Below are 57671 nucleotides of genomic sequence, written 5' to 3'. Positions count from 1 at the left end.
GTGAATAAAGCTGTTGAACTGCGAACCGAGTACAATATAGATAAATACAATTGATAGGGTAATCGCGGTCAAGGCGTAACCTGCAGATTCTGCCATATCGGCATTAGAACCCTGAGTGTCAAAACTATAGCCCGGTGGCATATCGAAATTTTCTTGCAGGCGGCTGATATCCGTTCCGATGTCGCCTGCAGGGCGTCCAGACGTATTCGCTTCTACGAGTACTTCACGAGCCAGATCACGTCGGTTAATCTGCGAAGCGCCGAGCTTTTCTTCAAATTTGGCCACGCTTGAAAGAGGAACCAGAATTGGTTGATTGCTGGCAGTGGTTTTATTCGAGGTGATATACATATTCTGTAAATCGCTTGGCAAGCTACGCTGGTTTTCGGTCAGGCGCAGATTTACATCATAGGTTTCACCTTTTTCATCCTGCCAGGTGGTGACATCATCACCGGCAATCAGTGGACGGACCACATTGGCAATCTGATTCACCGATAAGCCTAGATCACTGGCCAGGACACGATTGATCTGGACACCAAGCGTCGGCTTGGGCTCTTTCAATGAAGTTTCCAGATCAACAATGCCATCAATTTTAGCCATCTCCGTCATAAAACGATCGGAAATTTTTTGCAGTTCATCCAGATCAGGTCCTTTGATTGAAATCATGATCGGTTTCTGACCACCTGATACGGTTTCATCAGCGGATGCCACCGAGGTAATGCTGATTCCGGCAACCGATTGCAGACGCTGGCGGAATTCATTATTCAGCTCATTCAGGGTTTTTTCACGCTCGGTACGCGGTGTCACGGTCACCCGTAAACTGACATGGTTTTTACCGCGGTCGGTTGCACCATTAATCACCCCATAGGTGGCTTTGACCTCCGGATGTTGACGAATAATCTGATCCACCTGCTGCAGTTTGGCTTGTGAATATTCAAGCGATGAATCCACTGGTGTTTCAAACTTGATCCTGATTTCGCCTTTATCCGGGACCGGTACAAATTCGGTACCAATCAGCTTGGATAACCCCAAGGCACCAAATAATGAAGCAACGGCAATCAGCAGGGTGATAAATCTGAACCGCAGTGCCAGTTTTAGCAGTTTTTCATAGACATGGCTTAAATTATCCAGTTTGCCGGAAATCCAGTTAAAAAAACGTTGTATCCGGCCTGGTTTTCTGTTCGGATCATTTTTCTTTTCTGCCCAGTGTGCAGAGAGCATCGGGTCCAAGGTAAAGCTGACAAACATTGAGATCAGCACGGCTATACTTACCGTGACCCCGAACTGGTAGAAAAAGCGGCCAATAATACCGCCCATGAAGGCCACAGGCAGGAATACGGCAACAATGGTCAGCGTGGTGGCCAGTACAGCGAGTCCAATTTCTTTGGTGCCATCGAGTGCAGCAGTCACATGATCTTTGCCCATATCGGCATGCCGGACAATATTTTCACGCACCACAATCGCATCGTCGATCAACAGACCAATACTCAAGGACAGTGCCAGCAAAGTCATCATATTGATGCTAAAGCCAAAGGCCCAGATAAAGGTCAGCGTGCCCAAGAGTGCAATGGGCAGAGTCAAACCGGTAATTACGGTTGAACGGAAAGAACCCAGGAACAGCAGGACAATCAGCACAGCCAGCACTGCACCCTCCACAATAGTGCGGGCTACATCGCCAATGGTACCACGGATACTTTTGGAGGCGTCCACCACCACCTGTAAGGTAGTGCCTTGTGGAAGCTGCGCTTCAATATTTTTTAAAGCTGCGTAGGTCTTGTCTACTACTTCAATAACGTTTGCATCTGAACTGCGCAAAATATCAATCGCAACTGCAGCTTTACCATTCAAAAAAGCAGCGGATTCCAGCTCTGCCTGGCTGTCTTGAATATTGGCCACTTGTCTGAGAAAAATCGGTACGCCGTTTTTATTGGCAATGACCAGATCTCCGAAGGCAAGGGGATGCAGCACTTTGGAATTGATTTCAATGACCAGTTCCGAATTCCCAGACTTGAGAGTGCCTCCCGGGACTTCAATATTTTCTGCCTTTAAGGTATTAATGACACTATCTACACCGATACCAAAAGCTTGCAGTTTTTGCGGCTCTACCTGGATCCGGATCTGGCGTTGTGCATCACCTAACAGATTGACCGTACCGACCCCTGGGATTGTACGCAGTTGTGGCACAATCCGCTGGTCCAGATATGAACTCAGTGTTTTTACGTCCATATTGTCAGATTCAAATACAATCGACATCACTGCATTTGCTGTCGGATCATAACGTTCGACAATCGGTTCCTGAATTTCATCCCGGAATTCAGCAGTCACAGAGGCGATTTTATCCCGCACGTCCTGAGCTGCTGTGGTAGATGTCACATCCAGATTAAATTCGGTGGTAATGATGGACAGGCCTTCACTAGACTGGGAAATCACCTGTTTCAAACCGGAAATGGTATTGATCTGATCTTCGAGTTTCTTGGTGATTTCCGATTCAACCGTTTCCGGAGAAGCGCCTGGATAATTGGTATAGATCACCACAAAAGGGAAATCGACATCAGGGAATTCTTCAACGCCCATCCGCTGCCATGAAGCCAGCCCCAGCACCATCAGGCAGAACATCATCATGATGGTGAAAACCGGATACTTCACACTAATTCGGGTAAACCACATATCAATGATCCTGTATGAATGGCTTTAATTGGCGCGAAGGGTGACAGTTTTTTGCAGATCGGCTTCGCTAAACTTAACCCGGCTGACCTGATCACCATTTTCCAGTCCTTGAACCACGGCAATGTTATCACTATAACGCTGTTCCAAAACCTGTATGTTGACCTTGATAATTTTATTCTGGCGAACTACCCAGACATAGGGTTTGTTCTGGATATCCTGAATGGTATCCAATGGAATCAGCTGTCCGGAAATCTGTTGTGAACTCAGAATGTTGCCTTCAACGAAGGAGCCGATACTTAGCGAGGGAATGGTTTCATTCGGCGTGGCAAAGAATTCGATCTGGCGACTGGCCTGATCTGCGATAGGGGAAATCCGGCTAATTACGGCAGTGAGCCGGTTTGGATTACCTTGAATAGTGTATTCGATTTTACTGCCCAGCCTTAAACCTGATTGCAGATCACTGGGTACGCGTGCCTGAATTTCCAGCCGTTTCGGATCGACGATTTCAAACAGGGTTTGTCCAATTGCAACGGTTTGGCCAGGCTCAACCTGGCGCTGGGTAATTACACCACTGATCGGGCTGGTCATGATGCCATCACGATCTGCTTTTTGGGCAATATCAACATTGGCTTGCTGGGCACGGACATTTTCCAGCTGTGCCTGATAGTCCACCTGACTTTGTTCATATTCTACTTTTGAAATAAAACCCTGATCGAGCAGGCGCTTTTTACGCTGCATCATATTGCGGGCCTGATTGGCTTGCGCTTGAGTGGAGGCCAGGTTGGCACGTGCTTGTGCCAGACGGGCTGCATTGTCCTGGTTATTCAGGAGTACCAGTACCTGTCCCTTGTTAACTGATTGACCTACCTGCGCGTTTACGCTGGTAGCAGTGGCAGAGACCTGTGCCTGTATGCTGCTTTGATTGACTGCACGGATGGTGCCGGTAAATGCGGTTTTTTGAACTGAATTGCCAGATTGAACCGTAACTAAATCCTGTGAAATGACTTCAATAGATTTTGGGGTTTCGGCTTGCACTGCAGGTTCATTTTTGTCGCAAGCCACTAAAAACATATTTAAGCAAAGTGCACTCACGATTAGCACAGAGCGCGGCGAAAGCATATTTAAATCATGAGAGTGCGGTGCAGGTTGCATATGAGTCCTTTTAGCTGGCTATGAATCAAAGCCTTGGCCAGCTATTTGCATTTATTCAAGTGCTTTTAAACGGGCGATAATTTTGTCGTATTCTGCTTCCAGATTTCGATAGCGACTTTGTAAAGATTGAATATTCTCTTTTTGGGAAATGAGATTTTTCTGATTATTTTCCAGCATGGTTTTGAGGTGCGCCGGTGGAGTTTGACCTTTACGTAAATATTCCCGTTCCTGGCGAACGAACATGATCCGATCTTTTTGCAATTGCTTAATTTGCTCTTGCTGAAAATCAATCTGCTTTTTTAACTGGGTCAGGCTGTCATTCTTTTTTTGCAAGGCAGTCTGACTATTGTTATAGGCTCGCTTAAGTTTATGGTCTTCCGCAATCCGCTGCGCCTGTTGAGCACGTTGCGGGGCTTGTCTGATATCGGCTTCAGCGTTATAAGGACGGGCACGTTTAATGACCTGCATATTCTGGTCAAGTGCCTCATAACCATAACGGATATGATTGGGCGTAACATTGGTGCTGATATTGGCCACACCTTTACTGTCGTAATAACGGTACCAGGTGGCTTTTTGTGGGAGCTGGTTACTGCTCGCACAAGTTAAGCTGAGCTGCAAGAGCAACAATACAGCAACAATGAATTGACCAGTCATTTTATTTTTATCAATGACAGCAAGTTTTATTGAAAACTGACTCATCATTGGCTCCCCGAATTTAAAGTTGGCTAAATTACTTATTTTAAAGTAATAATATTGTTATATTAGACTTAAATTTATCAATAAAAAACTACCGTTAGTCAAAAAAAAACCAATAACCATAATAAAATGTGAAGCTGTTGTTAAAAATAAATGATTTTGTCTACTTGTGTAGAAAATGTTCATTGATAATACAAGTGACTTTATGTTAAAAATGTTTATCGATCGTAATAAAATAATCCTATGAGCCTTATGGCATATAGTTTCTAAAATGGGAAGGGTTAAACAAATGGACGATAAATTCCAAAATCTAAAAATTATGGTTATTGATGACTCAAAGACCATTCGTCGTACTGCAGAAACTCTTCTTCAGCGTGAAGGTTATGAAGTCATTACTGCGGTAGATGGTTTTGAGGCTTTATCAAAAATTGCCGAAGCAAATCCGGATATCGTTTTTGTAGATATTATGATGCCGCGCCTAGATGGTTATCAGACCTGCGCCTTAATCAAAAACTCTCAGAATTACCAGAATATTCCTGTGATTATGCTATCAAGTAAAGATGGCTTATTTGATCAGGCCAAAGGTCGTGTCGTGGGTTCCGATGAATACCTGACCAAACCTTTTAGTAAAGATGAATTGCTAACTGCAATCCGTAACCATATTAGTGCTTAATATATTTGATTTTTTGGGGAATTGGCATGGCACGTATCCTAATTGTGGATGACTCACCGACAGAAACTTTTCGCTTTAGAGAGATTCTTTCTAAACATGGCTTTGATGTGATTGAAGCAGCTAATGGGGCAGATGGGGTCACCATGGCACAGGCAGAACTGCCGGATCTGGTTCTGATGGATGTAGTGATGCCGGGCGTGAATGGATTTCAGGCGACCCGCCAGATTGCACGTGGGGCAACAACCAAACACATTCCAATCGTGATTGTGAGTACCAAGGATCAGGCTACTGACCGCGTATGGGGCAAGCGTCAAGGCGCAGCGGACTATCTAACAAAACCAGTCGATGAAAAACAATTAATAGATGTAATTAAGCAGCACCTCAATGCAGGATAAGCTCTATGGCAGCAAATGGATTTATCGAATTGCTTCGCATTGCGAAACGTGGAAATAAAAACTACGTTTCCAATGGCAATGAAGTTAACCGATGGTCGGGCATTGCTTTTGAGATGATGGGGCAATATTTTGTTGCTCCGCTGGGGGAAGTATCAGAAGTGATTTATCCCCCAAAATATACGCCGGTACCCAAGACACAAGCCTGGGTATTGGGTTTGGCGAATATCCGGGGAAGACTGTTGTCTGTTTCTGATCTGACGCAATATGTATCAGGGCAAAGCAGCAAATTTTCACCGACTCAAAAAGTATTATGCATCAACCATAATGACCAGTATGTGGGTTTGGTCGTAGATCAAGTTTTGGGTATACAACATTTCAATAAGAAAAGTTTCTTTTCGAAGAAATCTGAATTGGATAAAAACTTACAAGAATATTGTCAGGGGTTTTTCCATCAGCACAACCAGCAGTGGCATGTGTTTTTATTCAGTCGTCTGTTGCAAAATCCAAAATTTATGAACGCATCTATAAAATTTATAAATTAAATGTCGCGCTCGAAAGTAAGCAAGGCGTCAACCGGGGAGAGGCTGCATGGGCTTTAAACTTAAAAAGAAAAATACAGGTGAGAGCACTGGCCGCAAGGGCGGTAATGCTTTTTTAGCTAAGATTCAAACGCAAATAGATCAGTTATCACGTGTCTTCGGTGATAGTGAGAAATCAAAACCGCTGATCTATGGAGCAGCAGGCTGTCTTTTAGCCGCACTGATCACTTTATTGTATCTTTTTTATAGTGTACCACGTACCAACGAACTCACTCAGAGTCTGGGTGACCTGCGTCTCCTCTCGCAAACCATTTCGCGCCAGGCGACTGAGGCGACCGCTTCAGGTACGCCAGAAGCTATGAAAAACCTGACTGACTCGCAAAAAGCCTTTGCTGAAAATCTTGAGACAGTTAAAAGTATTCACTCCAATAATGATGCGTTGCAGGCGGTTGATAAACAGTGGACAGAAGTTTCCAGCAGTATTGATCTGATTACCTCGCAACAAAAGATTATTAACCAGTTATACGACACCAACATCGCGATTGGTGAGGCAATTCCGGGGATTCAGGCTGAATATAACTTGATGGTTGACCAGATGGCACGTCAAGACATGCCGTCGAACCAGGTTGTTATTGCCAAAAACCAGGTATTTATTGCGGAACGTATCTTGCGTTCGATCAGTCTGGTACTGACGGGTACTGATGGTTCACGTGAATCTGCAGATGACTTCAGTGCCGATACCGAAACTTTCGGCTCATATTTAAACGCTCAGTTAAATGGTTCTGCTGAACTGGGTGTACAGCGTATTGATGATCCAACCCTGCGTGAATCTCTGGAAGGAATCAAGGCTGAATATGATGACGTACTCGAATCTGCATCAGCAATTATTCTTAAAAACTCTGCACAGATCGTCAAAGTTCGTCAGGCCGCTGCATCAATTTTTTCCCAGTCTGATGTGCTTTTAGACAACCTGAATAAATTATCAGGTAACTCAGGTCTTAAAACGGTAGTTCCAGCTGTCCTGCTGATTGCATTATTAGTCGGTTTCTTGCTGTGTGTATTCAAGTTACTTTCTCTGCGTGGCTTGTCAGATAAGCAGCGTGTAGGCCGTTTACAAGAAGAATATGACCGTAACCAGAATGCGATTTTACGTTTACTCGATGAGATCGCCGACCTTGCAGATGGTGATTTGCGTTCATATGCAACGGTATCTGAAGATTTTACCGGTGCGATTGCCGACTCGATTAACTTTGCGATCGACCAGTTACGTGACCTGGTATCGCGTATTACTGAAACTTCACAAGAAGTTGCGCAATATACCGCGACCACACAAAGCATTACCAACCAGTTAGCTGAAGCATCTGAACATCAGGCACAAGAAATTGCTGGTGCTTCTGCAGCGATTAACGAAATGGCGATGTCGATTGACCAGGTATCTGCCAATGCCGATGAATCAGCAGTGGTAGCAGAGCGTTCGGTACAAATTGCTGCAAATGGTGCTGATGTTGTACATCGCTCGATTGAGGGTATGGACACGATTCGTGAACAGATTCAGGAAACTTCGAAACGTATTAAACGTCTGGGTGAATCTTCTCAGGAAATTGGTAACATCGTAGCCCTGATTAACGATATTGCCGACCAGACCAACATCCTGGCATTAAACGCAGCGATTCAGGCCTCGATGGCGGGTGAAGCAGGTCGTGGTTTCGCGGTCGTTGCCGATGAAGTACAGCGTCTTGCGGAACGTTCTGCCTCTGCAACCAAACAGATTGAAGGTCTGGTAAAAACCATTCAGACGGATACAAACGAAGCCGTAATCTCGATGGAACAAACCACGGCTGAGGTTGTGCGTGGTGCGAACTTGTCTAAAGATGCCGGTGTGGCACTGGATGAGATTCAAACGGTATCGAATAACCTGGCAAAACTGATTGCGAACATTTCTGATGCTGCAAAACTGCAGTCGGCTTCTGCGGGTCATATTGCGACCACGATGAATGTTGTACAAGAAATTACCTCGCAAACCACCAGTGCGACCTTCGATACAGCGCGTTCGGTATCCGAACTGGCAAACATGGCCGATGCATTACGTGAATCTGTAGCTGACTTTAAACTGCCAGAATAAAGTCAGAAATGATGGGGAAATGTGTCTTGACTGCGGTTGAGACACATTCAAGAAATACAGATAAAGCCTCGACAAGATGTACTTAACTTCATACGTTAGGTATCGCGTGACGGTCACAATTAAGTTTGAGCGCCCTTCTTGGCGGCATAACGTAAGAAGCATGAGCTATGAAAGAAATATTAAAAAATTTAGTTGAAACGACAACGCTTCCTGAAGATAGTTATCTTGACCAAGATGCAGAAATTCTTGAAATTTTTGTTGAAGAAATTGAAGAAATCTTCGTTGAGTTAAATGCTTTATTTCCAGAATGGTTAAGTCATCCAGATCATCAAGAAAATCTGAAGACTATTCGTCGCCATTTTCATACCTTGAAAGGTTCAGGCCGTATGGTCGGTGCCAAATCGGCAGGAGAAATGGCCTGGGCAGTTGAAGATACCCTGAATCGGGTTTTGTCGGGTTCAATTCCACTGACACCGACCGTGCAGAAATTTGCTCAAGCAGTATTGAATATCTATCAATATGCTTTATATCCGAAATTCAAACAAGTCCAGCCGCTTGATCTCGATCTGCGTCCAATGGTGCTGTTGGGGCAACAATTACAACAACAAATTTCACCTGAACCTGCGCTGCAGGAATTATTGATATTGGCAGATCATTTAACTGCAGAAGGTCAAATAACAGGTCTTGAATTTGCAGATAATGCAGACAATGGGTTAGGTGAAGCTGAGCCAGCTCTAGCTCAAGTAGAAATCCCTGTTCGCAGTGATATTGAAGAGACAGTGGCAATTTTTATTGAAGAAGCAGAAGAGCATCTGGATACGATTGCGACTTTCCTTCGTACTGAAGATGAAAAATCACAAGATTATAATGCCCTGATCCGTGCGATTCATACCCTGCGCGGCAGTTCATCCATGGCGCAAATTGAGCAGATTTTTGAAGCCAGCTCCAAGGTGGAACATCTGTTCAAAACTTTGCTACAGGATGAAATTGCTTCCACTTCAAAAGAAACTGCTTTGCTGATTCAGTATGCGGAGTTCGTGAGTGACTATCTGCACCTGCTACGTCAGGGCAATACCGCAAAACTGGATACGGTTTATGCGACCTTTGAACGTGTCTGGCATGATTATGGCTTTGCCGCTACTGAAAATAGCATTCAGACCCAGGGTCTGGTGTCCAAACTGGTTGAACTGGATATTGATCTGTTGCTGGATGCCGAGTTTGAATTTGATAAACGCGCCCAGGTTGATTATCCGGAATATATTCAGGCACTCAGTCAGCAGGCTGCAGAATTGCTGGCCCATACAGAGAGCCGGGCAGCCCAGGGTATTCATGAATTTACCAGTGATCTGAAATCGGCTTATGATGCATTGCTTGAAAAGCCAGTGTTACTGCAGAGCAATTATGCCTATGAGCTGTTTGCACAGGCGCATCAAGAGTTTATTCATTTGTTTGATACCTTGGCCGCAGGGCAGCGTGTCATTCTGAATGAAGAAATTCAAAAAATACTCAGTGAATTGTCTGCATTTGTGCAGCAGGATATTGAAATACCTGCTGAAGATCATGCAATTCAGCATGTTCAGGTAACGATAGAAGTTACCCAGTCAGCCGAATCTGTGGCAACAGGCAATGTCGATTTTGCAGGCTTGAGCCAGCGTATTGCTTTGGATCGTCAGCAGCAGCAAAGTGCTGAAACCAATCGTGATTTTGATGAAGAATTATTAAGTATCTTCCTGGAAGAAGCGGATGAATTGCTTGCAGGCATTGATGAAGATCTGAATACCTGGAGCAAAAAGCAGGATGATACAGCTTCGCTGAACAACCTGATGCGTCATTTGCATACCTTAAAAGGTGGTGCAAACATGATCTCAGCTTCACATATCGGCTTGATTGCGCATGAACTGGAAAGCATTTATGAACGTGTAATCCGCCAGCAAATTGCCGTGACCCCTGCTTTAATCCAGGTTATCCGTCTGGTACAGGACAACGTTTCGGATCGTATTCAATCCATTCGTGATGAAGGCATTGACTATCCTGCAACGGAAGCTATTTCAATTCTGCAGAATATTCAGTCGCTAGTTTCCGGACAGGCTGGGACTGCTGTTGAAAGCGCAGCTGCTGCAATTGAAGTGGCAGAGATTGAAGCTACAGCAATTTCTGAACCGCAACTGGCAGAATTAGCAACGACGGAGCAACCAGTTGCTGATCTGGCTGAAACTGAAGAATTACCGGCAATTTCGCAACCTTCTGCTGATGCATTTAATGATAGTTTAGTGGAACGTTCTGAAGAAGATGAACTGAAATCTATTGTAGAAGAATCTTTCCTCGAAGAAGCCGAAGAGATTCTGGCAAATGCCGAGAAGCTGCTCAATCAATGGTTTGACCAGCGTAGTGACCGTAGTTTATTGCTGCAATTACAGCGTGCTGCCCACAGTATTAAGGGTGGCGCACGTATGGTAGATGTTGAAGAAGTGGCCAGCGTTGCCTATGAGCTGGAAACGTCTTTCGAGCAGTTTGCCGTCTATCAGTTTAACTCGAATGCTTATGATGGTCTGTTGCAGAAAACCCTGACCTGGTTAAGACAGGCGATTTTCCAGCGCGACTATAGCGGTTTTGAGCAGCTGCACAGCAGTCTGAAGAAGATCGCCTTTGTAGATGTCACGGCACAATTGCCTGAGCGTCTGGCGAAAACAGACAATCTGGTGGTCAGCGACTTTGGCTTTGTTGAAGGCGATGGTACTGAACCACCACACATGATGGGTGAATGGGCGGATAGTGGAGCCAGCGATACCAATAACGAGATGATCCGTATCTCTGCCGATCTGGTCGAGAAGATGATTGACCTGTCTGGTGAGAACTCGATTAACCGTTCACGTATCGAGATGGATCTGGGCCAGCTTGGCAATACACTGAACGAAATGGAACTGGCGATCAAGCGTCTTGCCGATCAGTTGCGTCGAATGGAAGGCGAGCTGGAATCACAGATTATTGCCAAACATGGTTCAGAGAATTCGCGCTATGCTGACTTTGACCCGCTGGAAATGGACCAGTATTCGTCGCTCAACCAGCTGTCTAAATCACTGGCAGAATCTGCATCGGATTTGGTCGACTTCAAGAGTACCTTAGCCGACAAAATTCGCGAAACTGAAGGGCTGTTATTACAACAATCCCGTATTCAGGCCGAAATTCAGGAAAGCCTGATGCGTACCCGTCTGGTTCCGTTTGACCGGATGCTGCCGCGTTTACAGCGTATCGTGCGTCAAACCTCGACCACCTTGAACCGTCCTGCAGAACTGATCGTGCAAAATACCGAAGGTGAACTGGACCGGAATATTCTGGAGCGTCTGGTCACCCCATTCGAGCATATGCTGCGTAATGCAATTGATCACGGTCTGGAAGATACTGCAGATCGTATCGCACTGAACAAGCCGGAAGTCGGTTCGATTGTCTTGAATATCAGCCGTCAGGGAACCGATGTGATCGTGTCCTTTAGTGATGATGGTAAGGGGATTGATGCAGAGAAAATTCGTGAGAAGGCCTTAAGTCAAGGCCTGATCAAAGAAGACCAGACACTGGATTCGGAAGAGCTGTTACAGTTTATTTTCCATCCGGGATTCAGTACCGCGAAAGCAGTGACCCAGATTTCCGGTCGTGGAGTCGGTCTGGACGTAGTACAAAGTGAAATCAAATTGTTGGGTGGTCATGTGTCGGTCAGTTCACAACTGGGCCAAGGCACTATCTTTACCATTCGTGTACCGACTACCGTAGCAGTCAGCGATGCCTTGATGGTGAAAGTAGGCGATCAGCAATACGCGATTTCTCTGGCTCAGATTGACCGAATTGTGCGTATTGCGCCGATCACATTGGAAACGTACTTCAACAGTAACGACGACTATTTCAAGATCGATGGCGAAAAATATAAGCTGCGTTATTTATCTGAATTTGTGGGTAACCAGCCGATTCCACGTCTGAATAATGTTGGACATTCATTGCCGGTGCTGTTGATCAAAGGCAATAGTGGTCAAACCATTGCCTTGCTGGTCGATCAGCTGGTCGGTTCACGAGCGCAAATTGTAGTGAAACCGATTGGACATCAGTTTGCCACTATCGGTGTAGTGGCGGGTGCTACGATTCTGGGTGATGGTCAGGTTTGTCTGATTCTTGATGGACAGAATATTGCCCGTCAGATTCAGGCGACACAGCGTGTCAAACAGCTGCATGATCAGCGTGATGGATCACGTTATTCCAATGCACGCCGTCTGGTAATGATTGTCGATGACTCGGTGACTGTACGTAAGGTAACGTCGCGTCTGCTTGAACGTCAAGGCTATGATATTGTCACTGCCAAAGATGGTGTGGATGCGATCGAGCAGCTTGAAAACGTCAGACCGGATCTAATGTTGCTGGATATCGAAATGCCGCGCATGGACGGTTTTGAAGTGACCAATCTGGTCCGTCACCATGATATTCACCGTGACTTGCCGATTATCATGATTACCTCACGTACCGGTGAGAAACATCGTGAACGTGCATTTAGCCTAGGCGTAACGCACTATATGGGTAAACCGTTCCAGGAAGCGGAACTGCTGGCCAATATTCAACAACTGATTGCTGAAAAACAGGGGTAATACATGAGTCAGACCAATTCAAGCGGAAAACTGGCTGATCAGATTAGCCAGCAGGAACTTCAGCATCTGATTACGGTTTCGACCGGATTTATTGATGCCTATATTATTGACTGTCATGGTAAAGAACCGATGCTGTTGCCACAAAACATTGTCCTGTCAGCCCTGGATAGCAATACCCAGGTCAAGACAGTGGAATGGCACGAGGCACAGTTGCCGGTCTATGCAGTAAATGACCCGTTACGTCAAAATGGGGTGGCATTGGTGATTGAAGGCGATGAAATCAATCAGCGCTTTGCCCTGATGTGCAATGAAATGCCGAACACCATCCGGATTCGTATTTCCGAAGTAGTCGATGTCGATCAGCAGGTAAATGATCCTGCCATCTTTCAATATGTGCGCATGGATGAGCGGCTGTTCCATATTCCAAATATGACCCATATTCAGGCTGCAATTGGACTGTAACTAAAAGCAACAACTAAAAAAGGAACTCTATAGAGTTCCTTTTTTATTACGTTATCTATTTATTTAATTCGCAAGTAAGTTGACCAGGATCTGCTCATAAATTTCAGCCAGTGGCTCTAGGTCGGTAATATCGACATGCTCATTGATCTGGTGGATCGTAGCATTTAACACGCCAAGTTCCAGTACTTGTGCACCGGTAGGTGCAATAAAGCGGCCATCAGAAGTACCACCTGAAGTGGATAGTTCGGTTTCAGTGCCTGTTACATTCAGAATGGCATTTTTAGCTGCATTCACCAGTTCGCCGACAGGAGTCAGGAAGGGCAAGCCCGACAAAGTCCAGGAAACATCATAGTCCACACCATGACGATCCAGAATTTCCAAGGTACGTGATTTGAGTTCTTCGGCAGTCACTTCGGTTGAATAGCGCCAGTTGCACAATAGGTTCATGGTACCGGGAACAACATTGGTTGCGCCTGTACCTGCATTGATATTGGAAATCTGGAAAGAGGTTGCCGGGAAATATTCATTGCCATGATCCCAGACTGTGTCACATAACTCGGCAATCGCTTTAGAGGCAGTATGAATCGGATTTACCGCCAGATGGGGATAGGCCACATGACCCTGTTTGCCTTTGACTGTGAGATTGGCATTTAACGAACCACGACGGCCATTTTTGACAATATCACCCAACGTATTGGTACTAGACGGCTCACCAACCAGACACCAGGTGATTTTTTCATTACGCGCTTCGAGTGTTTCAATCACTTTCACCGTACCATTAATCGACGGACCTTCTTCATCTGAAGTGATCAGGTAGGCAATCGAGCCTTTATGGTCTGGATGTTTTTCTACAAAACGTTCTGTTGCAACCACCATAGCTGCCAAAGCGGTCTTCATGTCGGCACTGCCACGACCATAAAGCTTGCCATCACGGATCTCAGGTAAAAATGGATCTGAGTTCCAGGCATCAAGATTCCCTGTTGGAACGACATCGGTATGGCCAGCAAAACAGAATACCGGGCCTTCTGTACCTTTGCGTGCCCAGATGTTATCTACATCTTCAAAACGCATGGATTCAATATTGAAACCAACCTTCTCTAGACGTTCAGCCATAATATTTTGGCAGTCATGATCGATAGGGGTAACGGAAGGCTGGCGTAATAGTTGCAGACTTAAATCGAGGGTAGCGGAAGAGCTCATGCAGTTTTCAACAGTCGATAATTTTCTCGGCCCTATGATAGGCGAATATGAGCTTGAATGTGAATGAATGAGATAAAAAAAACCCTATCTAAGATAGGGTTCTGTGAACGATCAGGAAAAAACTAGTTTTGACGAATTTCATCAGAAGTTTTTTCAGCAGTGTTGGTTACTGCATTCCCCGCTTTAGACACATCTTTGCCCATGCCTTTTACGGTGTTACAGCCAGTCAATACAAAAGCCATCATTAATGAAGCAGCAAGAATTTTTTTCATCATCATCTCCGTATAATCAATAATAAAATTATTATGATGTGGGACTTAGAGTAAAAAATATACGCTCTAAAAAATATGTGGTTTTCATAGTGCTTCGGTTAATAAATGTAATGCTTTATAGGGGCTTATGCGATGAGTTCAGAATCAGCACCGGTTGTCGGTACATATAAAAATCGTTGCTGTCGGCTTTTTTATAAAGTCCATTCGTCCACCAGCGCGCAGTCAAACTACTTGGCTGGGCTTGCGGATAAATCCATTCATGTCGTTGCAGACGGTAGAAACCGTGCCGGGCTGCAGGAATATACTGTCCCCATAAACCCAGACGACGTTCGGTATTGATCCACGCAGGAATCGGCTGGTCAGCACGATGTGTAGGCAGATATAACTGTCCTTTCAGGACGCAATATCGTCTTTGAATGGAATACTGCAAAGCCTCATCAAACTGGAATTGTTTTTGTGTGAAATGTTTCATTTTTCTGATCAGAGTATCGGTACGGTTCAGGCCATACCAATGTGGCAGGCTAAAATCTGCTTCGGCCAGATAATATTTTAATGCCACTTCCCAATGTTCAATCTGTCCTGTATCAGTATTTAATAACAGAAAATCCAGCTCCCCCAGGGTTTTTGCGCCTTCAATCTTTTGCAGACTATGAGCAAGCAGCTGATACGGATGATAGGCATCATCCAGTAACCAGAACCAGATCAGCATTTCAAAGCGCAGCCCTAAACGTGTACTTTTCAGTTGCTGCACAAATTCGATTAATTCTTCTGGATGCTGATCAAGAAATTCTAAACGTGGATGGTAACGGCTGAGATAGTGCTGCCAGGTCTGGCTGTCATGCAGTTCAAAGTGATGCATAAGCTCAAGTTTATCCGGAATACCGGACAAGATATTCGGACTGCCGACAGCGAATGCCAGCTGACGCACCAGAGGATGTTGATAACGTTGCCATACTTCTACAAGATTTTGGTTTAAACTGGAAAAGGGCATAGTACAACCTGTGAAAAGTGCAGAAATACAACGGACAGTATCGGAAAACGCTTTATACTACCTGAATTCTGCGGTTAGGGTTGATGTATGAAAGTGTTGTTTTGGCGAAGTCTGGTGGTGCTGTTTGTGATCCTGGGCTTTATCGGTGCAATCCTGCCGGGTATGCCAACAACGGTCTTTTTGATTCTGGCCGCCTGGGCCTCATCCAAAGGCTGGCCACAAATGGATGCCTGGTTATTGAATCATCCTAAATATGGCCCGACCTTAAGAGATTGGCGTGCCCATGGTACTGTGCCGCGTAAGGCCAAATGGTTAGCCAGTATTATGATGCTGATCAGTGGAATTATCATGCTGTTTACCACGGCGCCGTTGGCAGTCAAAGCATTTACTGATATTACCATGCTCATTGTCGCGATCTGGTTATGGCGACGCCCTGAACCCAATCCGGTCATCATTCAGCAAAATGCAGTCGACCTAGAAAAGACAGATATGCCGGCAGCGCAGTCTGCAGAGAGCCAGTTAAATCCAGAAAAGTCAAACAAAGCAGAATTAAAGAAAGTAGAGTCAGAGAATAACAAGTCATGAATAACTTACAGCTGGATCAAGCCGACATCCTGATTGACCTTGCTCAACAAAAACTGTATCTGCCACGTCTAGACAGGCAATATCTGATCTCTACGGGTAAAAATGGAATTGGCGAAACTGAAAACAGTGGCCAGACTCCTCGTGGCTGGCACAAGGTCGCCGAAAAATTTGGTCAGGATGCTCCCTTAAATAGTGTATTTGTGGCACGTCAGGCGACAGGTGAAATTTATAATGCCGAATTGGCGGCAGAATTCCCGCAGCGGGACTGGATTCTGACACGCATTTTATGGCTGAGTGGCCTTGAAGCTGGTTTTAATCAAGGCCCGGGCTGTGATACCTATCAACGATATATCTATATTCATGGCACTCCAGAAACTGAAAAGATGGGGGAGCCACTGTCGCATGGCTGTATCCGCATGCGTAATCCAGAGATCGCTGAACTATTTGACCTGATCAGTGAGGATGCACTGGTTTATATTTCAGAGCAGCCATTGGATCTAAATTTGCTGGATTTTTCGAAGAGCGAATAAAATGTAGATTTTAAGATCATGTGAAAATGATTTTATTTTTATGGGTTGAATCTGCTTGTTTGAGACAGCAGAAGAAATTCATCAATCTGACCCAGCTGGTATTTTCCTCGCATGAAACGGATTAAATCATGAGTTGCAGATTAGGTTTTCTGTCATGTTCTGAATAAAAATAAATGACAGCTGAAAGATTACATGAACACAACGTCGAGTATTTTAAAGCTTTGTATAATCCTTAATCAGAATCGCAGCACATGGCATCGCTAAGACTGAAACTTCGCAGGGTAAGACACAAAATTTTGCTTCAACTTTCATTTTGAAAATTAAAAAATTTCGGTAGAGACTTAAAAAATAAACAAAAAGTGTTGTTTTTTTTAACAAACAACCTATTTTTTAATCACTCACACCTAAAAAGTGGAAAACATTCCGAAAAGCGTTTGACAGGCTGTGCAGATTCTCTATAATGCACCCATCAAACGATGATAGACGTTTAGAAAGGGCGCTTAGCTCAGTTGGTAGAGCGTCTGCCTTACAAGCAGAATGTCGGCGGTTCGATCCCGTCAGCGCCCACCAAGCTCTTTCAAGTTGAGACCTTATAGTTGCAGCGGTAGTTCAGTTGGTTAGAATACCGGCCTGTCACGCCGGGGGTCGCGGGTTCGAGCCCCGTCCGCTGCGCCACTTTAAGATCTTGATTTTCGTTTGCCACATTAGCGACATTGTGTAAGTGCAGCGGTAGTTCAGTTGGTTAGAATACCGGCCTGTCACGCCGGGGGTCGCGGGTTCGAGTCCCGTCCGCTGCGCCATTTATACGATAGACCTTTTGAGGGCGCTTAGCTCAGTTGGTAGAGCGTCTGCCTTACAAGCAGAATGTCGGCGGTTCGATCCCGTCAGCGCCCACCAGATTCTTACGATGCAGCGGTAGTTCAGTTGGTTAGAATACCGGCCTGTCACGCCGGGGGTCGCGGGTTCGAGCCCCGTCCGCTGCGCCATTTCAAGAGAAATTAAATTGAGGTCCCTGAGCCTGAATTTAATAAACTAAAGATTGACAATCTTTATCAGGGCGCTTAGCTCAGTTGGTAGAGCGTCTGCCTTACAAGCAGAATGTCGGCGGTTCGATCCCGTCAGCGCCCACCAGATTCTTACGATGCAGCGGTAGTTCAGTTGGTTAGAATACCGGCCTGTCACGCCGGGGGTCGCGGGTTCGAGCCCCGTCCGCTGCGCCATTTCAAGAGAAATTAAATTGAGGTCCCTGAGCCTGAATTTAATAAACTAAAGATTGACAATCTTTATCAGGGCGCTTAGCTCAGTTGGTAGAGCGTCTGCCTTACAAGCAGAATGTCGGCGGTTCGATCCCGTCAGCGCCCACCAGATTCTTACGATGCAGCGGTAGTTCAGTTGGTTAGAATACCGGCCTGTCACGCCGGGGGTCGCGGGTTCGAGCCCCGTCCGCTGCGCCATCTTAAGATGAGAAGCTTGGATTCCTGAGATCTAAGTTTTCCAGATACCAAGACAACATTCCTTGTTAGTCTTGCGTCATTAAAAACAACGCTGTTGTTTTTCTCAGGGCGCTTAGCTCAGTTGGTAGAGCGTCTGCCTTACAAGCAGAATGTCGGCGGTTCGATCCCGTCAGCGCCCACCATATCTTCTTGCCTCAATTCTGTTTTTTCCTTAGAATCTGATTCTATTATAATAATATTAAGATTTCACGACCATGAGAAATCCCTATCAGCGCAAGGCAGCGTCCAAATTTCAACATACGGTATACGACCCTCAACAACTTTATAAGCAATATATTGAAGCCATTGTTGCCAATGCTGGCATTTTTGCGCTTTATCAGGATGGCTGGGCTTTGTGTGCCACGCCTACCGGACAACGTGCATTTGCCAGCTGGCACAGTAAAAGTCTGGCGCGACTGCTCATTAAAGATAATTGGGTGAATTACGATATTCAGGAAATTAGCCTCAAGGATTTTGTAGAAAAAGTCATTCCTTTTTTACGCCAGGAAAGTACCATTGTCTCGCTTGACCTGACGCCAGAAGGGCAGAATATTCTGGTGGCACCAGAAAAACTATTACTTGATATTAAGAACTATCTGTATCAGATCTATATGCAAAAGCCGGAACTGTTTAAAAATCCGGACATGCCTTTGCCCAGACAGATTCGTTTAAATTAACTTTCCTGTTTTTCAATATTTTTTTTATTGAAATAATGAATATTCATTTAGCAGCCAGCCACTAATCAAAGCAAAATATTCACGGAGCCAGGAATTGTAGCGGATATTCTGGGGAGTGCTGGCACTCAGACTGATGACGTGTTGATAACCCTGATGTCTGGCAATGGCCCGCGCGCGAGGGCTATGAAAATCGCTGGTGACAATCGCAATGGGTTCATGTTGTCCTATATTCTGTTGTTTCAAGATCACTTGAGAATATTGCAGGTTCTGTTGGGTACTTCTGCTTTGATCTTCTAAACTGATCGGATTTTTGAGCCGCGGATAGGTCCTATGAATATAATTTTGCATGACTTCAGCTTCGCTCTGTCTTTCCCAGAGATTTCGTCCACCGGTCATGATCATCAAAATATTGGGATAGCGTTCTGCATACTTTGCTGCAGTGTCCAGACGATTTTTCAGAATGGGGGAAGGCTGACCCTGGTCAATGCCACTGCCTAATACCAGAATTGCTGTAGCGGGTTGTGTTGGAATATTGGAGTTGATCGACATCTGGATATAGGCGAAGAAGGCCGCGACACTGATGATCCAACAAAAAAAACCGCCCCAGAGACAGTTCCAGAACCATGTCCTGAACCGGGAATTCTGTTTCCAGCGCTGAATAGATGAAAAAAGCAGGGTGTACAGGATAAGTGCTCCACCAATCATGAGAAACAGGGGGATGGCAAAATGCCTCTGCCCCTGGTTCATTAACCAGATACTATATATGCAGAGAACCAAGCCAGAAATCAGGCTGAGACTTCGTTTCAGTTGCTTGAGCATCTACGTTTCCTTTTTCTTATCAATATTTTTATTATTACTTCTGTATCTTCAAATAAAAACCGGGCTCAATAGCCCGGTTTTTATTATATATCAGCTTATATTAATATACATCACGGCGATAACGGCCATCCAGACGTAATTGATCTAGCACGCTTTCACCGAGAATATCAGTCAGCGCCTGATCTACATCGCTGGCCATACCATTGATGCTACCACAGACATAGATTACTGCACCTTGAGCAATCCAGGCTTTCAGTTCTTCAGCCTGTTCACGCAGTTTATGGTGTACATAAACTTTTTGCTCCTGGTCACGAGAGAAGGCCAGATCGAGACGTTTCAGAGTTCCCATTTGCAGCCAGGCCTGAATGGTTTCTTTAAAGAAGAAATCATGTTCACGCTGACGTTCACCGAAGATCAGCCAGTTCTGGGTATAGTCCTGACGGTTACGTGCACTGAGCAGACTTAATAGTCCCGCAATACCGGTACCATTACCAATACAGATAATCGGACGGTTGTCATTAATCAGGTGGAAAGAGTCATTGCTGCGAATACGTAGTGCAACGGGTGCATTCAGCGCTGCATGTTGAGTCAACCAGCCGGAGCCCAATCCCAGATTGCCCTCGGCATCGGTTTTCTGACGCACTACCAGCCGCAAAACCTGCTGGCTTGGAATGCTGGCAATCGAGTATTCGCGCGTTGGCAAGGTCGGTAATTGAATGAGAAGCTGATCCAGAGAATCAAAAGGTTCAGCCTGAGTCAGATCACGATCCCAAAGCACCTGTTCAATGCTTTGTTGCAGAGATGGGATCTGTGTACCGGCAGCAATCTGGTATTTTTGCATAAATACACGAATACGTTCCGGGCTATTTCCTGGCTGGATCTCGGCAATATCACCTGCCTGCCAGACTGCTTCATGCTCGGGAACCAGTTCGATATTGAAGGCAGGGGCACCCAGACTACCCGGATTCAGCAGTTCACGTTTGCTCAAGATCCACTGATCAAAAGTCTTATCAATATTCATTGCTTGCAGTTCAAGTCGAGTCACCCGTGCAAGTGCAGTATTCCACTGCTGAATATGCTCATTATTGGCATTATCTACTTCAATGGTCTTGAAAAGCTGGTGCGCACCATTCTGGTGTAGCCACTGGTCAATTCGAAGACCAAAGCTGCAGTAGGTGTCCGGATATTCCCGAGAGCCCAAGGCCAATACCGCATAGCTTAAATGACTAAGATCAGCTTTTGCAGACAGGATTTTTTTCTCGAAAGAAGAGGCCAGGTCCGGTGCTTCACCCGTGCCATACGTACTGGCAACAAATAATACCTGTTCGGTTTTCTGTAACTCGTCTAGTGTGAGTTGCTGCACCGGCTTGACGGTTACAGGTTGCCGCGCCTCCTGCAGGGCAGTCGCTGTACGCCAGGCCAGCTGCTCGGAAACTCCTGTTTGTGTGGCATAAGCAATGAGCCACGGTTTGGCATTTGGATCTAAAGGCTGAATTATTGTAGCTTGACGTGCAGCCAAGGTTAATTTTTTCTGCTTGCGACGTTTCAGATAGAGCATCCAGCCGGTCACAAAGAACAAGGGCATCAACAAGGCTGCGACCATGACAAAGAACTGGTAGATCGGACCAAAGAAACTGCCTCGATGCACCGGTAACATGCTGCTCATGATTTTTTCATTGAGCTTTTTATCTTCGTACATTTCAACTTTGGTGAATTCAGCCGTCCGGTAATTATAAGTAGCATTGTTCCGGGCGCGTTCATGCTGTACTACAGGGTCGACAAAGCTCAGCTGCATTTCGCCATCCGGTTTTTTCGGCAGGTTAAATGTCACAGTCGAGTATTTGTGAGCAAATTGAGTATTAAAACCAGCCCAGCTCAGATCCAGTGCGCGAGAGATATTTTCTGGATTCATGCCAGTTTCTTCACGTCCTTCACCACGAGCACCGCGTTCGCCACCCTGACGGCCTTCACCTCGTGCCTCACCTTCAGCACGTGGGCCACGGTCGCCACCTTGACGGCCTTCACCACGGTTATTGCCGGCATTGGTCTGCATTTCCGGTTGCGGGCGTTCCACACCTAGCACCTTAAACATGCCGTTGCGCCACCAGTCATAAGACCAGTACAGGCCGGTACAGGCCAGAATCAGGTAGAAAATCACTACCCAGGTCCCCACGACAGCATGCAGATCCCAGATAAAATTACGGCCTTTCAGCTGAGGCTTTATAAACAGCCATTGCTTGATCGAATGACGTTTCGGCCAACGCAGATAAAGACCTGACAGTACGAAAAAGATCAGCATCAGGGTACAGGCGCCGGTAATCTGTTTACCCACCGGGCCCACTGTTAAATTACGGTGCAACTGCTGAACAAACTGGAAAAATTCCCGGCCCTTAATCTCTGGCAATACTTCTGCGGTATATGGATTGACCATGATGTTCTGGCCACGCCGCGCACCTTCTTTAGCAACATTTACAGTACTTGAAGCACTTGGGTCTTGTGCCACGGTAATACTGTTGATCTTCATGTCAGGTGCAGTATGGTTAAAGTGCTGATATAGCTGGGCAGGCGTAAGTTTTTCACGTTGTTGAACCTGAACCGTATAACTGTCGCTATTTATCCATTTTAATATTTGTTGTTCATAGGAATAGATTGCGCCAGTGACCCCTATTATCGAGAGGATTAAACCTGCTGTAATCCCCAGAAACCAGTGGATTTGGAAAAATGTCTTTTTAATCATGGTGGTCAGATTAAGGGTAAGCGATAAAAATAATGCCAAAATTATAACTGAAATTTAAGCCTAAATTATAGATGTTGAAGATAATATTTATTCTCATTATCATTCAATGTTGTGTGATTAAAAAAACCTCCATGCCGAGGCAGGAGGTTTTTTATGAAAGAATGAAGCGGTTAAATTTGTTTTGCCGGACCGACTTCTGCTTCAAGATGTTTGCGAATCGTGGCAAAAGAAAAGTTTTTGCTGTCCAGACGTTTAGGCAGGATGTATGCACCTTGCTGGCCTTTAACCTTGAAATTGACCAACATAAATTCTGGTGTGTTGTACCATTCATAGATGTCTTTCCAGCTAATCGCGCCAACACCTTCTTGCATACCCATTTTCTGGCGCATCACGATGCCATGCGGTTGCACGCCCAAGCGAACGCCCTTGATTTCCTGTACCGGAAATTCATTCATCTTGCGTTTAACATACCATTCCAGACCAAAGGTACGGATCAGGTAATACAACACCACACAGACAATCGCTACCCAGCAGAACACAGTAGAGTAGTTCTTCAGAAGCAGAATGCCCAGAATAGAAAGTGCAACAACAGCACCCATGATCAGCCATGCTTTCATGCCAATTTTATTGGTACTACGCCAGATCACCAGCTGAGCATGACGTTGCTCGGCTTCTGAAATTTCATAGTTCACAGGCTGGAGGGTATAAGCGTATAAATTTTTCGCGGTCATAGGGAAACTAGCAGATTTTAAACTGTAAAAAGTTTAGCATTAATTGTACCAATTCAGTGAGTATATTGTTCCAAAATCAGCCAAATTATAATGAACCTAATTCTGTTGCCTGTTCATCCCACTCATGACTTAAACTTTGTTTGAGCTGGCTTAACTGATTTAAAATGCTAAACATTAAAGACAGTTGCTGCAAAATGATCAGGGATTTCTGATCCTGCTCCCGTTCATGAGACAGACGCTGTCGAATATTGACAATCATATTCTGTGTACTCGAATCGGGCATTTCATCTCGCAGCAGTGCGTCACGAATATTATCTAGCGCGTGGTCCAGTAGATTCAGGATGTCCTGATCTTCAATTTTTTCCCGATGCGCTCCCAGTGCAGCAATATAACTGATAAAAGTATGGTTCAGACACAGGAATTCAAAGGCCAGTGATTTTTGTACCGGATCAATATCGGGCTCTGTGGCCAGTGTTGAAATCAGTGAAGCCACCTCGGCATCGGTATTGTGGGCAGCACGGCGGACAATCCGATATTGCAGGCCATTATTACGTCCCGATTTATACTGCTCGATGACTTCATTCAAATAATCGACTTCTGCCTGCAAGCTGCGTTTAATACTGCGCGGTAACCGTCGGAACTTCCAGTCCGGAAAAATAAAGCTGACACCGAACCAGGCAATCGCACAGCCAATTAAGGTGTCAATCATCCGTGGAATGGCCGCAGCAAAGCCCATGCCATCCAGATTGAAGTTGATCAGCGCTAAAATTGTGATAAAGGCAGTGGCTTGTGCATACTGTTTACTGCGCAATTCAAAGAACAGAATCCCGCTCAGTACCAGAAGTAATAACTGTCCTTCGATGGAGGGCACAAAATACAGAATGGCATAACCGAGAATAATCCCGACCAAAGTACCGATAATGCGCAGACGTAAACGGCGTTTGGTCGCGTTAAAGTTTGGCTGGCTGACAAAAAGGGCGGTCAATAAAATCCAGTAACCATATTCAATATTACTGACCTGTACGAAGATATAGCTGATCAGCAGAACAATCGACAGGCGGATGGCATGCCGGAACAGCACCGATTCTGGGGTCAGATGCTGTTTAATTCGAACCTTGATGTCATCCCAGCCTTTCAGGTCATCATCTTTGAGCTGGTTTTCAATATGTTTGAAACGTTCAGACTTGATACTCTGTTCGGTTTCCAGGTTGCGTAGCTGGGCATCAATCGATTTAAGGTTCTGAAACAGCGAAAATAGGGCGTTGATCCAAGCCTGGTCATAATGCTGATCCTGACGTAATTTATCTAGCGACAGTCTCAGGTTATCGAATGCATGCTTAAAACGCTGATTATGCACATAAGGTTTGCGCTGCAGCAAACTTTCACTCAGATCCTTACAGGCCTTGCCCTGGATTGACATGATACGCTGGAAGCGGAACAGGATATCGCTATGCTGGAAAATCTTGGCCAGTTTTTGATAGTCAATATGTGCCGAATCGGCACGTTCATGAATATCCTGCGCAACAAAATAATACTGCAAACTGCGACGGGTATCTTTTTGCCCACGGTCACCTTTCAGACGGGTCAGAAGGGCGGTTTTCATTTCGTTAAAAATGGTAATCAGCTTACCATTTTCCATCGACAGTTCAATCATGCTCTGCTGATAGCTTTTAGGAGTCATATCCACATCAAAAAGATTGGATTTGGCATATAAGAAGTCACCGAGCGCAGAATAGGAGATGGCAAGCTTGTCTTGCGCCAGTCGGGTAGGGAAGACCAGGAAACTCAGCGTTGACAGCAAGCCATACCACATTGCGCCGATCACCAGCAGGCCAGCCTGCTTATACCATTCATCAAACAGCTCCACCCCGAGCATCGAGTAAACGGAAATGACCAGACAACCATAGGAAATCGTGGCATAGCGCCTGCCAAGAGAACCCAGCAGAATCAGTGCAATACAGGACACAATCAATGCCAAGGCAAACAGGACTGGATGTGGATACAGCAGATATACCCCAACCGCCGTAATAAAGAAGCCAATATAGGTGTAGAGCAGATTTAAAATCCGCACAGAAAAGCGGTCATCAATATCGCTTAAACCGGCTGCAACCACCCCTAAAGTCAGTGGAATGGTCAATAATTGTTGTCCCATAAAATAGGGAACAAAGGCAGTACCTGCAAATGCCGTCATCATGCGCAGGTTATACATTAAGGTCGTGTTATAGGTAGTTTGCTTGAGACGAGTGAGCCAAGATTTCAAAGGTCGTCCTTTATGCTGCAGTTTTACAGCTGAATCTGAATATACTAATGAAAATAGTAGATTTATAAATCTTCATTTCAGGCTAAATCATACTATGCACTGTGTTAATTTGTCTGCATATTAGCGCTTTAAATCTTCATGCTTATGACATCGAATAAAATAGTACAACAACCTTATGCCATGTCCTGGATTGTGTTGCTGGCAGCACTGAGTGCACTCGGGCCTTTATCCATTGATATGTATCTTTCTGCCTTGCCGGCCATGGCAGCAGATTTTGGCGTCAGTACTCAAATGGTTTCCAATAGCCTGCCAGCTTATTTCTTCGGTCTGGCTGTCGGACAGTTGATCTATGGACCGATCAGTGACCGGATTGGACGTAAACCACCGCTGTATTTTGGGCTGTGTTTATACATTGGGGCAAGTTTGCTGTGTGTCTTTGCACAGGATGAATGGAGTCTGATTGCTGCCCGGGTTTTACAAGCTCTCGGTGGCTGTGTTGGCGTGGTCATGGCACGTGCTGCAATTCGTGACCGTCTGGATATGCACTCAGCAGCTCAGGCCTTTGCCAGCATGATGATTGTGACCGCTATTGCACCAATTATTGCCCCGAGTCTGGGGGCCTGGATACTCAAGTTTTATGAATGGAACACGATATTTCTGGTATTGATGGGCTGTGGTTTGCTGAGTCTGGCTTGTGTGCACTTTCTTTTTAAAGAAACCTTGGAACCAGAACGCCGTCTCAAGCTGAATTTTCAACAGGTATTAAGCCTATACCGTAGCATTTTTCAGGATCCCAGCTTTCGGTGCCCGCTTTATGCCGGCTGTTTTTCCGGTGCGGTGATGTTCTGTTATATCAGTGCTTCTTCGGCCATTTTGATGGATCGTTATCATTTCACCGAGCAGCAGTTTGCCTATGCTTTTGGTGCAAATGCGGTCGGTATCATGCTTTTTTCGACATTGAATAAGCGGCTGGCCGGACGTTTCTCGATATTGCAGCGCCTGAAGATCGGCAGCTATCTGCAGTTTGCCGGTGTGTCAGCTTTAATCCTGCTGGGCTGGCTGGACGTAAACTCTGTGCTCTGGGTACTGCCAGGCATGTTTGTCATAGTGGCAGCCATCGGTTTTACTGGTCCGAATGCCATGGCTCTGGCAATGGCTGAACAGGGCGAACGGGCAGGAACCGCCAGTGCCATTATGGGAAGTATGCAATTTGTCTGTGGATTACTGGGCGGCGTATTACTGAATTTTATGCTCTGGCAGGCTTTACTGAATATGGCATTGATCATGCTGGTTTTTGTCTGTATTTCTGCTTGGACAATTTTTAAAATAAAAATGCCCAGCCTAAAAAATGCATAGATGCTGGCTGTTCTCTCAGGCAATAAAAATACTGATCCGGACAGAGGGCTAAGTCAATTAACTTAGCCCTGCCTGCCTCACTCTTCGATAAACACGGCAAATTCCTCTACGGGAACGCGCGGGGTAATAAAGCTGTTAACAATCTGCTCTGGATCGGCATAGCCCAGTGCCATACCGCAGACCAGCTCTTCATCGGCTGGAGCACCCACCAGATCAAGTACGATCGGGTGAAAATGATTCCAGGCAGCCTGCGGGCAAGTGTCCAGACCGCGGGCTTTTGCGGCCAGCATGACATTCTGGATCATCATTGAAACATCCATTTTGGAACCAATCGCCAAAGAACGATGGACAGTAAAGAACAGGCCGACAGGCGCATCAAATAGTTCAAAATTGCGTAACTGCTGACGTGCCATTTTTTCCTTTTCGCCTTTTTGAATGTTAAGCAAGCCATATAAACCCCAGCCATTTTCACGACGACGTTCAATAAATGGCGAGATCCATTGTTCAGGATAATAGGCAAAAGTTTCCTGATACTGCTGTGACAATTCCGGATTTGCATAGATTTGCATTTGTGCCTGACAGACACGTTGCACGATTTCATCGCGCTTTTTGCCAGTTACCACATACACTTTCCAGGGTTGGGTATTGGTGCCTGAAGGGGCACGGCTGGCAACGGCCAAAATCTCTTTTAAGGTGTCGGTATTCACGGGTGTATTTAAAAAAGCACGTACTGAATGACGAGAGGTAATGGTGTGATCTACCGCATGAACAAAATTTTGATCCATTGTAAAGTCCAGTCAAATATCCTTATTGAGTTGGCAATGACTATAAACTAAACAAATAGAAGGGGGGATAGGAAAAATTCATTGTTTACCGGCTGATAAAAATGATTTATCCAAAAAATGGCCAAAGAGCACTTATTTGGCCTTCCAAAATACGAGTTTAGTCCTCTAAATGATTAGAATAAAGATCGTTATGAAAATTGTCTTTAAGTGAAAAAAATAGCTTAAATCCCAAGTGTTTGAACAATTTAACAATAACAATTTCACACAGAGAACACATTTATTTTGCCTGAAAATCGAGTTAATTTAATTTCAAGATTCCGATGTTATTCTGTTTTGAGTAAGAGACTAATATTTTTTTTGAATTAAAAGATAGTTTAATCTTCATATAAAAAATGAGAACTTATAATTATTTTTTATAGTTTTATTAACTATTGCTAATAAAAAACAATATAACGTTATACAAAGAAACAGCATAATGTACGACTTTTCATCTTAATTCATGCTTTGCATGATCAAGATCTGTTTGAAATAACGCTATTCCAGATGGCTTGAACGAAGCCTTTAGGTTGAAAGCACTCATCAAGCAGTGAATGTTTTTTGAGCTTAAAACACAGTTTTTTTATTAGCATGTATGTCTGTTTGAAGATTGCCTGCAATTTTCCAAAAGACTGAGTATCGGAATAGAAATGGTGTTGCTTTTATAAATCTCTCATTTGTTGAATATGATCGTGACGATGATATTCATAAGTTTGAAAGAGATGATAAACGTTTTGTTTTCTAAAGGTCATAGATTAAATCCGGAGGTAACGGATGCATATCTAATGAGAGAGCTAGACATATAGTCGACTCTACGACTTTTAGAATAATAAAAAATTCAGAATCATCTTGGGCAAAAAATTATGGATTTTACTTTTAACGCATTTTATACCCTGATTGCCGCAGTGATTGTTTTATTACTTGGGCGGTTCCTGGTGAATAAAATCGATTTTTTAAAGCGCTACAACATTCCTGAGCCGGTTGCAGGTGGTTTGGTTGCTGCGATTATCTCATTACTGGTGCATTCACTGTGGGGATACAGCATCACCACCAGTTCAGAGCTACAAACCAGTTTTATGTTGATCTTCTTTGCCTCGATCGGTCTGAGTGCCAACTTTTCCAAGTTGCGTGAAGGCGGTGTCGGTCTGGTAATTTTCCTGTTTGCTATATCGATTTTTATTGTTTTGCAAAATGCAGTCGGTATGAGTCTGGCAACACTGCTTGGTATCGACCCACTGATTGGCCTGATTGCAGGCTCAGTTACCTTAACCGGCGGTCATGGTACTGCGGGTGCATGGGGGGAGATTTTTGAAGTTGAACATGGCATTCAGGGTGCTTTGGCATTGGGTATGGCCAGTGCGACTTTCGGTCTAATCATCGGCGGGATCATTGGTGGACCTTTGGCCAAGTTGCTGATCAACCGTTATAACCTGGCTACTGCACGTACCGATCAGCAGATCGAAAAGCGTGACAACACCCCAATGGATAGCACTTCAGAGGAATACGTACAATTTGAATATCCACATCGTCTGCGTCTGATCACTGCCGATAATGCTATTACCACATTGGGCCTGTTTGCAGGCTGTTTGGCTTTTGCAGAGTTTATGACAGGTTTCAGTAAAGGTACTGCTTTTGAACTGCCAACATTTGTCTGGGCATTGGGCGGCGGTGTACTCCTGCGTAATGTACTGGAAGGCATTTTCAAGGTTCAGATTTTTGATCGCGCGATTGATGTGTTTGGTAATGCGTCATTGTCACTGTATTTGGCGATGGCATTATTGTCGTTAAAGTTATGGCAGTTGGCTGACCTTGCAGGACCACTCATGGTGATTCTGGGTGCGCAAACCATCACCATGGCTTTGTATGCAGCTTTCGTCACTTTCCGTATCATGGGCAAAAACTATGATGCTGCGGTACTTGCAGCGGGTCATTGTGGTTTTGGTATGGGTGCAACGCCAACAGCGGTTGCCAATATGCAGGCGATTACCAATATGTATGGTGCTTCGCATAAGGCTTTCCTGATCGTACCATTATGTGGCGCATTCTTTGTTGACTTGATCAATGCCACTGTTATTCAGATGATTTTGAAGTTTTTTGCATGATTTTTATGCCTGATACGATGAGTCATCGGCTCATAAGGATGTGACATGAATGATCAGTTAAATGAAACCTTGCTGGGCTGGATTAATGCCCTGAATGGTCCTTTATGGGACTTTCTGGTGGTGTTCCTGGTTGCAGTCGGTATTTTCTACACAATCATGACGGGTGCAGTACAAATTCGTTTGTTCTGGCACAGTATGAAAGTGATGAAGGGCAGCCGTGGCAAGGTCAGAGATGCGCATGGTATTACGCCATTCCAGGCCTTTGTTACTGGTCTTGCTAGCCGGGTCGGGGTAGGTAATGTCGCGGGTGTTGCAATTGCAATTGCGATTGGCGGGCCGGGTGCCGTGTTCTGGATGTGGTTTACTGCCTTTCTGGGCATGAGCTCTGCTTTAGTTGAATCCTCACTGGCACAGCTGTTTAAAGTCAGGGATAGTAAGACCCAGCAATTCCGTGGTGGGCCTGCCTATTATATTACCCAAGGTTTGAAGCAGAAATGGCTGGGGATTGTCTTTGCGATTGCATTGATCACCACTTATGGCTTTGTATTCAATGCCGTTCAGGCCAATGCGATTATTGGGGCAACCTCTCATGCCTGGGGCTGGAATCAGGCCAATGTCATTTTACCATTGGGCGGATTTGATTTTGAAATTTCCTGGATTGGATTGGTTCTGGTCGTAATGACAGCCCTGATCATTTTTGGTGGAATCAAACGGATTGCTAAAGTCGCTGAACGCTTTGTACCGCTCATGGCGGTACTCTATCTGGCAGTGGCCCTGTATATTGCAGTAATCAATTACGATATCTTGCCATCGATTTTCCAGCTTATTTTCACTAAAGCCTTTGAGTTTGAAGCTGCTGCTGGCGGTTTCTTTGGTGCTATGGTATCTATGGCGATGATGATGGGCATTAAGCGTGGTCTGTTCTCTAACGAAGCCGGTATGGGTTCAGCACCGAATGCTGCTGCGGCATCTGATGCCAAGCATCCAGTGAATCAGGGTCTGATCCAAATGCTGGGTGTATTTGTTGATACCTTTGTGGTCTGCACATGTACCGCCATTATTATTCTGGTTTCAGGTGTATATGAAAATGCAGGCTTTGAAGGGGTGACTTTGACCCAGATGGCACTTGAAAGCCAGATTGGTGCCTGGGGTGATGATTTCCTGGCACTAATTCTGTTCCTGTTTGCCTATTCTTCGATTATTGGTAACTATGCTTATGCCGAAGGAAACGTCCAGTTCATCAATAACAATAGCCGGGTTATGTTGATTTTCCGTTTATTTGTATTGGTGATGGTGTATTTCGGTTCCATCGCCAGCGTGCCATTGATCTGGAATATGGCGGATCTGTTCATGGGTGTGATGGCAAGTATCAACTTGATTGCGATCCTGTTGCTGATGCCATTCCTGCTGATGCTACTTAAAGACTATACCGGTCAGTTGAAGCGCGGTGTGAAAGAGCCTGAATTTAAACTGGATAACCATCCTAAATTTAAAGACAAGGTTAAATCAGATATCTGGTAAGACTTGAAATAAAAAGCCCCGATCATTCGGGGCTTTTTTGTGCCAATGTTTTATTTAGAAGAAATTTAAATAACTTTGATAAAGCACGAAGCCGAAAATCAGGCTGAACCAGACCGGTAATTTTGAACGTAGCAGGGCAATCATCACCGCGACAAAGACCAGGTCGGAGCCATAACTAAAATAGCGTTGTGAAAGATCCAGCAATAAATACAGTAACAGACCCACCACCGCAGCATTGATGCCCATCACCGCCTGATGAATATGGCGCTGCTGCATCAACCATGACCAGTAGGGCAAGTTGGCAAAGATCAGGAAAAATGAAGGTAAAAAGATTGCACAGGTCGCTAAAACTGCATTCAGCCAGACATAAGGCGTCCAAGGCAGCAAGGCCCCGATATAACTGGCAAAACTGAACAAAGGTCCTGGCATGAGCTGGACAAATGCATAGCCAAGATCAAAAGATTGTGCACTCACCAAACCGGTTGTGACAAAGTCCTGATGCAACAAAGGTAAAATCACATGACCGCCACCAAACACCAGCGAGCCAGTCTGATAGAAATTGGCAAAAAATTGCAGGTCTGATTCACCCCATAATTTCCCCGCTAAGGGGAGTAGAATAAACGGCAAGATAAATGCCAGTAACCAATAGGGTGCAGCGGCAGATCGAATATAAGGCGAGCTGATTGCCGTTTTGTTAATTTCTTTGGGTTTCGAATCTGATTGAGAAAAATGTCCAGCCAAGAGTCCACAGATTGCGCCCAGCATAATCACCAGAATTTGGTTAAAACTCGCTGAAACCACCATCAGTAATACTGCTGAGAGTATTAAGACCGCATATTGCCAGGCCGTTTTACAGAAGCTTCTCAGCATTTGCCAGAATGCCCAAGCGATTACAGAAAATACAATTAGCTGGATGGTATGAAAGCTGTTTGAGTTTAAAATATGAAAATAGCTTTGACCCAATAACGCTACCAAGCCCATCAGAATCATTGAGGGCAGGGTAAAACCCAGCCATGCGATCACGGCACCAGTATAGCCCCGTTGTAGATAACCGATCGAAAGCCCCACCTGACTGGTGCTCGGCCCGGGTAAAAGTTGCGCCAAAGCGACCAGTTGACTGTACTGGGTGTCATTCAGCCATTGCAGTTGGGTCACAAATTTTCGGTGAAAAAACACCAAATGTGCTGCCGGACCGCCAAATGAAATGCAGCCCAGTTGCAGAAAAATCAGGAAAATCCGGTACAGTGAGATTGAAGGCATACTGTTATGGGGAAAAATGAAGATAAAGTAGCTGAACTGTATGACAGTTTTACGAAATTCTACAGACTATTTATGCATGTGTTTATACACTATGCTGCTTTAGATTAATGAGGACATTCTCTGCATGCAGAAATATGTGTTGAGTATGGTGATACTGGGTACATTTGGCCTAAGTGCTTGCCAAACGACTCCAATGACAGCCCAAGCGGCAACCAGTCATTTGCAACCTGCTGCACAACGCGGAGAAGCTCAGGCACGTCTGAATCAAATTGATTTTCAAAAGATCAAGCAAACCCAACAGCGTCCCGTAGTTGCTTTAGTCCTAGGCAGTGGTGGTGCGCGTGGCTATGCGCATATTGGTGCGCTGGAAGTACTAGAGCAGGCGGGTATTCAACCAGATTTTATTGTCGGAACCAGTGCCGGTAGTATCGTTGGATCTATTTATGCGAGTGGCAAACCGGCGATTGAACTGCGCAATATTGCTCTCAGCATGCGACCGAATGATGTCCGTGATATCAAACTGGCCAGAAAAGGATTTTTTGATGGCAAGAAAGTTGAAGATTATGTCAATTTGCAGGTCGATCAAACTCCACTAGAAGCCATGAAAATCCCGATGTTTGTGGTGGCCACAGCACTAAAAGAAGGCAAGAAAGTCGTTTTTAATTATGGCAATACTGGACAGGCAGTACGTGCTTCAGTGTCGATTCCAAGTATGTTTATTCCAACCGTTATTCAAGGTAAAGAATATGTAGATGGGGGGCTGGTCAGCCCGGTACCCGTAGATGTGGCGCGTGACCTGGGAGCTGATATTGTGATTGCGGTGGATATTCTGGCACAGCCTATTCATACCGAAACCAGCAATGTCTGGGGGCTGTTTAATCAGAACATTAATATTATGCAGCAACATCTGGCGCATGAAGAATTAAAGCATGCAGATGTGGTGATTCAGCCAGATCTGCGTGAAAAAGGCCATATTTTTGATGTGCGTGGCAGAGAGTTGACCATGCAGGCTGGTATTGAGGCAGCTCAATTAAAGCTGATGGAAATTTCACAGGCCTATCAAAAACACGACTATGCCCGAGGGCACCGTATTCCGCAGTTTGTGGTTAAGGATCATTACTCCCAATAAAAATCTCTTACAAGAATTTTCTGAATATTGCCATTTTCTCAAAGGAGAAGGTAGTGATATTCAGTACGAGGATTAAACATTATCAGCTTTAACAGCTTAGTAATTGTTATGAAAGATGAGATAAGTGCTGATGTCTATAAGTAGCTTTAACTTTTTATCAAATACAAAACTAATTTGAAATATAAGCTATTGAATTATAAATTTATTACTTTAAGATATAAGCTTTATTAATCCTGATTTCTAATTTTAACATTATTATTCGTATACTTAAGTTGATCAAAGATTCAAAAATTCCCCCGTTCATGCCAGAATGTAGTTAAAACAGAACACTCAGCAGATGTAGACAGCATGACACATATAGAAATTGGACATCAGGTCAAACTGGCACAATTCGAACATTATATTTTTACAGTAACAGCTGCCCATCAGGACGGTTCTTTCACTGTTGAAACCATCTTGGATGGCCAACAAATTTTGAGTTATCAAAATGTAGTTCAGGAAATGCTCAGACCACTAAAGCTTTAAATTTCTAATAATTTCCCTCTATTTTTTAAGTATTTGGTTTGATAGAGGGGGAGTATGGATTATTCAATTTTAGGCCTGTCAGCCCCCAGTTAAACAGGTATTGAATAATTTATACTTTGTTTTTAATTCACATTTTAAGCAATTAAATATATTTTTTTCTGTATGAATACATTTTCTATATCAATAATTATGATGCCCGATTTGCCGAATTGAACATTTTATTCACGTTAAAAACGCTATAATAATAAATGATAACCTTATCATTCAAAGAGTTCAAAGAAAACGATGGCCCCTTTAGATCAAATTGCAGCATTAGCAGATGACCAGTCAGAGTTAACGATGTCAGTTCTCATGACGCCAGATATGGCAAATTTTTCAGGTAATGTTCATGGTGGAACCATTCTGAAATTATTGGATCAGGTGGCGTATGCGTGTGCAAGTCGCTATTCGGGTAGTTATGTTGTGACCTTATCTGTAGACAAGGTGAATTTTAAAGAGCCAATTCATGTCGGTGAACTGGTAACATTTTTGGCCAGTGTTAACCATGTTGGTCGTACCTCAATGGAAATTGGTATTCGTGTAGAAGCACAGAATATTCAAAAGAGAACCGTGCGTCATACCAATAGCTGTTATTTCACGATGGTGGCAGTAGATGAGCATGGTAAACCCAAACAGATTCCAGCTTTAAACTTGAACAATGACTGGAAGCGTTGCCGTTTTGAGGCAGCCGAACAGCGCAAAATAGCGCGTTTACAAGAGAACCATCATCCCTCATGCAGCATTTATAAAAAGACCGCACAAAGTTAAATATAGAAATAACCTCTTAATCATTTATAGTGAATAACGTTGTTTTTCTTTTCAAATTCAATTGATGCAGTCTAGATGCTACTTTTGTTTCGGCAAAATAAAAAATGGAGCTTCGCAAGAAACCTGTCTTGCGGAGCAATACTCTTCGCTAAAAAACTGGTTTGCTAACATTCAGTTTTTTTAATCTGTCGTGAAAACCTCTATTTTCTGATTAAGTCCTGTCTCAAACACGGAAATGACGTTTCCATATATCTAATTTCTATCAGCAATTAAAATAATAAAAATCAGTCAATTTCTTTTCTTTTCTTTTCTTTTCTTTTCTTCCTTCTTCCTTTGAAGCTCTTTTTTTGCATCAATTTTAGTTTATGGCTGGAGCTTTATAACATTTTGCTCTAGTATAAAACGATACGTATCGTTTCGTTTTTTAAGGTTTTAAGGCTTAAGCAGAAAAATATGAGCAATGACGAGAGAAGTTCCCGACGACAGCAATGCATTTTACAGGCAGTCGCAGATGCACTGGCAGAATGTGAATATCATCAGCTGACCATTGAAGATGTGGCTGCACGCGCCGGCGTAGGCAAGTCCACGATTTATCGCTGGTGGAAGCATAAATCGGAACTGGTATTGGATACTTTCAAGCAACATACCGCTTCAGTATTTGAACTGGATACCTCCAAAAGCTTGAAAAGCAATCTTATTCAACAACTCGTTTTTTTATCAGAGGCACTGAATCATCCAGTAGGGCGGGCTTTACTGGTGGTCATTGCCAATCACCGGGAACTGGCAGGTGGATTCTTTCAGCAATATCTTTTACCTCGGCGACAACAGATTCATCAACTGATTCAGCAAGCGATTGAACGCGGAGAAATCCGTGCGGATTATCCTTTTGATTTGATGCTGGATACCTTGTACGGCCCGATTCATTACCAGATCATTTTTTTCAACCGCATTCCAGATGAACACTATATCCAGAATCTGGTCGAGTTGGCGTTAAATCCTGCTGCTGTTCAAGCCTGAGTTTGATCTCATTTCCTAAAAGTTGGTGATTATGTCAGTTAATGCTGAGCGTTTATGGAATCGCTCATTTATCCTGTGTTTATTTAATAATTTTTTCCTGTTCGTTTATTACTTTGCCTTGCTGACGGTTTTACCGATTTACATCATGAAAGATCTGGGTGGCTCAGTAAAAGAAGCTGGTCTGGCACTGACGTTATTCCTGGCTTCATCGATTGCCATTCGGCCATTTTCCGGCATGATCATTGAAAAGTTCGGCAAAAAAATCACTATGCGTAGTGCAGGCATAGTTTTTGCCTTATTTGCCTTTAGCTATTTGCTGGTGGACAGTATGTGGTCGCTGTTAGTGGTGCGTTTTTTACATGGCATCTGGTTCAGTATTCTGACTACGGTAGCAGTACCCGTCGCCAATGAGTTTATTCCTGATCAGCGCAAAGGTGAGGGCATGGGCTATTTCGTCATGTCGACCAATCTGGGGGTGGTGTTTGGGCCCTTGCTGGCATTGACTGTCATTCAGATCACCAGTTTCAAGGTGTTATTTGGCGTTCTCGCCGTTATTATTTCTCTCGGGCTTATTTTCTGCTGGATGCTGAAAATTACAGAGTTACCTAAACGTGATGCCATAAGTAAAGAAATAAATAGCTTGAGCTTGAGGGATATTCTGGAAGTCAAAGTTCTGGCAGTGAGTTTTGTCGCCTTGCTGACGGCTTTTGCCTACTCAGGTATTATGAGCTTTATTACCGCATTTAGTGAAACCAAGCAGCTATTGGATTATACCAGTGTATTCTTTATTGTCTTTGCTGCCTCTATGCTACTGGTTAGACCTTGGGTCGGGAAGATTTATGATCGTAAGGGACCAAGTGCTGTTATTTATCCTTCTTTTGTGTTTTTTGCTATTGGTCTGGTGATCGTCAGTCTGATTTCCAATCAATGGATATTGTGGTTATCGGCAGTATTTATCGGCATTGGTTACGGTTCGCTGTTCCCATGTCTGCAGACGCTAGCGATTCAGTCGGTTGATACGCAGCGTATGGGACATGCAATTTCAACTTTCTTTACCCTGTTTGATCTGGGTTTGGCGATTGGTTCAGTAGTCATCGGGATATTGATTGCCTCTTGGGGCTTTGAAACCACCTATATATTAAGTGCTGTACTCGTCATGATGACAATATGGGTATATCGTCAATATGTTGCCAAAAAGAGACATAAGCGCCCGGCAGGCTTGGAGTGATAAGATGGAATTAAGACATTTACGCTATTTCGTGACTGTGGCACAGGAGCTGAACTTCACCCGTGCCGCAGAAAAATTAAATACGGTACAACCTTCGCTCAGCCAGCAAATCAAGGATCTTGAGCGTGAGGTAGGCGTACAGTTGCTAGAGCGCAATAACCGTAAGGTCGGGCTGACTGAGGCTGGGCAGGCATTTTTGACAGAAGCCTTATTGAGTATTGAACATGCAGAGCGTGCTATACAGAGCGCCAGACAGATCGCAAATGCACAGCAGGATCAGTTGAATATTGGTTTCGTGCCGGTCGCGGAAATGAAAATCTTCCCTTATATCATGCCGAATATACGCGCACATTTCCCGAATATTAAAATTCATTTTCATAGCCTGACCGATGCCAGCCAGTTAAAGGCCTTAAAAAAAGGCGAGATTGATATTGCCTTTACCCGCTATGTCGATGAGTCTGATGAGCTGGAACATGTGCAAATTTTTAGTGAGCCGCTGGCCTTGATTATGCCCAAGGATTCACCGCTTGCTGAGCAGCGCCATGTGAGTATCAAGAGCTTTAATCATCAGGATTTTGTAATTAGTGATGAAGATGCTTCACCACAACTCCATAAAATCATCACTGACTTTTTCAAGCAATCCAAACTGAATGTGAATGTGGTCCAGCACTCCACCAATATCCTGCTCAATGTCAATCTGGTCGGGATGGGCGTGGGCTGGAGCCTGGTTCCGGCTTATGTGATCCCGTTATTGGGGGATAAAATTATCGTCAAAAATACCATTGAACCCTTGCCGATGATTAATCTGTATGCCAGTTATCGTAAAGGACAGAAAAACGAGCTGCTTGAACTCATTTTAAAAATCCTGAAAGAACAGTTTTATATGGGTTTCTTTTAAAAAAGAAAGACCTGATAGCACCGCAGGTTTTTAAACAGCAAAAAGGCTTCGGCAGATAAATCTGTCAGATAATCGTTCTTCACAGGCTATCGAAGCACTTTATACTAGATTTTTTTAACATGATATCTTTGATTTTTCTTGCATTGAGAGAAATCAAAGGCAGCCAATAAAAAAAAGTTGCATTAAAAAATTAAAATAACAGCAGAGGGTGAATAAAAATGATGAAGTTATATAGCAATCCCCAGTCCCGTGGCATGACTGTAATGCTTTTATTACAGGAGTTGGGCATTACAGACCAGGTTGAAATTATAAACGTACCTTATGAAAACATGCATCAGGCCGAATATTTAGCGATTAATCCCATGGGCAAAGTACCTTGTCTGGTCGATCAGGACGTGATAATTACTGAAGTTGCGGCCATCTTTACCTATCTGGCCGATAAATATATAGAAAAAGGTTTGGCACCGACTCTGGATGATCCCAAACGCGGCGCTTATCTGAAATGGATGTTCTTTGCTCATGGCCCTTTAACGGAATTTATGGATTTAAAAGGATTGGGCGTACCGGATGAACAGATTGAGCAAAGAACACGGAGCTTGAGCTTTGGTCATGCACAGAGCCTATTAGCCTTTCTCAAAAAAGGTATGCAAGAAGCCAATCCATATCTGCTGGGTGAGAAAATTTCAGCTGCAGATGTATTTCTGGGGTACTGGCTGATTTTTGCCATTTCTTTGAAAATATTGCCCTATCTGGATGAGTTCAAGCCCTTTATTCAGTTGCTGGCGCAGCGTGACTCAATGAAAGATATACCCTGGTTACAGAAAATCAATACCTGATTTCATGTAAACAAGAGAGTGTTTCATATATTTCCTGACTGACATGCTCTTTTCTTTTTCTTGAATAATGAGACATTCAAGAAAGCAACTTATAAACAAGCCCTATGCAAAAAAAAATACACATAAAAAAAGACCACGTTTTCACGTGGTCAGGTCTCTGAATGTAATTCAGTAAGTGTATTTTATGCTCGTAATTATTTTACATGCAGCTTTTTAAACAGCTGCTGGCTGATATGATCCAGTGTTTGTGGAATCGCCAGGGCTGCCACAAAACGGTCAGGTCGTAAAATAACGACTGACTCAGTGGTTTTACCGAACCAGCTGCGAATATCAGTGCCGATGTCACCAACGGTAATCACGCCTTCAAATTGCTTGCGGTTTTTATTGCCCAGTTGAACTTCGGGAATGACCTGAATAAATTTGACGCCTAATTTTTTCCAGACTTGCATGGTGGCATCCGAAATACCCCATTGCGGGTCTACACCCCAGGCAATAATTGCAAAATCATTAGCAATTACGTCATCCAGTAAAACTTTTTCACCCGACTCAAGTCTAACCTGTGGCTGGATAAACATCTTGCCGACTGGAGAGTTCTTGGCACCGTTACTCAAAAGTGCACCGTCATGATATTTAGGCATCGGTTTAAAGCGCATTTCCAGCAGGTACTGTTTGATGGGTTTGATATAGTTCAGGGCATAGGCAATACCGTCACGGACAAAACCCTGCCATTTTTTCGGTGGTGCCAGTACATGGCCGGCCATAACGGAGAGATCAATCATGGCTTTGGCATGGTCTTTCCGCTCGATCTGGTAAGAATCCAACAGTTCAGCTGTCGCTTTGCCCTGAATGACCATTGCCATTTTCCAAGCCAGGTTAAAGGCATCACGCATACCGCTATTATAACCCTGACCCTGCCATACTGGCATGATGTGCGCAGCATCACCGGCAAGCAGAATTCGGTCGACACGGAACTTGTCGGCAATACGGGCATTATGGGTATAAACACGCTGACGGATTACTTCAATACCATCCGTGCTTGGTAAAACCTTGGACAGAAGTTTGGCAATATTTTCCGGTTTGCTCAGTTCTTCCTGGGTTTCACCTGGCATGACCATAAATTCAAAACGTCGAATACCGTGTGGCAATGCTGCCGATACATAAGGACGTACCGGATCACAACATAAATAGATATGCGGTGTAGCGAGAGGGTCATTCTCAAGGTCGATTACAATCCATTGATTCGGTGCGGTTTCACCTTCAAATGCAATACCCAGGTTACGGCGTATATAAGAATTACCGCCATCACAGGCAATCAGATATTGAGCGCGTACGGTTTCTGCAACGCCCTCCTTATTTTGCAGATTGAGTGTCACGCCTTCAGCATCCTGACTAAAATGGGTCAATTGACGTGAGAATAGCACTTGGGTGTTTTTATATTGTTTCAAGCCCTGCAGCAGCACGTTGTCGACTTGTGGCTGAATAAAAGCATTACGGCGCGGGAAGCCAAACTCACGCGTCAAAGGCTGAATATCTGCAAAACAGCGTCCTTTCGGGGTCAAGAAACGCATTGCATGATTTGGGGTGGTATGTGGTAAAACTTGCTCGACTAAACCCAAAGACTGAATAGTACGCAAGGATTCATCATCGATTCCAATCGCACGTGGGTAATCAATCAAACTATCCAGTTGCTCGACAATCGTGACAACTACGCCTTGTTTGCTCAGATAGTTGGCAAGGGTTAAGCCTACGGGTCCGGCACCCAGGATTGCCACTTCAGTAGTGTAATTGGTATTGCTCATAGCGAATGTCCATTCAATCGACTTGCATTTAAGGCTATTAAGGAACAGCTGAACACCAGAAACAAGTTATGCGATAGTAGCTGAAGGATATGATTAATATTGAATTTGATAGATTATTTTTAGTTAATCAATTGAATTTAAAAATAAAATTAATATAAATTTGATAGCTGCTATTAATTCTGTGATTAGTTTTGACTATGGCTCTAAATAGATTCTGTGCAATAAAAATGCTGAACCAGCATCAAGCATGATTCAGCATCGAAAAATATCGGACAGCCTAGGACACAGCCTACTGGAGAAATACTGTCACGAATATCCTTATAGGGTTAAACGAGTCATCTAATAACTTAACGTGCAGCAGGTTTTGCTGGTGTTGTACTTTCTGCAGTAGCTTCAGATGCAGTTGCTTCAGATGCAGCAGGCTGCTCTGCAGATGCACCTGCAACCGGCGCATTTGATTCAGGTAATTCTTGGGTGCTCACGACCACTTTTTCTTCAGTGGTGGTTTTTGCATCTGTGGTTTTGCTGTCTGCAAAACTGGTAGCTGCAGCAGCAGTAAGAGTCGTGGCGAGTAAGATTTGTGCATAGTTCATTTTTGGCATCCTTTTATTCAGGTTATTAATCTGCGGAATTGACCATCACATCAATTCGACAGATGCTCATCCTAAGCACTGAATTTTTGCGGAGCAAATCAATTAACAAAAGCGACACGTAAGCAATAACCGAAGCAATACAAAACTTAGAAAGTTGTTTTATTTCTGTTAATTATACAGATTTTTATTCAATAAAAATGTGTATGAATATTTCAAAAATTAAATTTGCAATAAAAGTTAACATAGCAAATTGATGATTCTGGATCATTCCATTAATTTTGGTCTCTGTAATTTCATCATGTGTTTACTAAGAAGACGCATTTTATAATCTGGATGTACTTTATAATGCAGTGCATTGCTATTTCTATTCAATCTCTTGAGAGCCGATTTTGAAAATTCTGTCAGCGTCACAGGCTATTCCTGTTCATATCATTTCCGGATTTTTAGGTGCAGGTAAAACCACACTACTCAAATATTTACTACAACAGAAACCGGAACAGGAAATCTGGGCAGTATTGATGAATGAATTTGGCCAGATTGGGGTAGATCAGCAGTTACTGCCGCAAGATCAGGGTTATGCAGTCAAAGAGCTATTGGGTGGCTGTCTATGTTGCAGTAGCCAATTGCCGATGCAGATCGCCTTGTCGCGCTTGCTGTCAGAAGTGAAACCGGATCGCCTGTTTATCGAACCTACCGGGCTGGGGCACCCGGGACAATTACTGGAACAGCTGACCGAGCCACACTGGCATAACCACTTAAACATGCAGGCCTTAGTTACTGTAGTGGATGGTTCGCGCTTGCATGACCAAAACTGGACTCAGCAAAACCTGTATGCAGACCAACTTAAGGCAGCGCAGATCGTGGTAATTTCACATACTGATTTGATGACAGCCGCAGATCACGCAGCGCTCGCACAACTTCAGGCGGAATATCAACCTTATGCCCAACAGTGGCTGTTTACCGAGCACGGACAACTCGATATCGAACAGATCAAACAGGACTATCGGGGTTCCGCCCGTCAGATCCAGCCTTTGTTAAAACAGCAACAGACCATCCTTTCAGATGATACTCCCTTAGTGATTCAGCAGATGCCTTATCATTATGTAGAAAGTGCGCAGGGTTATCAGGTTGCGGGCTGGAAATTGCCAAAACGCTGGCAGTTTAATTTTTATGATCTGCTGGATCTGCTGTGTGAACAAAAAGACTGGCTTAGAATCAAGGGGATTTTCCATACCGATCAGGGCTGGAAAAGTTTTAATTTCAATCCGGAACAGTTCAATTATCAGTCGGCAGATGAAGGTATTGATAACCGGGTGGAAGTGATTTATCAACAGTCACGCGATTGGCTGGCATTTGAAACTGCCCTGATGCAATGCCGTATCGATCCAGAAAAATAACAGCACTATTTCTAGTACGCTGAATGAATCTTTGACCTAAATCTGTTCAGCAAAATTGTGCTAAATCTTATATGCTAAGCGCCAAATTTGAGGATTGTGTGATGGCGTTAAAAGCGACGATTTATAAAGTTGATTTGAATATTGCGGATATGGATACGCATCGTTATGAAGACTATCAACTGACGATGGCACTGCATCCTTCGGAAACCATTGAACGCTTGATGGTGCGTATTCTGGCCTATGCGCGCTATGCCGATGAAGCACTGGAATTTACCAAGGATCTGTTCGAAACGGATGAGCCGGCACTCTGGGAAAAGGATCTGACCGGGCAACTGGTCAAATGGATTGAAGTGGGCAGTCCGGACGAAGATAAAGTCAAAAAGGCCAGTGCGCGTTGCAAGCAGGTCGCAGTCGTGACCTATGGTTCTGCGGTAGATGAATGGTATAAGCGTAGCAGCAAGTTAAAAACCTTAAAAAATGTGGAAGTATGGAAATTATCCACTGCAACCACTGATGCATTACCACAATTGTGTGCACGCACCATGCAGTTACAGTTAAATGTGATGGATGGGGAATGGACCTTGATTGGTGATCAGGGTCAAGTGATTGTAGAGTGGGAACAGTTACAATAAGAATTCACAAGGATGCAAGTTTCAACTTGTATCCTTGCCTCACTATTTCGTATATCTGGAGAGAAAAATAAGTTCTCTGGACGAAGCATGTATCATGAACTTTATGAGTTGCTATTAGCAGTCGTGATTGGTGCAATCATTGGGGCAGAACGGGAATATCACAGTAAATCTGCCGGACTGCGCACCATGATCATAGTCAGTCTGAGTTCCTGTCTGTTTACCATTATTTCTTTAAAAATCGGCGTGGACAACCCTGACCGTCTGGCAGCCAATGTTTTAACCGGTTTGGGTTTTCTGGGAGCCGGAGTAATTTTAAAAGATGATAACCGGGTTTCTGGTATTACCACTGCAACCACGATCTGGATGACAGCGGCACTGGGCATGGCAGTCGGTGCGGGTTATGAACTGTTAAGTATTTGGACAACGGTGATCGTGTTGATCGTACTGGTCCTATTGGTCTATGTGCAACGTGGTATCGAGCATCTGAATCATGAACGTAACTACGAAATTGTCTGTCCTTTCGAGCAGCATGAGCCGGAACATTATGAAAAACTGTTTAAACGATACAAATTAAAAGTGATTCATTCCAGCCAGCAAAAAATCGACCAGCAGATTACAAGCCGCTGGATCCTGATGGGGTCAGCTAAAAATCATCAGAAATTAACCCAGTATTTATTACAGGATAAGAAGATTCAGAAACTCAGCTTTTGACCTATTGAAGCTAAAGGCCAAGGAATTTAGCTCAATCCAGTTTATACTGAACTCTAAATTTAGTGCTAATCTCAGGTAAATGACGATGATAAACGAACTTGAAATTATTGATTTAAAAGTAGGTGAAGGGAAAGAAGCGGTAAAAGGCGCTTTAATTACCACGCATTACACTGGATGGCTGGAAGATGGAACCAAGTTTGATTCATCCATTGACCGAGGCAATTATTTTGAAACTGTCATTGGTACAGGGCGTGTGATTAAAGGCTGGGATCAGGGCATTCTGGGAATGAAAGTTGGTGGTAAACGTAAACTGATGGTACCTGCACATTTGGCTTATGGCGAACGTAAAATGGGGAAGGTCATTCCAGCCAATTCCAACCTGATTTTTGAAATTGAATTGTTTGATGTAAAAACACGTGATTAAAACAATATAATTAGCGAGACATAAATAGTTTTCTCTAATTAAAATATTTGAGCTTTTCCGGTGCAGTCAACCCAATACAGGTTGTACCGGACTAAATACAAAAAACATTTGAAATCATAAATATTCCTTGTAAATTATAAGAATAATAAACAATTATCTTGAGATATAACGTATTTGCATAAATTGATAAGGAATGTCTTTTTTATCGTATTTATCTGGACCTTTAGCTGGCTGACTTGCATAACTAGTCCAGCGATCGCTCAGAACGAACTCACATCGCCATCATTTCAGCAGCAATCTCAAAATGAGGTTACAGAAGTCCATTTTACCGAACATAGCAGTAGTTCTTTGCAGGGAAAATGGTGGTTCTACCCGAACCAGTTTATAGTTCAGCCCAGCTCCATACTCCAGTCAAAAACCGTTCAATTGCCAGCTTCTTTTAAAACCTTGGCAGGCTCAAATGCGGGTTATGGGACTTTCATTGGTCATTTTAAAATTCCAAAAGAGTTTCTCGGACGACGGATTGCGATCCGGATTCCAACCCAGTACGGCGCCTATCGAATGTATGTCAATGGACAGTTTATCGTTCGACTCGGAGAAATCAGTACCACACCTGAAAAACAGGTGACTGAAAAAGCACCGCGGATTGGCTATTTTGTTCCAGACACTGAATATATTACCTTAAGTATTCAGGCCTCGAATTATACCCATTTGCATGGCGGCCTCGAACGACCGATGCAGATCGGCATTGCGGCGACAATCAATCGCCAATTCCAGCAGCTCATGATGAGTATTGCCATGGTGTGCGGTGCAGTATTTGGGGTAGGGGTGTTTACCATTCTGTTTTCGATATTCAGAGGATCTCGAGAACGCAACAGTAAAAGTATCTTTGTTTTTGGCTGGTTTATTGTCTTTTTGGCCATGCATAACCTGTTTTCTGCACCTTATGCTTATTCAGTGTTTACCAATATCAACTGGTTGTGGGGAAGCCGATTAGAGTATCTGTTTACTTTTTTTGCGGCATTCTTTTTTCTCAGCTATATGCATCTGTTTAACCGGCGCTATTTGAATCCGGTGATTTATTATATTGCAGTTATATTGTTGGTCTTTAATATTATTATTACCCTTTTTTCATCTCCGGAAATATTTGAGCGTCTGGCTCTGTTTAGTGCGATCTATGCTTTAGTCATCCTTGCCAATTTTATGTACGGCTTTTATCAGACTCTACGCTATAAAGAACATTATTCGCGTTTGAATCTGATTGCGATTATTTTCCTCTGTCTGACGTTTTTGAATGATTATCTATTGCTGATCAATGTAATTAAAACGACGCATCTGTTCTTTATCTCAACCAGTATCTACGCGTTATTAATCATGTTCCGGCAGTCGAGGCATTATGCGCATCAAACTTATGAGACCGAACAGTTGAACCTGAATCTGATTGCTCTCAACAATTCACTCGATCAAAAAGTCAAAGAACGTACCCAGCAACTGCATGAACTGAATGCTAAATTAGAGCAGCAGATGAATACTGATGCACTGACAGGTGCCTTTAACCGGCGCGCTTTAAATCATGAAATCCAGCAGCAGTTTTTGCAGACCCGGCAGCAGCTGCAACATACGCTGGTTTTTGCCATGCTCGATGTCGACTATTTCAAAAACTATAATGACTATTATGGCCATTTAAAGGGGGATGACGTCCTGAAAAATCTGGTCAGGATTATCCAGCAAGCCTTGCCGCCGTCGGGTTATCTGGCACGTTATGGTGGCGAAGAGTTTGCGATTCTGCTCACAGATATACCGGTTCAAACTGCCTTGAAAAATCTGGAAAATGTATTAGAGCAGATTCGGGAACAACGTATGGAACATCTGAACCGGCCAGATGCAAAAAAATATATTACGGTCAGTATGGGGGCAGCATGGACTGCACAAACACATATATATGCAGATATTCATGAACTGATGAAAGCTGCAGATGTGCAACTCTATGCCGCCAAACAGGCAGGGCGTGATCAGTTAAAAATTAAGAAAGAGACTGATTAAAAAACATATTTATAAAGAAGGCATACCTCATCTTCTGACCCGGCAGAATGCAGATGAAAGCCACAGCGTTGATAATAACTTAAAGCAGTCTGGGTGGACTGTATTTCAATCTGATGAATTTTTTTCTTTAATAATGTGTGATGCATCTGGTGAAACAACTGGGTACCAAATCCCAGTCTCTGGTAGTTAGGGGCGATATAATGCATCCGGATTTCTCCAGTATCACTGACCAATAAGAACCCGACCACCTTGTCATGTACAAGGTAAACCCAGCAATCGTTATAAAGCATGTCGACAATCAGGCTGGCATGATCAAATTTTTCTAGCCAGGTTTGAATTTTGCTGGCTTCACGCTGATGATCCAGAACACAGGACTGAATACTGTCATGAATCACCTGAATAATCTGAGGTATATCTTCGATCTTCCCTTCCCGAATCATAATCTTATTCATTTTCTCAAATATTTATAGGAAGGGTTTATTTGATAAAAAAACACTAGGTAAAAAACAGAACAATATTGTAGTGATTTTGAGAATTTTTGCTGATATCCATACGCCTGAAGAACAGGTCTGTTATGGATTTGTCCTTTTTTATTATCTCAAGTGCCTAAGTTTCATGATGAAGCTAAAGATAAAAATCAAAGTAAATTAAATCTTAAAATAAAAATGAACTCGAGAAGGGGGTGAAAATGCTCCAGAAAAGAAGATAAATTATAAAAATAAGCCGTAAATTTGCACTGTCTAAAAAATAGACGTATTCTGGATCCACGTGGGCTATTCCAGTAAATGCTGCGCCTGCTGCGATAAAATAAAATAAAAAAGAATCAGTCACATGAGATGATCAATTATGCTGAAATTACTCCTCCTGTTATGTGTTTTATTCATTTTGAATGCTGCTTGGATTGTGGGCAGGAAAATGTATAAGGCTCAGCGTCATCTGGCTCATAAGTGCCTAAAAAAACAGGTACAGATTTCGAGCATTACAGAGCAAGAAGTCATCGAGCAAGAGCAGCAGGTGTATCTAGTGGATGCATATGAGCTGGAACTGTTTGATGATGTGGCACAGCTATTCTTTCAACGGCAGGTGCATATTGGGAATCGAGCACAGGCCGAACAGTTACAGCAGGAAGTATTACAAAAGATGCCAATGCACTGTAGTACCCAGATCCGTCAGATGGATTTAGGGGAATGGTCAATTTTTTGGAATTTCTATGATCAATCACTAGAATATTATGTCGGCCGCTATGGAATATTTTACGTGCATGTTGACCGTTTTGGAGAAGAGCACCGGCAGGAAATCCGTACTGACCTTTTGCATCCAGACTGTGCCTAGGTAGACAACTTTTATTCGCTCTCTAATATTAAAGATCTCAAGCCGTGTACCTCAGTCGATTTAACTTGATGAAATCAGATGGAACTTTTTACCAGCTTTGTCTTTATCTGGGCGAGAATATCCCATATAACCCATTTCTTTTATGCCATGGTGCTAGAGAAAAAAACCGCAAAACTTTCTGTCTTTTTCATGCATAGCCGTGGCACAGTTATTTAAGAACAATCTGGGGAGTGAAGCAGGAAGTTCATGATTATTGATTTTCATCAAGCACAATTACAGAAATTTATGGCTCTGGCGATGAAAATCGAGGCTGAGCCTGAATTGTATTTGCAGTTTGAATCAGTTTCGGATTTTTATAAGGCTGACTGGTTGCAGGCTTTTCCCTCTGGGACTGAATATTTTGCTTCAGGTTTGGACGATGGTGCCGAAGAGTTTTATGCGGTGATCTGTTATGGTGAAATGCAGCTACGGATCAGCTGTGGTCAGGCACAGTTCTCTGCAAAACTATGTTGCAAACATTGACCGGATTGCCGCTGTTTCCCGATAAAAGAATAATGACATCTACTGTAGAGTTGATATAAATTGCAGAGTCATCTCTGTGTTTGGTTTTTATTCGCCGCTGTCAAAAGTGGCGTTAGTAAATAACTTAATAAAAATAAGGAAAAATAGCATGGCACATCAGTTTACCGTAAAAGCAATTATCAATGGCGTGTCCATTGATGAGTTTAAGCGTTTAGCCAATGATATCCGTTTACATGAGGCAGTCTGCCATCGAATTCCTGCTCAAAATCTGGAGATTCTGGTTTCGGAAAAGCAGGGGCATATGTATACCCTGAAACGTGCTTACAACCTGGATGTCAATATTCCGGATATGGCAAAAAAACTACTTAAAGATGCATTCCGTTTGCAGCGTACCGATGTCAGTAATCTGGATGAAATGACCTCGACGGTACAACTTGGGGCCAATTTGCCGATCGAGGCTACCTGTCAGCGTGCAGTCACTGGGGATGAAGACCAGATCCAGTTTCAGTTAAACTGGACGGTGAAAGTTAAAGTGCCTTTGCTGGGTGGAATGTTAGAAAAGCATGCCGAAGGTGAGATTCGTAAATTTAGTGAAATTGAACTTAGCATTGTTGAAGATGAATTGCGTAAAAACCTGACTGCCTGAAATTATGAAGCAAGATAATTAACTTTAAAACCGGTCATATAGAGACTAGAGAATGCTAGTAGATGGAGGCAGTAGATGGCTATTTTCAGTGTACTGCCTCTTTCAGGACACTTTTTAATTGCTGATAAAGTTTGCCGTGACGTTAATACTGATAGCCAGAATGGTGGTATTAAATCCATAAGCCAAAAGTAGATGTAGGGTGTTTAACACTCGCATAGATTGGCAAGTAATGGAGACGTCTGCCGTTTGCGCAGAAGTTCCGATGATATAGCTAAAATATAGAAAGTCCGGATAAGTCGGATTCGCGGTGTTGGGAAAATCCAGTCCGCCTTGTTGCTGTTTTTCCAGAGCCAAATAAAAATCATGTGCATAGTGAATGGCAAAAATCGTATGCATCAGGAACCAGGCTGAGATAATAGTGATAACAGACAGGATTAAATGGCCGGTTCGAATCAGGGGAGTTTTGGGTAAATGGTTAATTTCAATAATAATTGCAATAAAACAAATGACCAGCGTAATGATCACCAGAAATAGAATGATCCATTTACCGGCATCCTGTTGCATGGCACGTTGCAGAATATGAGCATGGTCAATGTGCCAAAGCTTTTTTATAGTAAAAAACAAATAAGCATAGATCGCGATATTCCAGCTGCTTAATAGGCAGCTGGACCAGCTTAAAGGAGTGAGGGTCTGTAAGATCAGATAAAATACCAAGATGGCTGGGAAAATAATAAAGAAATACAGATGGAATTGAAGTGTAGTTTTTATATAGTCGAGAAACTGCATCATCTTATTTATATTTATTCTGCTGATTACTTAATATCCTAGCACAGAATAATAGGGAATAAAGATGATTCCAGCGGTTTGAAGTCGGACTCAATGACTGCCTATCGCTCTATTTCCTCTTTAAAGCGGTATCGATTCAGGTTTAGTCATTTTACTACCAGGATCGTGTAGCAGGGCTGGATCAGCTCGGCAGAGTTTCTGGGTAGACATTCAGTTCGGTCAAGAAGGCTGTTTTAGTGCAGTACCATAAGCAAAGACTTCCACCATACCGCCTTGCATGCCGAGTTCAGTGGTGCTGAGACGAATTCCCATAATCTGGGTCGCCCCGATTTTTTCAGCCTCAAGTTTTAAACGTACAATTGCTTCACGCCGTGCGCGCTCTACCACGCTTTCATAGCTGGTCAGACGGCCCCCCAGCATATTCTGGACATTGGCAATGGCATATTTAAAATAATCATGGGAAATAACCACATTGCTACTGATCATTTGTCCAGAATATTCAGACATGATAAAGCGACTACTGTTCATCTGAATATATGCCAGACGTTGTTCCTGTTCATCCAGATAGCGAAAATGTTTACGTTCGTTATAACGGCCAAATCCAAACCCGACACTAAACAGGATGGCAAAAATGATGACCTGGAAAATTAAACCGTCCATGCTTTAATCTGCCTGCGGAAAAGGATCGGGTAATTTTGGCATGACCGGATCAACCACTACGGCTGTACCATAAACAAAGAGCTCAGAAGCACCCTGGGCAATATTAGAAGTCGAGAAGCGAATGCCGACAACTGCATTGGCCCCCATACTGCGAGCTTTTTCAATCATACGGTTCATCGCTTCCTGACGGGATTCTTCCAGTAGTTCGGTATAGGCAGTAAGTTCACCACCCACAATATTTTTTAGCCCGGCCAGTAGGTCACGTCCGACATGCTTGCTGCGTACGGTACTTCCATAAACGACATCTATTTGCTGACGAATGGTATGTCCCGGTACAGATTCCAGATTGCTAAGTAACATGTGTATGTTTTCTAAATAAATCGCTAGCCTATGACAATAGGAAAACTGCCTTGAAAATACAATAAAAAAAGCCCACCGAAGTGAGCTTTTCTTGATCTGTCTGGAATTTATTGCGCTTGCTGTTCGGCCGCGCGGCGTTGTTCAGACACAGACGGCGGGTTCGGCACGATGTCGGTTGTATTGACTTTTAAGCCGCCACCCAGGGTTTTATAGACTTCAACCTGATTGTTCAGATTGGCCTGTTCAAGCAATAATAAACCCTGTTCTGCAGCATAAGAAGCACGTTGTGCATCCAGTACGCTCAGATAGCTGTCAATCCCGGCACGGAAACGTGCAAGTGACAAACGATAGGTCGTATTAGTTGCTTCAACCAGACGGCGCTGAGCTGCAAGACGATCACCAATATTCTGGCGAACTGCCAGGGCATCACTGACTTCACGGAAAGCAGTTTGAATCGACTTTTCGTAATCTGACAAGGCAATTTGCTGATCAGTTTCAGAAATGCGGATATTGGCCTGACGGGTACCCCAATCAAAAATTGGAATATCCAGACTTGGGCCTACTGACCAGACAAAGCTACCAGACTTAAACAGATCACCCAGATCAGTTGACGCCAGACCTGCAGAGCCGGTCAGGCTGATGGTCGGGTACAGACGTGCGCGAGCTGCCGCAATATTGGCACCTGCTGCAGACAGACGATATTCTGCTGCACGGATATCCGGACGGTTAATCAGCAGATCACTTGGCAATCCCGCACCTAGTGCAGTATTGGAAGTAATACGGGTAACACGTTGTGCCGGTAATAAGCTGGTTGGCACTGGCTCGCCCACCAGAAGGTTTAACAGGTTTTGCGCCTGTGCCACCTGAGTCCGGTAGTTGGCAACATCGTTACGCGCTGTTTCTACTGAAATTTGTGCCTGACGTACAGGAAGCTCACTGTCGATCCCAACGTCAAAACGTTTCCTGTTCAGATTGTATGACTCAAGTTGGGTTTGCAGCGTCTGTTGCGCTAATGCCAGATTGGCATTGGCAAACGAATAGCTGAGCCATGCTTGTGCAACCTGACCAATCAGGGAGATCTGGGTCGCATCACGTGCACTCTGGGTCGCAAAGAATGTATCAAGCGCATTATCACGCAGACTACGGACACGGCCCCAGAAATCCAGTTCGTATGCGGTTACGCCTAGCCCCACGTTATAACTGGTGATAGGACCGCGGTTCTGGGCACTGTTATTTAAAGTGTCCTGACGCAGTACACTGCCACTGGCACCAATCGTAGGTAACTGGTTATTTTCGCTAATCTGATACTGCTGCTGGGCACGTTGAATATTGAGTGCTGCAGTACGCAGGTCGCGGTTATTATTCAGCGCTAAATCCAACACCTGCAGTAAACGCGGGTCAGCAAAAAACTCTTTATAACCCTGTTCTGCTACAGAAGTACCAGACGCATTGGTATAGCTGCTCGGGATATTTGCCTGCGCAACGGGTTCTGGACTGCGCATGCTTTGACAGGCAGTCAAAGCCAGCGCAAGGGCAGATACCGCAATGCTACGACCTGTAATAGACCATAGATTTTGCATTACGACTTATACTCCTGATTTTGTGTTTTTGGTTTGTATTTAAAGACACTTCGAATCCATACATAGAATACCGGGATAAAGAAGATACCTAATAAGGTCGAGCTGATAACACCACCGAGTACACCATAACCTACCGAGTGCTGGCTACCAGCACCAGCACCTGAAGACAGGGCAAGCGGCAATACACCAAAACCAAAGGCTAAAGTGGTCATGATAATCGGGCGTAAACGCATTTTTGCCGCATGCAAGGTAGCATCGAATAATTCTTCACCTTGTTCTTGCAGCTCTTTAGCGAATTCGACAATCAAGATGGCATTTTTCGCAGAAAGACCAATGACTGCAATAAGCGCTACCTGGAAGTAGATGTTATTGGACAGGTTTGGATTCTGGAACAGCATCATCCCACCAAAGGTCAGTAATAACGCACCCACAATACCCAATGGCACCACCAGCAGCACCGAGAACGGAATTGACCAGCTTTCATACAAGGCTGCCAGACACAGGAATACAATCAATAACGACAGGGCATACAGGAATGGAGCCTGATCACCAGATTCACGTTCTTCCAGAGATAAACCTGTCCATTCATAGTCGAAACCTGGCAAGCCCATTTCCGGTAACTTCGCGATAATTTCTTCCATGGCCTGCATGGCTGCACCCGAGCTGACACCTGGCGCCGGAGTACCCTGGATGTTCATAGACGATACGCCATTGTAACGTTCTAGTCGTGGTGAACCATAGGTCCATTCACCTGTTGCAAATGCCGAGAAAGGAACCATTTCACCGCGATTATTACGGACATACCATTTATCCAGATCTTGCGGCATCATGCGCGCATCTGCTTCACCCTGTACATAGACTTTCTTGACACGACCGCGATCTACGAAATCGTTGATATACGAACCGCCCCAAGCCATGCCCATGGTGGTGTTAATTTCAGCGATGCTCACACCCATGGCACCCGCTTGTGCCTGATCGATAATCACATGGTACTGAGGTGTATCTTCCTGACCATTCGGACGTACACCCGCCAGACGTGGATCTTTTGCCGCCATGCCCAAAATTGCATTACGGGCTGCAAGAAGCTGTTCATGAGTCTGGCCACCTGCTGCCTGGAGCTGCAGGTTAAAGCCAGCGGATACACCCAGTTCTGGCATTGCAGGTAACTGTAGCGGCATGATGTAAGAAGCATCCTGCACAATCATGTTTAATGCCATACCACGTTGAATGATCGCACCGACCTGAGCTTCCGGATTGGTACGTTCAGACCAGTCTTTCAGTTTAATGAAAGCCAGACCTGCGTTTTGACCTACACCGGTAAAGGAGAAACCTGCCACACTAAATACGGACTGAACCGTATCTTTCTCGTTTTCCAGGAAATAGTTAGTCATGGTATTGACTACACTATCAGTTCTTTGCAGCGTTGCGTTCGGTGGTAGTTGTACCAGTGCAATTACTACACCCTGATCTTCATCCGGCAGGAACGAAGAAGGCAGTTTCTGGAAAATAAGAACAATAATACCCAGTACTACAGCGTAAATGATGCCCGAAAAAATTTTGCTGTGAGTCATGCGGTTAACGCCGCCCTGATATTTCACCGACATCTTTTCAAAGCTGCTGTTAAACCAGCGGAAGAAGCGTGCAAACACACCATTACTTTCCGGTTTGTTAGGATCATGCTGTTTCAGCAGGGTCGCACACAGGGCAGGGGTAAAGGTGAGCGCCACAATGAGTGATAAAACCATTGCAGTCACAAGGGTAATCGAGAACTGGCGATAAATAACCCCGGTCGTACCACCGAAGAATGCCATAGGCACGAATACTGCAGAAAGTACCGAAGTAATACCAATCAATGCACCAGAAATCTGTTTCATTGACTTTTCAGTTGCAGAAACCGGATCGAGGTGTTCCTCCGTCATTACCCGTTCCACGTTTTCGACTACGACAATCGCATCATCGACCAGAAGACCAATCGCCAATACCATGGCAAACATGGTCAGGGTGTTAATCGAGAAGCCGAAGACATTAATAACAGCAAAGGTCCCCAATACCACGACTGGAACCGCCATGGTTGGAATGATGGTCGCACGCCAGTTCTGCAAGAATAGGAACATGACGATGAAGACCAGAATAATCGCTTCAATGAGGGTATGAACCACAGATTCAATCGATAACTGAATGAAAGGCGTGGTATCGAAAGCCAGCGTATCCACCATCCCTTCAGGATAATTTGGACGTAACTGTTTTAAGCGCTCTTCAACTGCTTTTGCAGTATCTAGGGCATTGGCGCCTGTAGCTAGCTTAATGGCTACACCACCGGCCGGTTTACCATTAAATTTGGAATCAAACTGGTAGTTGTCCGCACCTAGTTCTACACGTGCTACATCGCCCAGGCGAACCTGTGCACCTGACGTGGTATTTTTCAGGAAAATATTGCTGAACTGTTCCGGGGTTTGTAACAGGCTTTGTGCTGTGACTGTCGCATTCAGTACTTGACCTTTTACTGCAGGTGCTCCACCGAGCTGACCCACGGCAACCTGTGCATTCTGGGTACGAATTGCGGTGGCAATATCACTTGGAGTGACTTGCAGACTTGCCATTTTGGCTGGATCGAGCCAGATACGCATGGCATATGAACCACCAAAGACCTGAACTTCACCAACGCCTTCGACACGGCTTAAAGGTTCAGAAATATTGGAGTTCACATAGTCTTTAATGTCATCTGCAGTCAGGGTGCCATCTGGCGAATAGAAAGCCAGAACCTGTAAGAAGCTGGCACCAGACTTGGTAACACGTACACCCTGACGCTGTACATCTTCAGGAAGTAGTGCGGTAGCAGACTGTAATTTGTTTTGAACCTGAACTTGCGCCAGGTCAGGGTCTATACCCTGTTCAAAGTTTACAGCAATAGACGAAGAGCCATTACCCGCACTGGTGGACGAAATATAACGTAATCCGTCCATACCATTCATCTGCTGCTCAATGATCTGAGTTACTGTATTTTCAACAGTTTCAGCAGATGCACCTGGATAAGTTGCAGAAATGGTGATGGTTGGCGGAGCGATAGTCGGATATTGCGCAATCGGCATTTTGCTGATGGTTAGAATACCCGCCAGCATAATTACCAATGCGATCACCCATGCAAAAATCGGGCGATGAATAAAGAATTGAGCCATGAACCATTACTCCTTATGCATTTGCAGCAGGTTTTTGTTCAGGTTTCTCTTTAGCATCATCTGCCTTTTTCTCGCTCGCTGCAGGCTGTTTCGGTGCAGCACCTTGTGGAGCAGCAGCTTGAGGTTGATAAGGTTTAGCAATGACTTGTTGTTCAGGCTTAACTTTCGCAATACCGTCTACAATCACTCTATCACCTGGGTTTAGACCTTCTGTCACAATCCAGTCAGCGCCTTGTGTGCCGACTGTAGTCACTGGACGCGATGCCACTTTACCATCAGCACCGACCAGCATTGCCATCGCCTGACCTGTAGGGGTACGAGTGAGGGCTGCCAAAGGGATGAGGTAAGCATTCGGGATTTCACCCTGCACAATTTGTGCAGTTGCAAACATGCCAGGAAGAAGCAGGTGGTTTTTATTCGGGAATACTGCACGTAAGGTGACTGTACCTGTTTCAGGATTCACGCTGGCATCCGAGAATGCAAGACGGCCTTCTACCGGGTAGGTGCTGCCATCTTCAAGCTTTAGCTTGACTTTGGTATTGTTTGAACTGTTCAGGTCGCCTTTACTCAATTGCTGACGTAAACGCAAAAGTTCAGTACTAGACTGGTTAATATCGACATAGATCGGATCCAGACGCTGAATTGTCACTAACGGATCTGGCTGGTTGGCCGTGACTAATGCGCCTGCAGTCACAGACGAACGGTTGGTCTGACCCGAGATCGGGGCACGTACCGTTGAATAACCCAGGTTGATTTCAGCATTACGCAGGCTGGCACGATTGGCATTCAACTCGGCTTCAGCTAGTTTTACCTGTGCCACGATGTCATCATACTCTTGCTTCGAAATGGCATTTGTACCGACCAGTTGACGGTAGCGTCCTTCTTTGACCCGCAATACACCCAGATTTGCTTCAGCACTGGCAATCGCTGCACGGGCGTTGTCTACTGTAGTACGGCTGGAGCTTGAATCGATTTCATACAGCGCCTGACCTTCACGTACATAACTGCCTTCAGTGAACAAGCGTTTTAGAACGACGCCACTGGCTTGCGGGCGTACTTCTGAAATTTCAAATGCAGTTGTACGACCCGAGAGCTCTACAGACTGCTCTACACTTTGCGGTTGTGCAACAAGAACACCGACTTCAGTCGGTGGCATTTTTTGTTGAGCGCCAGCTTGCTGGCCCTCTTTGGGATCTTTGCTACAACCAACAAGTGCAAGACTTGTTGCTAATGCGCAAGCAGTCAGGGCCGGTGCCCAAAGCTTTGCAGACATCATTATTCCACCTCAATTAGATTTTTATCTAAATATTTTTTTATTTGTGCGCCGTGCAATATTTGATCCACACCATATACCACAACGAAATCCAAATAAAACTGATACTCCAGCCAGAAATGACATCTGAAGGAAAATGTACGCCCAGATAAACTCTTGAAATTCCCATCATCAGCATCCATAACACTGCGCCCATCACAATAATGTAATACCGGGAATGTTGCCGATAGATATAAATTGCCAGACATCCCAGACAGGCTGCATACAGACTATGGGCACTTGGAAAAGAACTTCCAAAGCTTTCCACCAGATGGAGGGATGCTGGTGGTCTTGGTCGGGCAATCGCAAATTTCAACAGCCAAGCTAGGAGTATTCCTCCGATAATTCCGATACATATAAAAGTTATGTTTGTACGCTTTTTATACCACAGTAAATAAATACACCATAGTGTGGATAAAAATAATACAAATGGCATGCCACCTATTGCTGATAAGTATGTTGCAATCTGATTTAAAGTTCCGGTGCGATGCTCGCTCATCCACTGTACACTGAGCAAGTCAAACTGGCTCAAGACTGGAATGTTAAGGAATAAAACACTGAAAAATAAAAGCAAA

The 57671-nt window shown here is 44.2% G+C and carries 48 protein-coding genes, 10 tRNA genes and 1 pseudogene (2 of these 59 running past the window's edge); 37 read left to right on the top strand and 22 right to left on the bottom strand.

What is annotated here, in order from left to right; genetic code table 11:
- The 3 genes in view from AY605_RS10950 to AY605_RS10940 are tightly spaced (at most 51 nt apart) and all read right to left on the bottom strand, a layout consistent with a single transcriptional unit that may run on beyond the window.
- A protein-coding gene (locus tag AY605_RS10950) for an efflux RND transporter permease subunit (RefSeq protein ID WP_064096417.1) crosses the window boundary here: on the bottom strand, positions 1–2664 show its 5' portion. The gene continues 444 nt to the left of window position 1, outside the view; 2664 of the gene's 3108 nt are visible here — the first part of the coding sequence; the start codon lies at positions 2662–2664; its stop codon lies off the left edge, out of view.
- Positions 2665–2688: 24 nt separating this feature from the next.
- On the bottom strand, positions 2689–3816 hold the full coding sequence (locus tag AY605_RS10945; RefSeq protein WP_064096416.1) for an efflux RND transporter periplasmic adaptor subunit: 1128 nt from the start codon (positions 3814–3816) through the stop codon (positions 2689–2691).
- Positions 3817–3867: 51 nt separating this feature from the next.
- The gene (locus AY605_RS10940) at positions 3868–4515 is read right to left on the bottom strand and encodes a hypothetical protein (protein ID WP_064096415.1); all 648 of its coding nucleotides are present in this window, start codon (positions 4513–4515) and stop codon (positions 3868–3870) included.
- Between the two features lie 286 nt (positions 4516–4801).
- Here AY605_RS10940 and pilG point away from each other — a divergent pair, with 286 nt between their 5' ends.
- From pilG to AY605_RS10910, 6 genes are all read left to right on the top strand, one after another.
- Positions 4802–5185 carry a twitching motility response regulator PilG gene (gene pilG / locus AY605_RS10935; protein WP_064096414.1) on the top strand — a complete coding sequence of 128 codons (384 nt, stop codon included), beginning with the start codon at positions 4802–4804 and terminating at the stop codon, positions 5183–5185.
- 26 nt (positions 5186–5211) lie between these two features.
- Positions 5212–5580: a response regulator gene (locus tag AY605_RS10930; protein WP_064096413.1), complete on the top strand. Its 369-nt coding sequence runs from the start codon at positions 5212–5214 to the stop codon at positions 5578–5580.
- Positions 5581–5585: 5 nt separating this feature from the next.
- The gene (locus tag AY605_RS10925; RefSeq protein WP_064096412.1) at positions 5586–6122 is read left to right on the top strand and encodes a chemotaxis protein CheW; all 537 of its coding nucleotides are present in this window, start codon (positions 5586–5588) and stop codon (positions 6120–6122) included.
- 46 nt (positions 6123–6168) lie between these two features.
- Positions 6169–8241, top strand: coding sequence for a methyl-accepting chemotaxis protein (locus tag AY605_RS10920; RefSeq protein WP_064096411.1), 2073 nt, complete (start codon positions 6169–6171; stop codon positions 8239–8241).
- A gap of 167 nt (positions 8242–8408) precedes the next feature.
- Positions 8409–12866: an Hpt domain-containing protein gene (locus AY605_RS10915; RefSeq protein ID WP_064096410.1), complete on the top strand. Its 4458-nt coding sequence runs from the start codon at positions 8409–8411 to the stop codon at positions 12864–12866.
- A 3-nt stretch (positions 12867–12869) separates the two neighbouring features.
- On the top strand, positions 12870–13328 hold the full coding sequence (locus AY605_RS10910) for a hypothetical protein (protein WP_064096409.1): 459 nt from the start codon (positions 12870–12872) through the stop codon (positions 13326–13328).
- 63 nt (positions 13329–13391) lie between these two features.
- Here AY605_RS10910 and dapE read toward each other — a convergent pair whose 3' ends face one another.
- The 3 genes from dapE to AY605_RS10895 all read right to left on the bottom strand — a co-directional run bounded on the left by dapE (position 13392) and on the right by AY605_RS10895 (position 15791).
- Positions 13392–14528 carry a succinyl-diaminopimelate desuccinylase gene (gene dapE / locus AY605_RS10905; protein ID WP_064096408.1) on the bottom strand — a complete coding sequence of 379 codons (1137 nt, stop codon included), beginning with the start codon at positions 14526–14528 and terminating at the stop codon, positions 13392–13394.
- A gap of 122 nt (positions 14529–14650) precedes the next feature.
- Positions 14651–14800 carry an entericidin A/B family lipoprotein gene (locus AY605_RS10900; protein WP_064096407.1) on the bottom strand — a complete coding sequence of 50 codons (150 nt, stop codon included), beginning with the start codon at positions 14798–14800 and terminating at the stop codon, positions 14651–14653.
- A gap of 115 nt (positions 14801–14915) precedes the next feature.
- Complete coding sequence (locus AY605_RS10895; protein WP_064096406.1) at positions 14916–15791, bottom strand: DUF1853 family protein; 876 nt, start codon at positions 15789–15791, stop codon at positions 14916–14918.
- A gap of 87 nt (positions 15792–15878) precedes the next feature.
- Between AY605_RS10895 and AY605_RS10890 the strand changes: the two are divergent.
- The 13 genes and pseudogenes from AY605_RS10890 to AY605_RS10830 all read left to right on the top strand — a co-directional run.
- A pseudogene (locus AY605_RS10890) lies at positions 15879–16232 on the top strand (YbaN family protein); the annotation flags it as partial.
- A 140-nt stretch (positions 16233–16372) separates the two neighbouring features.
- A complete protein-coding gene (gene elsL, locus AY605_RS10885) occupies positions 16373–16906 on the top strand; it encodes a cell wall-recycling L,D-carboxypeptidase ElsL (RefSeq protein WP_064096404.1) in 534 nt (177 codons plus the stop codon).
- 494 nt (positions 16907–17400) lie between these two features.
- A tRNA-Val gene (locus AY605_RS10880) sits at positions 17401–17476 on the top strand.
- A gap of 28 nt (positions 17477–17504) precedes the next feature.
- Positions 17505–17581: transfer RNA gene (locus tag AY605_RS10875), tRNA-Asp, on the top strand.
- 48 nt (positions 17582–17629) lie between these two features.
- A tRNA-Asp gene (locus AY605_RS10870) sits at positions 17630–17706 on the top strand.
- Positions 17707–17727: 21 nt separating this feature from the next.
- Positions 17728–17803 (top strand) — tRNA-Val (locus AY605_RS10865).
- A gap of 12 nt (positions 17804–17815) precedes the next feature.
- Positions 17816–17892 (top strand) — tRNA-Asp (locus AY605_RS10860).
- A 69-nt stretch (positions 17893–17961) separates the two neighbouring features.
- Positions 17962–18037, top strand: a tRNA-Val gene (locus AY605_RS10855).
- Between the two features lie 12 nt (positions 18038–18049).
- Positions 18050–18126: transfer RNA gene (locus AY605_RS10850), tRNA-Asp, on the top strand.
- Positions 18127–18195: 69 nt separating this feature from the next.
- Positions 18196–18271 (top strand) — tRNA-Val (locus AY605_RS10845).
- A gap of 12 nt (positions 18272–18283) precedes the next feature.
- Positions 18284–18360: transfer RNA gene (locus tag AY605_RS10840), tRNA-Asp, on the top strand.
- Between the two features lie 106 nt (positions 18361–18466).
- Positions 18467–18542: transfer RNA gene (locus tag AY605_RS10835), tRNA-Val, on the top strand.
- A gap of 72 nt (positions 18543–18614) precedes the next feature.
- Positions 18615–19076 carry a DUF2750 domain-containing protein gene (locus AY605_RS10830; protein ID WP_064096403.1) on the top strand — a complete coding sequence of 154 codons (462 nt, stop codon included), beginning with the start codon at positions 18615–18617 and terminating at the stop codon, positions 19074–19076.
- Positions 19077–19100: 24 nt separating this feature from the next.
- Here the strand turns inward: AY605_RS10830 and AY605_RS10825 are convergent, their stop codons facing one another.
- From AY605_RS10825 to yccS, 4 genes are all read right to left on the bottom strand, one after another.
- Positions 19101–19895 (bottom strand): YdcF family protein, encoded by a 795-nt coding sequence (locus AY605_RS10825; RefSeq protein ID WP_064096402.1) that lies wholly within the window; start codon positions 19893–19895, stop codon positions 19101–19103.
- Between the two features lie 100 nt (positions 19896–19995).
- Positions 19996–22632 (bottom strand): PepSY domain-containing protein, encoded by a 2637-nt coding sequence (locus AY605_RS10820; RefSeq protein ID WP_081406364.1) that lies wholly within the window; start codon positions 22630–22632, stop codon positions 19996–19998.
- Between the two features lie 170 nt (positions 22633–22802).
- On the bottom strand, positions 22803–23363 hold the full coding sequence (locus tag AY605_RS10815) for a YcxB family protein (protein WP_064096401.1): 561 nt from the start codon (positions 23361–23363) through the stop codon (positions 22803–22805).
- A gap of 85 nt (positions 23364–23448) precedes the next feature.
- Positions 23449–25623, bottom strand: a complete 2175-nt coding sequence (gene yccS, locus AY605_RS10810) for a YccS family putative transporter (protein WP_064096400.1) — start codon at positions 25621–25623, stop codon at positions 23449–23451.
- 138 nt (positions 25624–25761) lie between these two features.
- Here yccS and AY605_RS10805 point away from each other — a divergent pair, with 138 nt between their 5' ends.
- Positions 25762–26979 carry a multidrug effflux MFS transporter gene (locus tag AY605_RS10805; RefSeq protein WP_064096399.1) on the top strand — a complete coding sequence of 406 codons (1218 nt, stop codon included), beginning with the start codon at positions 25762–25764 and terminating at the stop codon, positions 26977–26979.
- A 77-nt stretch (positions 26980–27056) separates the two neighbouring features.
- Here AY605_RS10805 and AY605_RS10800 read toward each other — a convergent pair whose 3' ends face one another.
- Entirely contained in the window at positions 27057–27764 is a 708-nt protein-coding gene (locus AY605_RS10800; protein WP_064096398.1) for a nitroreductase, read from the bottom strand.
- A gap of 899 nt (positions 27765–28663) precedes the next feature.
- Between AY605_RS10800 and gltS the strand changes: the two genes are divergently transcribed.
- Both gltS and AY605_RS10790 read left to right on the top strand, forming a co-directional pair.
- A complete protein-coding gene (gltS, locus tag AY605_RS10795; protein ID WP_064096397.1) occupies positions 28664–29902 on the top strand; it encodes a sodium/glutamate symporter in 1239 nt (412 codons plus the stop codon).
- A 45-nt stretch (positions 29903–29947) separates the two neighbouring features.
- On the top strand, positions 29948–31423 hold the full coding sequence (locus AY605_RS10790; protein WP_064096396.1) for an alanine/glycine:cation symporter family protein: 1476 nt from the start codon (positions 29948–29950) through the stop codon (positions 31421–31423).
- A gap of 54 nt (positions 31424–31477) precedes the next feature.
- On the opposite strand, the gene chrA is transcribed toward AY605_RS10790, so the two are convergent.
- Positions 31478–32683 carry a chromate efflux transporter gene (chrA, locus tag AY605_RS10785; RefSeq protein ID WP_064096395.1) on the bottom strand — a complete coding sequence of 402 codons (1206 nt, stop codon included), beginning with the start codon at positions 32681–32683 and terminating at the stop codon, positions 31478–31480.
- 124 nt (positions 32684–32807) lie between these two features.
- Here chrA and AY605_RS10780 point away from each other — a divergent pair, with 124 nt between their 5' ends.
- From AY605_RS10780 to AY605_RS10755, 7 genes are all read left to right on the top strand, one after another.
- Positions 32808–33812, top strand: a complete 1005-nt coding sequence (locus AY605_RS10780) for a patatin-like phospholipase family protein (protein WP_064096394.1) — start codon at positions 32808–32810, stop codon at positions 33810–33812.
- A 348-nt stretch (positions 33813–34160) separates the two neighbouring features.
- On the top strand, positions 34161–34337 hold the full coding sequence (locus AY605_RS15110; RefSeq protein ID WP_171254955.1) for a hypothetical protein: 177 nt from the start codon (positions 34161–34163) through the stop codon (positions 34335–34337).
- 285 nt (positions 34338–34622) lie between these two features.
- Positions 34623–35144, top strand: coding sequence for an acyl-CoA thioesterase (locus AY605_RS10775; protein WP_064096393.1), 522 nt, complete (start codon positions 34623–34625; stop codon positions 35142–35144).
- Between the two features lie 453 nt (positions 35145–35597).
- The gene (locus tag AY605_RS10770) at positions 35598–36161 is read left to right on the top strand and encodes a TetR/AcrR family transcriptional regulator (RefSeq protein ID WP_064096392.1); all 564 of its coding nucleotides are present in this window, start codon (positions 35598–35600) and stop codon (positions 36159–36161) included.
- 31 nt (positions 36162–36192) lie between these two features.
- Positions 36193–37389: an MFS transporter gene (locus tag AY605_RS10765; RefSeq protein WP_064096391.1), complete on the top strand. Its 1197-nt coding sequence runs from the start codon at positions 36193–36195 to the stop codon at positions 37387–37389.
- Between the two features lie 4 nt (positions 37390–37393).
- A complete protein-coding gene (gene hcaR / locus AY605_RS10760; RefSeq protein WP_064096390.1) occupies positions 37394–38287 on the top strand; it encodes a DNA-binding transcriptional regulator HcaR in 894 nt (297 codons plus the stop codon).
- A gap of 221 nt (positions 38288–38508) precedes the next feature.
- Entirely contained in the window at positions 38509–39123 is a 615-nt protein-coding gene (locus tag AY605_RS10755; RefSeq protein ID WP_064096478.1) for a glutathione S-transferase family protein, read from the top strand.
- 194 nt (positions 39124–39317) lie between these two features.
- On the opposite strand, the gene AY605_RS10750 is transcribed toward AY605_RS10755, so the two are convergent.
- Both AY605_RS10750 and AY605_RS10745 read right to left on the bottom strand, forming a co-directional pair.
- A complete protein-coding gene (locus AY605_RS10750; RefSeq protein WP_064096389.1) occupies positions 39318–40922 on the bottom strand; it encodes a bifunctional 3-(3-hydroxy-phenyl)propionate/3-hydroxycinnamic acid hydroxylase in 1605 nt (534 codons plus the stop codon).
- 347 nt (positions 40923–41269) lie between these two features.
- A complete protein-coding gene (locus tag AY605_RS10745; protein WP_064096388.1) occupies positions 41270–41515 on the bottom strand; it encodes a hypothetical protein in 246 nt (81 codons plus the stop codon).
- 389 nt (positions 41516–41904) lie between these two features.
- Between AY605_RS10745 and AY605_RS10740 the strand changes: the two genes are divergently transcribed.
- From AY605_RS10740 to AY605_RS10720, 5 genes are all read left to right on the top strand, one after another.
- Positions 41905–42912 (top strand): CobW family GTP-binding protein, encoded by a 1008-nt coding sequence (locus tag AY605_RS10740; protein ID WP_064096387.1) that lies wholly within the window; start codon positions 41905–41907, stop codon positions 42910–42912.
- Positions 42913–43013: 101 nt separating this feature from the next.
- A complete protein-coding gene (locus tag AY605_RS10735; protein ID WP_064096386.1) occupies positions 43014–43544 on the top strand; it encodes a YaeQ family protein in 531 nt (176 codons plus the stop codon).
- Positions 43545–43631: 87 nt separating this feature from the next.
- On the top strand, positions 43632–44255 hold the full coding sequence (locus AY605_RS10730; RefSeq protein WP_064096385.1) for an MgtC/SapB family protein: 624 nt from the start codon (positions 43632–43634) through the stop codon (positions 44253–44255).
- A gap of 85 nt (positions 44256–44340) precedes the next feature.
- Positions 44341–44679 (top strand): FKBP-type peptidyl-prolyl cis-trans isomerase, encoded by a 339-nt coding sequence (locus AY605_RS10725; protein ID WP_004280661.1) that lies wholly within the window; start codon positions 44341–44343, stop codon positions 44677–44679.
- Positions 44680–44910: 231 nt separating this feature from the next.
- Entirely contained in the window at positions 44911–46722 is a 1812-nt protein-coding gene (locus AY605_RS10720; RefSeq protein WP_064096477.1) for a diguanylate cyclase, read from the top strand.
- On the opposite strand, the gene AY605_RS10715 is transcribed toward AY605_RS10720, so the two are convergent.
- On the bottom strand, positions 46719–47186 hold the full coding sequence (locus tag AY605_RS10715; protein WP_171254963.1) for a GNAT family N-acetyltransferase: 468 nt from the start codon (positions 47184–47186) through the stop codon (positions 46719–46721). The two genes, AY605_RS10720 and AY605_RS10715, sit on opposite strands and share 4 nt — an antisense overlap.
- A gap of 382 nt (positions 47187–47568) precedes the next feature.
- Here AY605_RS10715 and AY605_RS10710 point away from each other — a divergent pair, with 382 nt between their 5' ends.
- The 3 genes from AY605_RS10710 (at position 47569) to AY605_RS10700 (ending at position 49222) form a co-directional block, all read left to right on the top strand.
- Positions 47569–48054, top strand: coding sequence for a hypothetical protein (locus AY605_RS10710; protein ID WP_064096383.1), 486 nt, complete (start codon positions 47569–47571; stop codon positions 48052–48054).
- 246 nt (positions 48055–48300) lie between these two features.
- On the top strand, positions 48301–48576 hold the full coding sequence (locus AY605_RS10705; RefSeq protein ID WP_064096382.1) for a hypothetical protein: 276 nt from the start codon (positions 48301–48303) through the stop codon (positions 48574–48576).
- 148 nt (positions 48577–48724) lie between these two features.
- On the top strand, positions 48725–49222 hold the full coding sequence (locus AY605_RS10700) for a DUF2505 family protein (RefSeq protein WP_064096381.1): 498 nt from the start codon (positions 48725–48727) through the stop codon (positions 49220–49222).
- Positions 49223–49336: 114 nt separating this feature from the next.
- On the opposite strand, the gene AY605_RS10695 is transcribed toward AY605_RS10700, so the two are convergent.
- From AY605_RS10695 to AY605_RS14940, 7 genes are all read right to left on the bottom strand, one after another.
- Complete coding sequence (locus AY605_RS10695; RefSeq protein ID WP_064096380.1) at positions 49337–50011, bottom strand: DUF1345 domain-containing protein; 675 nt, start codon at positions 50009–50011, stop codon at positions 49337–49339.
- Positions 50012–50227: 216 nt separating this feature from the next.
- Positions 50228–50668, bottom strand: a complete 441-nt coding sequence (locus tag AY605_RS10690; RefSeq protein WP_064096379.1) for a YbjQ family protein — start codon at positions 50666–50668, stop codon at positions 50228–50230.
- A 3-nt stretch (positions 50669–50671) separates the two neighbouring features.
- Entirely contained in the window at positions 50672–51028 is a 357-nt protein-coding gene (locus tag AY605_RS10685; protein WP_064096378.1) for a YbjQ family protein, read from the bottom strand.
- Positions 51029–51135: 107 nt separating this feature from the next.
- Positions 51136–52608, bottom strand: coding sequence for a multidrug efflux RND transporter AdeIJK outer membrane channel subunit AdeK (gene adeK, locus AY605_RS10680; protein WP_064096377.1), 1473 nt, complete (start codon positions 52606–52608; stop codon positions 51136–51138).
- A complete protein-coding gene (locus AY605_RS10675) occupies positions 52608–55784 on the bottom strand; it encodes an efflux RND transporter permease subunit (RefSeq protein WP_064096376.1) in 3177 nt (1058 codons plus the stop codon). The genes adeK and AY605_RS10675 overlap by 1 nt, the downstream gene beginning before the upstream one ends.
- A 13-nt stretch (positions 55785–55797) precedes the next feature.
- Entirely contained in the window at positions 55798–57060 is a 1263-nt protein-coding gene (locus tag AY605_RS10670) for an efflux RND transporter periplasmic adaptor subunit (protein ID WP_064096375.1), read from the bottom strand.
- A 37-nt stretch (positions 57061–57097) separates the two neighbouring features.
- Positions 57098–57671, bottom strand: the 3' portion of a protein-coding gene (locus tag AY605_RS14940) for a phosphatase PAP2 family protein (RefSeq protein ID WP_081406363.1). 29 nt of this gene lie beyond the right edge of the window; only the last 574 of its 603 coding nucleotides appear in the window; its start codon lies beyond the right edge, outside the window — the gene reads right to left on this strand; its stop codon occupies positions 57098–57100.

It is taken from the genome of Acinetobacter sp. SFD, assembly GCF_001647575.1.
GTDB lineage: Bacteria > Pseudomonadota > Gammaproteobacteria > Pseudomonadales > Moraxellaceae > Acinetobacter > Acinetobacter pecorum.
Note: the sequence above shows the minus strand (reverse complement) of the source record. Positions and strands in the feature narration are given on the sequence as shown.

Excerpts from the sequence above, each read along its gene's own strand:
- AY605_RS10945 (WP_064096416.1), bottom strand. The coding sequence starts at position 3,816 with ATGCAACCTGCACCGCACTCTCATGATTTAAATATGCTTTCGCCGCGC.
- AY605_RS10940 (WP_064096415.1), bottom strand. The coding sequence starts at position 4,515 with ATGAGTCAGTTTTCAATAAAACTTGCTGTCATTGATAAAAATAAAATG.
- pilG (WP_064096414.1), top strand. The coding sequence starts at position 4,802 with ATGGACGATAAATTCCAAAATCTAAAAATTATGGTTATTGATGACTCA.
- AY605_RS10930 (WP_064096413.1), top strand. The coding sequence starts at position 5,212 with ATGGCACGTATCCTAATTGTGGATGACTCACCGACAGAAACTTTTCGC.
- AY605_RS10925 (WP_064096412.1), top strand. The coding sequence starts at position 5,586 with ATGGCAGCAAATGGATTTATCGAATTGCTTCGCATTGCGAAACGTGGA.
- AY605_RS10920 (WP_064096411.1), top strand. The coding sequence starts at position 6,169 with ATGGGCTTTAAACTTAAAAAGAAAAATACAGGTGAGAGCACTGGCCGC.
- AY605_RS10915 (WP_064096410.1), top strand. The coding sequence starts at position 8,409 with ATGAAAGAAATATTAAAAAATTTAGTTGAAACGACAACGCTTCCTGAA.
- AY605_RS10910 (WP_064096409.1), top strand. The coding sequence starts at position 12,870 with ATGAGTCAGACCAATTCAAGCGGAAAACTGGCTGATCAGATTAGCCAG.
- dapE (WP_064096408.1), bottom strand. The coding sequence starts at position 14,528 with ATGAGCTCTTCCGCTACCCTCGATTTAAGTCTGCAACTATTACGCCAG.
- AY605_RS10900 (WP_064096407.1), bottom strand. The coding sequence starts at position 14,800 with ATGAAAAAAATTCTTGCTGCTTCATTAATGATGGCTTTTGTATTGACT.
- AY605_RS10895 (WP_064096406.1), bottom strand. The coding sequence starts at position 15,791 with ATGCCCTTTTCCAGTTTAAACCAAAATCTTGTAGAAGTATGGCAACGT.
- elsL (WP_064096404.1), top strand. The coding sequence starts at position 16,373 with ATGAATAACTTACAGCTGGATCAAGCCGACATCCTGATTGACCTTGCT.
- AY605_RS10830 (WP_064096403.1), top strand. The coding sequence starts at position 18,615 with ATGAGAAATCCCTATCAGCGCAAGGCAGCGTCCAAATTTCAACATACG.
- AY605_RS10825 (WP_064096402.1), bottom strand. The coding sequence starts at position 19,895 with ATGCTCAAGCAACTGAAACGAAGTCTCAGCCTGATTTCTGGCTTGGTT.
- AY605_RS10820 (WP_081406364.1), bottom strand. The coding sequence starts at position 22,632 with ATGATTAAAAAGACATTTTTCCAAATCCACTGGTTTCTGGGGATTACA.
- AY605_RS10815 (WP_064096401.1), bottom strand. The coding sequence starts at position 23,363 with ATGACCGCGAAAAATTTATACGCTTATACCCTCCAGCCTGTGAACTAT.
- AY605_RS10805 (WP_064096399.1), top strand. The coding sequence starts at position 25,762 with ATGCTTATGACATCGAATAAAATAGTACAACAACCTTATGCCATGTCC.
- AY605_RS10800 (WP_064096398.1), bottom strand. The coding sequence starts at position 27,764 with ATGGATCAAAATTTTGTTCATGCGGTAGATCACACCATTACCTCTCGT.
- gltS (WP_064096397.1), top strand. The coding sequence starts at position 28,664 with ATGGATTTTACTTTTAACGCATTTTATACCCTGATTGCCGCAGTGATT.
- AY605_RS10790 (WP_064096396.1), top strand. The coding sequence starts at position 29,948 with ATGAATGATCAGTTAAATGAAACCTTGCTGGGCTGGATTAATGCCCTG.
- chrA (WP_064096395.1), bottom strand. The coding sequence starts at position 32,683 with ATGCCTTCAATCTCACTGTACCGGATTTTCCTGATTTTTCTGCAACTG.
- AY605_RS10780 (WP_064096394.1), top strand. The coding sequence starts at position 32,808 with ATGCAGAAATATGTGTTGAGTATGGTGATACTGGGTACATTTGGCCTA.
- AY605_RS15110 (WP_171254955.1), top strand. The coding sequence starts at position 34,161 with ATGACACATATAGAAATTGGACATCAGGTCAAACTGGCACAATTCGAA.
- AY605_RS10775 (WP_064096393.1), top strand. The coding sequence starts at position 34,623 with ATGGCCCCTTTAGATCAAATTGCAGCATTAGCAGATGACCAGTCAGAG.
- AY605_RS10770 (WP_064096392.1), top strand. The coding sequence starts at position 35,598 with ATGAGCAATGACGAGAGAAGTTCCCGACGACAGCAATGCATTTTACAG.
- AY605_RS10765 (WP_064096391.1), top strand. The coding sequence starts at position 36,193 with ATGTCAGTTAATGCTGAGCGTTTATGGAATCGCTCATTTATCCTGTGT.
- hcaR (WP_064096390.1), top strand. The coding sequence starts at position 37,394 with ATGGAATTAAGACATTTACGCTATTTCGTGACTGTGGCACAGGAGCTG.
- AY605_RS10755 (WP_064096478.1), top strand. The coding sequence starts at position 38,509 with ATGAAGTTATATAGCAATCCCCAGTCCCGTGGCATGACTGTAATGCTT.
- AY605_RS10750 (WP_064096389.1), bottom strand. The coding sequence starts at position 40,922 with ATGAGCAATACCAATTACACTACTGAAGTGGCAATCCTGGGTGCCGGA.
- AY605_RS10745 (WP_064096388.1), bottom strand. The coding sequence starts at position 41,515 with ATGAACTATGCACAAATCTTACTCGCCACGACTCTTACTGCTGCTGCA.
- AY605_RS10735 (WP_064096386.1), top strand. The coding sequence starts at position 43,014 with ATGGCGTTAAAAGCGACGATTTATAAAGTTGATTTGAATATTGCGGAT.
- AY605_RS10730 (WP_064096385.1), top strand. The coding sequence starts at position 43,632 with ATGTATCATGAACTTTATGAGTTGCTATTAGCAGTCGTGATTGGTGCA.
- AY605_RS10725 (WP_004280661.1), top strand. The coding sequence starts at position 44,341 with ATGATAAACGAACTTGAAATTATTGATTTAAAAGTAGGTGAAGGGAAA.
- AY605_RS10710 (WP_064096383.1), top strand. The coding sequence starts at position 47,569 with ATGCTGAAATTACTCCTCCTGTTATGTGTTTTATTCATTTTGAATGCT.
- AY605_RS10705 (WP_064096382.1), top strand. The coding sequence starts at position 48,301 with ATGATTATTGATTTTCATCAAGCACAATTACAGAAATTTATGGCTCTG.
- AY605_RS10700 (WP_064096381.1), top strand. The coding sequence starts at position 48,725 with ATGGCACATCAGTTTACCGTAAAAGCAATTATCAATGGCGTGTCCATT.
- AY605_RS10695 (WP_064096380.1), bottom strand. The coding sequence starts at position 50,011 with ATGATGCAGTTTCTCGACTATATAAAAACTACACTTCAATTCCATCTG.
- AY605_RS10690 (WP_064096379.1), bottom strand. The coding sequence starts at position 50,668 with ATGGACGGTTTAATTTTCCAGGTCATCATTTTTGCCATCCTGTTTAGT.
- AY605_RS10685 (WP_064096378.1), bottom strand. The coding sequence starts at position 51,028 with ATGTTACTTAGCAATCTGGAATCTGTACCGGGACATACCATTCGTCAG.
- adeK (WP_064096377.1), bottom strand. The coding sequence starts at position 52,608 with ATGCAAAATCTATGGTCTATTACAGGTCGTAGCATTGCGGTATCTGCC.
- AY605_RS10675 (WP_064096376.1), bottom strand. The coding sequence starts at position 55,784 with ATGGCTCAATTCTTTATTCATCGCCCGATTTTTGCATGGGTGATCGCA.
- AY605_RS10670 (WP_064096375.1), bottom strand. The coding sequence starts at position 57,060 with ATGATGTCTGCAAAGCTTTGGGCACCGGCCCTGACTGCTTGCGCATTA.